Here is a 57671-nt window from a genome sequence, read left to right as displayed (position 1 = left end):
ATCCCGTCCAGCGTTTAATTCTCATAATGCACGTCCGTGGTCAGCATGTAGCCTTTATTGCGCACTGTTAGGATCAGCGAACGGTCTTTATCTTCAAGGTGATGACGCAAGCGGCTGATCTGCACGTCAATGCCGCGTTCAAACGGGTCGGCATCGCGTCCCCAGATCTCGCGCGCAATGTCATCGCGAGACAATATTGATTGCGCGTGGTTGACGAACAAACCGAGCAGCGACAAATCCGCGCCACTAAGTTGCTTAACCTCGCGGCTAGCAACGTGGGTCAGTTGCCGGGTTACGGTATCTAATAACCAATCGTCAAAACGCACTTTACGCGTCAGTTTGCTATTGGCGGTCGTTTGGCTGCGTCTCAGAATCGTTTTGATGCGCGCGAGCAGTTCACGCGGACTGAATGATTTGGTGATGTAGTCGTCAGCGCCCATTTCTAGTCCTGCGACTCGGTCGGCTTCTTCAGTGACTGCGGTCAGCATGATGATCGGGATATCGGAGTTTTTGCGCAGTTTCTGGCACAGGGTAAAGCCGTCTTCACCGGGCATCATAATATCGAGGATGATTAAATCAGGATGGTGATCGTTGAGCAGTTGCCACATCGCGCCGCCGTTTTCCGCGCAAAGCACTTCAAACCCAGCGCGACCAAGGTAATCCGACAACGCTTCGCGAAGGTCGAGGTTGTCATCGACGACCAGTATCTGCTTGTTTTCCATCCTACTTTCCCTGTGTCCGTCCCTGAGTTTGGCGCTGGCCAATATGATGCATTCTTAAACGCACATTCACAATCGAGCCGATTACAATTTTCACTTCTCGGTGTAAGAGATTTGTAAGCGACCACTTACAAACTGATTGCCTTTTGTAACCTTAGGCGCCGCCTTGCTCGCTATGATCATCCTGACCTTACGTGAAACAACATGACCTGAAGGAATCAGGTCCTACAACACTGGCATTCGTCAGGAGGAAACCATGTTTGCAAGTATATTTGGACAACTACAAAAAATAGGGCGGTCGTTGATGCTGCCTGTGGCGGTGTTACCAGTGGCTGGCTTGATGCTGGGTATTGGTAACGCGGGTTTTGCGTTTATTCCAGACGCGGTCAACAAAGTGATGCTCGCCGCCGGTGAAGGCGTGTTCGGCAACATGCAGTTGATGTTTGCGGTCGGTGTGGCGCTCGGGTTATCAAAAGGCAATGACGGTGCGGCTGCGCTCGCAGGCTTAGTTGGCCTAATTATTATGAACGCATCGCTCGGTATCGTGACTGGCCTGCGCGGCCTAGAAACTGACGCCACGATCATGGGCGTTGAGACGCTGCAAACCGGGGTGTTTGGCGGCATCTTTATCGGTGCGGTGGCGGCAATCATGTACAACCGCTTCTACAACATCAAACTGCCGGAATATTTGGGCTTCTTCGCGGGTAAGCGATTTGTGCCCATTGTCACCGGTCTATCGGCGATCGTCGTTGGTGCGATTCTCGCGTTTGCATGGCCACCTGTCGGACAACTTCTTGATGCATTCTCTCATTGGGCAGCGTACCAAAACCCTGTACTCGCGTGGGCGGTTTACGGCGCGGGCGAACGTTCACTACTCCCGGTTGGTTTGCACCACATCTGGAATGCGCCGTTCTTCTTTGAAGTCGGCAGCTATGTAGACCCAGAAACCGGCAAAGAGTTTACCGGTGAGCTCACTCGCTTCTTCGCGGGCGATAAAACCGCAGGTTATCTGTCTGGTGGCTTTATGTACTCCATGTGGGCGCTACCAGCAGCGGCATTGGCGATTTACCACTGCGCGTCTCCTGAGCGTAAGAAAATCGTCGGTGGTTTGATGATGTCTGCGGCGTTGACCTCTTGGTTAACTGGTATCACAGAGCCAATCGAATTTACCTTCCTATTCGTCGCGCCAGTGCTGTACGTGATCCATATTTTCCTAACTGGTATTGCGTTTGCGATCACCGCATTTTTGGAAATCAAACACAGTACTGACTTTGCGCACGGCGCGATCCAGTTCTTCCTTTACTACCCAATGTCGAGCAACGCGTGGATGTTCATCATCATCGGTCCAATCTGGGCGACGCTGTACTATGGCTTGTTCCGCTTCCTAATTGTGAAGTTGGATCTAAAAACGCCGGGTCGTGAAACCGACATTGCAGAAGTGAAGATTGCCGGACAGCCTGATGAAATTGCGGTGGATGTAGTCGCTGCATTGGGCGGCAAAGCCAATATTAAGTCAGTCGATGCGTGTATCACTCGTCTGCGTGTCTCGGTGAAAGACATCGCTAACGTTGATGTTGCTAAGCTAAAAGAACTTGGCGCGCGAGATGTGTTAGTGATTGGCGACAGTTTACAAGCGATTTTCGGTACGCAGTCTGACTCAATTAAGTCAGAAGTGCACAGCGTACTCGCCACCTCCTGATCTTACCTCCCCCAATCTAGGTAAGATTTGCCAACCTCCTTGTGAGGTTGGCTTTTTGTTTTCGGAGTAAAAAAAGCGAAGCCAATAACCAGCCCTACTTCGCCGCCGCGTTGGTTAAATTGCTCAGCACGCCGCTGATTTTGTTCAATACCTCGTCACAGCCTTCAATATGATGGCGCTGCTTTAAATACATCGGATCGTTGTAAGCTAACCACGTTTTACCTTCAGCATCTTCATACACCAACACTTTTTGGGGTAAATCGAGCGCCACCTCCTGCGCACAGATCATCAGTGGTGTGCCCACTTTAGGGTTCCCAAACACGATAACTTCAGTTGGTCGCAACGTCATATCGACTTTCACGGCGTTCTCTTGATGGTTAATGCGCGCAAAGACGTTCAACCCTTTTTCTTGCGCGATAGCGACAAATTTATCCGCCGTATCTTTTGCTGAATGCGTGCTCGCAACGGTTACCACACCCTCCCCAGCCAACGTACTCAATGACGCCAACGCCACTACCAACCCCATCATTACTTTTTTCATTTGTCGTCCCTTCCTCTCTCTGAGTAGAAAACTAAATATAGAAAAACCAAGTGTAGGAAAACTATAGAAGTCAGATTCCGCTATCGCGAATTGCACTCTACCCACTCAAGAGTCGACCGTGTAACACGGATTAATTGATTCAGATTAATAAAGCGTTAACTAGCTGAGCATCAAAAGCGTGAAATACGTAACATTTGCAGCCTATTTTAGTAAGAAAGAGAAAAGTAGTGACACGCGATCAATTTGAGTTATTGGCACCCGGTGGCGATTTAGATTCCATCAAAGCCGCCATTGCCGCTGGCGCCGATGCAATTTACTGTGGGCTCGACCGCTTTAATGCTCGTAACCGAGCGACTAACCTCACCTTAGATAACTTAAATGGCGTGTTAACGTTAGCCCACCAGCACAGCTGTAAGATTTTCCTAACGTTGAATGTGCTGATTTTAGAAAGTGAAATTCCGGCGATTGTTCGCTTACTCAGCCAACTGAACACCACCAAAATCGATGGCGTGATCGTGCAAGATCTCGGTCTGGCCTACATTCTCAAACATCACTTTCCCGATTTGGATGTGCACGCTTCAACGCAACTGAACACGCATAACGAAGGCCAGATCCTCTTTCTCAACCAGCTCACCGCAAGCCGAGTAAATCTATCTCGCGAACTTAACATCGATGAAATAAAACATCTGGCGCAATTTGGTCGCGAGCACAACGTAATGATGGAAGTGTTTGTCCACGGCTCATACTGCATCGGATTCTCCGGAATTTGCTATATCAGTTCCGCTCGCAATGGTGCATCAGGTAACCGTGGACGCTGCAGCCAACCTTGTCGCGAACAGTACGAAACGACCAAAACGGGCAACAACTACCCACTCAATATGAAAGACAACTCCGCCTTTGGGGACTTGGAAGCGCTTGCCGATGCTGGCGTGTATTCATTAAAAGTGGAAGGGCGAATCAAGAAATCGCACTACGTCTATACCGTGGTCGACAATTGGCGCCAGCAAATCGATCGCTTGTGCGAGGGTTTGGAACTCTCTGAAGACACCACAGAGTTATACACGGTGTTCAACCGTGATTTCTCCAACGCATTTTTGCAAGGTGATTTCGGCAAGGCGATGTACATCGACAACCCGCGCGACCATGCTGTAAAGCATTTTTCGAAGGTTTACCAATGCCAGTCTGCTGATGATGTACAAGCGGTGAAAAAGAAACTCTACGATGACAAAACCGCGATCATTGAGAAAGTGGCAGAGCAAACTAAGTCGTTCGATGTCACTTCAACACAAGTATCCGGCAGCAGCTTGAAAGGGTCGATTGATGTGCCAACTCTGCCAACGTTACCTCAACCAGAACCTCGCCAAGGTGCGCCAAAATTATCGGTTCTGATCTCGTCAGCACAAGAAGCCATGCTGTGCGAATACCACGACGTTGATGTTTACTATCAATTGCCAATGGGATTGTCTGGTGAACTGAGCGCGATGATTGAATTGTTCCAAGCCAACCCAATGCTCAAACCTTGGTTCCCAGCCATTTTGATTGGCGAAGACTACCACGCCGCGCGCGTATTTTTGGAAACCATCCAACCTGAGTTGTTGATCACCAACAACTCAGGTGTCGGCATGATCGCAAAAGAGCTCGGCTTAGGCTGGGTGGCAGGCCCACAACTGAACACGGTGAACTCATACGCGTTTAAATGCCTTCAAGACGAGTTCGCGGCAAGTGGCGCGTTTGTTTCTAACGAGCTGAATATGAAGCAGGTGCGTCACATAAAGCGTCCGAAAAACATGCGCAGCTTCTACAGCATTTATCACCCGAACACTCTACTCACGAGCCGCCAATGTTTGTTTCAACAAACCGAAGGATGCCGTAAGGTGAAGGTCAACAAAAGTTGTTTGAAACGCTGTGATAAACGCACGTCTATCATCAACTTAAAAGACAATCCTTACTTGGTGCAAAAACAAAAAGGCAGCCACAATTCAATCTACAGCGAGCACAACATCTTAAACCTGCAAGTGCTGCACGATCTGCCGCAATTGTTTACCGATGTGTTGATCGATCTGCGTGATATCCAGACCGAAACGAAAGTCTCAGCAAGCAAACCTGAGTTGATTGACGCGTTCTTAGCTCTACTTGAAGAACACAGCGAACAAACCGTCCAAACGCTGAATGCCATGATTCAACCAACAGCCAACGCGCAGTATTTAAAGGGGTTGTAGGAGTTACTTGAAAGTTAAACAACGCATCGACTCTCAACATATCTTGAACACACACAGTGCACTGACTACAATAGCGCACTTTTTACGGAATTTAGGTCACACAAAATGACAGACACAGCTAAACCAGCTCTACCAGATCGCCTAGCGGGTAACCCACGTAGCCCATTCTTCATCAAAGAATGCTTCGAGCACCAAATCGGTATTCGTATCAACGGCCAAGAGCGTACTGACGTAGAAGAATACTGCATCAGCGAAGGTTGGGTAAAAATTGCTTCTCCTAAAGCAAAAGACCGTTTCGGTAACCCAATGCTAATCAAGCTTAAAGGCGAAGTTGAAGCGTACTACGTGTAAGCTGACCACGCTGAATGTATTTGAAAGCTCGAGTTTGACTCGGGCTTTTTTAATGCCTGTCATATCCCTTCCTCATTTAATCTCTTCCCTCTTATTTTCAGTACAAAGTAGGGTCTGTTTATCTTTCGAGATTAAGTTTTGTTCGAGATAAAATCGTTTTAGGCGAGGCAAGGAGTGTGTAGCCTAGCATTCTAAGTAAATACTCCTTAACAAAGCATAGAACGATTTTAGCCGAACCCTTTGGGCAGCGTTTGTTGGTCATTTCTCCTGCGTTATCAGCTTTTTCATGTAGGCTAACTACACATCAAAGCTTCTGCCTTGCACAAACACCCAACAATTCGCTGCAAAAATCAGCTCGAAAGGTCAACAGACCCTAAACTCGATGTAAATCGCTGTTTTTATCTGATTGTTGTCTAAAGTTTCTAAAGAACGAACTGCAATAGCGATTGCCAAAAGAAACGACACCTTTTTAATACAGGGAGAGGAAATGGAAAGCCCACTTGTGACACTCAAACACGCCAGCAAAAGCTTTGTTGATGGTAAAGAGACACATCGCGTGTTGGAAGGCGTCGACTTCACGTTGAACACAGGAGCGAGTGTTGCGCTGACAGGCGCAAGTGGCAGCGGCAAAAGTACTTTACTCAATGTCATCGCTGGCTTTGAGCCACTTTCCGACGGCGAGTTGTGGTTAGATGGTGATAACACAGCGGCTTGGAAAGACCCACAATGGAGCCGATTTCGACACCAAAAACTCGGTGTTATCTTCCAGCAATTCAACCTATTAACGCCACTCAACGTGCAGCAAAACATCGCCTTCCCTCTGCATTTGAATCAACAGAAATGGAACGACTGGTGCGATTATTTGGTCGAGACTCTGAGCATCAGCCAACTGCTCGATAGACATGTTTCTGCCCTTTCCGGTGGTCAACAACAACGAGTCGCTATTGCGCGCGCCTTAGCACACAAACCTAAACTGCTACTTGCTGATGAACCCACAGGTAACCTCGACCAAAAAGCGGGGTTAGAAGTGATGAAGCTACTCAGTGAAATCACCACCCAAGGCAATACGGCAGTGCTGTTAGTCACCCACAGCCCTGAATGCGCTGAGTTTATGAAAACACGGCTGCGATTGGATAACAGTCAGCTACAGAACAGCCATCAAGTAAACAAACATGAGCTTCACCATGAAGCAAACTAAGCCATCAAACAACAGATTCACTCATACTCGACTCGCCCTGAATCTGTTTGCAGCGCACTATCGGCAGGCGCCACTGCAAGCCGCCGCGATTCTGATCGGTATCGTGTTGGCTGTGACCTTATTCGTTGCGGTGCAAGCCATCAACCTCAATGCCAAACGAAGTTATGCGGAATCTACCGAGCAGCTTAGCGCACAAGCTCAGAACTTAATTATTCCACCAGCAGGGCAAAACTATCTGCCCGAGTCTCTTTATTTCACCCTTAGACAAAACGGGCTCAGTGCAGCACTACCTGTAATCGAAGGGCGAGTGAGAGACGAACAAGGGCGTCGCTGGTCAGTGCAAGGTAGTGAGTTGATTGCCGCAATTTCCTCACGTTCGCGCTATTCGTCAGAAAACCAACAAAACGTGTCTTTGTTCGACAGTGCTTTACCTTTACCTGAGCTTTTGGCCGGTAAGCCGATCGTGATGATGAGCCAATCTCAACATCAAAACTTAGGGGAAGTAGAAACCCTAACTCTGGATGACATTCCAACCCAAGTGGTGGTGCTACCAGACGAATGGCAGTTAGGTAGCCGAATGTTGATGGACATTGGCTTTGCCCAGCAACTGCTCAATAAACAAGGGCAGCTCAGTTACATTGCAGTTTTCCATTCGGGTGATAAAGGGGATAAAGACACGCAGGCAAATTGGCAGAAGCTGATTAGCGATCAAGGGCAATGGATTTCCAATAACCAAAGTACAGACCTTGGTTCGCTGACCGACAGCTTTCACCTCAACCTCACCGCAATGAGCTTACTCGCGTTTTTAGTCGGGCTGTTCATCGCTTACAACGGCGTAAAGTACAGCTTGCTGAAACGCAATCGGCTGTTAGTGCAAATTCAACAAGCGGGTGTTGCGCCGAGCATTGTGTTCTCTGCGCTGTTAGTTGAACTCACTATTCTCGTTACCATCGGTGCTTCCCTCGGTTTTGTCTTGGGCATGCAGCTTAGCCATTGGTTGCACCCGACCGTGGCGCTGACATTAGAACAACTTTATGGCGCGACACTGCTGCCCGGCACTTGGCAGTGGCAATGGTGGGCGCAAGCCCTGCTGCTCACGTTAGCCGCCACCCTGTTGGCGTGTTGGCAGCACTTTAAACAGCGAGTGCGCCAGCCGCTCTCCTCTCATGGCGGATTTTATCAAGCACCTGAAGCTTCTAACGAAAACCAATTGTTCGTGATAGGTGCTGCGTTGACGACTCTTGCACTCGCAGGGTTATGGCTGAGTGAGCATCACCGCTTCACCATGGCGTGGCTCGGCGTGCTTGTGGTGTCGATTCCTTTGTACCTACCCAAAACACTCAGCGTGTTAGCCAATTGGTGTGAAAAGCGCACCAATTCCGGTTTGATGCAGTATCTGTTTGCTGAGCTGCGCGAGCTGATTTCTCCGCTTTCTCTCGCCATGATGGCGCTGCTACTCGCCGTTACTGCCAATATGGGGATGAACACGCTAGTTGGCAGCTTTGAATCCACCCTAAAACAGTGGTTAGAACAAAGGCTACACGCCGACATTTACGTCAGCCCTGCCCAAGGAGAAATCGCTGATGTAGAGCGAACATTAGGGCAGTTCGACAAGGTTGAGACCGTCTACAAGCAATACTACGTCGACGATAATCTGCAAGGCTTACCGATTTTGCTTGGCACCAAAGACAAAGACACCTTAGAGCAAACCATGGTGTTCAAATCGCATTTGGAGAACTTCTGGCCGCGCTTTTACCAAGGTGAGTTAGTCGCTATCAGTGAGCCAACCGCGGTCAAACTGGGTTTATCACTGGGTAGCGAGCTCACGCTTGATGCCGTTCCAAATAAGAACCTACTTGTGGGCGCGGTATTCCATGATTACGGCTCACCCAACGGTGAAGTCTTATTAGCACCAAAGTTATGGCAAGAGAGCGGGTTTACCGACCTGCCAACAAGCCTCGGCATTAAAGTCTCGGGTGACCCACAAATCGTCTACGAGCAACTGCGCGAGCAATTGAATCTGCATCCAAGTCAGCTCTACGATCAGGCGCAAATCAAATCCATCGCGTTGGATATATTCTCGCAGACCTTCGCCATTACGCGTGCGCTCAACGGCGTGACGTTGATGGTCGCGGTGATTGGCTTGTTCAGTGCTTGTTTCATGTTACTCGACGCGCGTAAAGCCGCTATTGCAAGGCTGTATGCACTTGGCGTCAGCCGTCGTAAATTAATGACCATGGTGGTCGGACAGATCGTCGCTTTAGTCAGTTTTACGCTGGTTATTGCCCTACCTTTAGGAGCCATGGTGGGATATGTGCTGACAGATATTGTCACCTTGCGCGCTTTTGGTTGGAGCTTAAATTATCTGTGGAATTGGAGTGATGCGCTGAGCATTGCGGCAATCACCATCTTGGTGGCAGTGATCGCAACCTTGATTCCGCTGTGGCGATTGGTCAGTAAGCCTGTCGTATCCAGTTTGCAAAGCGAGGTGTTGTGATGGTTCGATTGGCAAGCAAGCTTACTCTACTCATAAGCAGCTTATTCCTATTCGGTTGTGAAGATGCCCAACAAAAAAATATGGGCACGCAAAATATGGGCACGTTGCTGGGCAGTGGAGATACACAAAGCGAGAGCAACTTATTCACACCCGTAGAAAAAGGGATTGAACTCACCTTCCCTGCAGACCATCAAGCACACCCAAACTTTCGTCATGAATGGTGGTACTTAACCGCTAACTTAATTGATGAAGATGGCACTCCACTTGGCGTCCAGTGGACACAGTTTCGCTTTGCTGCTGCGCCGCCAACGGGCGAAGATGACGTGAAGAAAACCGAATGGCAAGCTCAACAAATCTACATGGCGCACAGCGCAGTGACGACCGCAGACAAACACTACGCCGATGAAAAATGGTCGCGCGATCAAGCCTCTCTCGCTGGCGTCGACACTTCACCATTTCGGGTTTATCTCGATGATTGGCAGTGGACTTCTTCAACCACCGATCTCTTCCCTGCCACATTGAATGCAAACTCCGAACAGTTTGGCTATTCGCTCACTCTTACCAGCAGCGCACCGTATCAAAAACAAGGAGAGCAAGGGTACAGCACCAAAAGCGCCGATGGTCAGGTGGCTTCGTATTACTACAGCCAACCGTTTATTGATGTCTCCGGTGAAGTCACGATCGACAGCAAAACCCATCAAGTGTCGGGCAAAGGCTGGATAGACCGAGAGTGGAGCTCGCAATTCTTACTCGACTCACAACAAGGCTGGGACTGGTTTGCCCTAAGATTGAGTGACGACACCAGCTTGGTGGTGTTCCAGTTGCGGGATTCCAAAACCGGTCAAGCCAGTTACTCCAGCGCAAGGCTGATGCAGCAAGATGGGGCTGGCATCGCCATTTCTCAAAAAGACATTCAGTTAAAGGCGACCAAGCAAACAGAAATCCAAGGGCGAAAGTATCCAACCCAGTGGCAGGTGTCGATTCCTAAGCAGCAAATCGAGCTTACCGTTTCTGCACTCAACCCGAACGCGAAAATGCCGCTTTCTGTGCTTTATTGGGAAGGCCCAGTACGTATTGAGGGCTCTCATTCTGGGACAGGTTATATGGAGCTAACAGGGTATTGAAATATTGCGCGGGAGCCCCAATTATTCTGCTAGAACAAATACTGGCAACCAAGTCATACACTGATTGAAAGGAAATATGATGAACCCAATTATCGCCTTGCTGAAAGAGAACAACATCAGCGATGAACAGATCAACGAAATCTTCCAGACTCTGACGCAAAACCCGCTCGCAGCAATGGCAACCATCAGCCAACTAGGTTTGCCACAAGACAAGCTACAAATGCTGATGGCGCAAGTGATGCAAAACCCTGCGCTAATCAAAGAAGCCGTAGACGAGTTGGGATTGGATTTCTCAAAGGTTGAAGAAGCAAAAGAGAAGCTTCAAAGCCAAAACCAAGGCAACTAAGTCTTAGCCATTTAGCGCTGAATATAGAAAAGGCCGTTAACCCGAGCATGTGGGTTAACGGCCTTTTTTGTTGGCTACGTTGTTGTTAGCTACTTTTTTGTCAGCTAATTATTAGCGATTTAAAGACGCGAATTGTTCTGCGGTCATACCGTAGTAAAGCTTGTCGTCAAAGCCTTGCTCTAGTTTGTAGTAGTCTTTCTGACGGCCTTCTTGAGTAAAACCATTTTTCTCTAACGTCTTGTAAGAACCAACATTAGAAGCGTAGCAATCGGCACTGACTTTATGGGCGTTTAGCTCAGTAAAGCCAATCTCGGTCATCATTTGGCAAGCGCGAGTCGCAACGCCTTTGCCCCATGCGTAAGTAGGTAATTGATAACCTACTTCGTAGTTGCCAGTTAAGAACATCACTGCGGTCACCGCACACATTCCCATGTACTGACTTTGCTGGTCACGAATCACGAACGTTGGGCTATCTGGCCAGACACTGTCTCTAATCGCTTGTGCTGTATTTTCAATAATAGGGCCAAAGAAACCTTCATACAGGCTGTTGTCAGCAGGTGCGAAGAACAGATACTGATTGACCTTATCGTCGTTCAACATCTCGAAAATATCTTGTAGATCAGAGCCTTGAATCAGTTGGATCGTCAAAGATTCATTAAATGGGATGGCTTCGCCTTGTTTTAGTTTTTGATATGACATGTGTTACCTCGTTATCTGCTGAAAATAGTAGCCCAGCGAATAAGAGAAAAATTGGATTTTTGCGACAACTTTCAGGCTGAGTAGCAATGTATCACGACTCAAAATCGCCATAGATATCGATGGTTAAGTCGCGCTTTTTCAAGTACTTGCTCGGCGTTTTTCTTAGCTGCTGTTTGAGGGTACGAATCAAATGCGATTGGTCACTGAAGCCAAATTGCTGTGAGAAGCTCGCCCAATCAATCGCCTCTTGTTGCTTGTAGAGGGTCAAAATCATCTGCTCCAGACGTGCCATTTGTTGATACTGCTTAACGCTCAACCCCACCACCTGCTTAAAACTGCGCTCAAGCGTTCTGCGAGAACAGGCGCACTGTTTGGCCACCTCATCAATATCCATCGCTAGCTCAGGTGAGCGTAAGGCTTGAGCGTCCATCACGGACACCGCTTTTTGTGACACCAAAAACGGTTTGGTACGGCAAGGGGCGATATCTAACGCATCTAAATGTCGCTTGATATAGCCCAGCAAACATTGCGGTGAATCTTGCAACTCTAGCTGCCATAACCCTTGTTGAAAGCGCACATCAAACGCCGTGTTGAGCCAATCAAACCATTCGCATTGGTTAATTGCAGCTACTTGGGGTGCATCACTAAACCGTGATTCAATGGCATACAAACCCTCTGGGCGAAAGGTGATGCCGATACGCTTGATAGGAGCCGTATCTTCCAACAACAGCAAGTGTTCGTTAGCCGTTAATAAGTGGCAGCCTTTGCCAGCAAGCTTTGTGTCTCCCGTATCGTAACTGTAGTCTTGCTCTGGTGGCGTAAAGAGTAAATGAGCACGCGGGTTTGGAATAAGGTGCGGCTTGGGGTCAATGACTTCACCCTCTGACACTTCCAAGTACCAAACTTGATGAATAAGCCATTCGTACTCTGACAGAGACTGTTTCCAAGCTATCATGATTGTCCTAGTGGTTAGTAAAGATAATGAGCGCAACGTATTTGCCTAAACATCTGCTCGTTGAGTGTGACTGATTGACGCTCATCTCGCCACGCATTTCTCACCCTGCTCCCTTGCAAGCTTGTTGGATTGCGGTAGGCTTTGAGCAGAGAAAACAAGCTGAACAGAACAAGGAAATCCCCCGATGCGCGTCGACTACCACCAACGACTGGTTCCTGTGATTCGTTATCTAGAACAACACTTTAATGAGCCACTCAACCTGCCAGAAGTGGCCGCGCTGGCGAACCTTTCCCCTTATCACTTTCATCGTACCTTCAAAGCCGTGCAAGGCGAAACACTGGCCGACTTCATTCGACGTTTACGTCTAGAAGCCGCCGCCGATGACTTATTCAAATCCAAGCAACCGGTATTGAACATTGCCCTAGAGTACGGATTTTCTAGCTCACAGAGCTTAGCCAAAGCCTTCAAACAACATTATGGCGTCACGCCGACAGCCTTTCGTGACTGCGAAAACTACCAGCAGTTTTCTGAATTAGCACGAAACAGCAAGATTGGACACACGTTGCGCAAGAATGGAAACGAAGTAACACCAAGCGATTCATATACTGGCTCTGAACTCACCAAATGGAGCACGACAATGGAAACGCAAAACTTTGAAAAAGCAAAACTGGCTTACATTCGCGTAAACGGCCCTTACGGCCAAGGCTATGAAGAGCCGTCAGGTCGCCTGTATCAATGGGCAGGAATGAAAGGTTTGGCAGGCAATACCTGCATCTTCATCTACCATGACAATCCTGAAATCACGCCAGACGAGAAGTGCCGTACTGACATCTGTCTCATGGTGCCAGAAGACACGGAAGTTCCGAAAGGCATTGAGCTGCAAGACTTCCCCGGCGGTCAATACGCGGTGATGCGCCAGCACATTACTGACTCGAGCCAATACTCAAAAGCGTGGGATGATGTCATGAGCAAAGTGATTGAATCCGGTATTGAGAACGACGACCGCCCTTGCTTTGAGCTTTACCACAGCTTCGACCCACAAACGCATCATGCAGACGTTAGCTTCTGCACTGCCATCAAATAAACCAAAAGCCTGCATCGTTGCAGGCTTTGTCATTTCTTACTCTGGTTGCTTAAATCCGTTCTTCCAAACACTGTTTATCTTTTAATCCAATTACTTAGAACACGAACAATTTACCTCAATATTTTCGTGATCCTACTTCGCGTTTTGACCACGCGCATTCATTCGCTCGGCTGAGTTGGGATTCATTTCACAGATTGTTCATGAAGCGAACCTAGACTGAAAAAATTCTATCGACCCCGTTCGACCTACAACGCTAGGCACAATAAAAACTAGGTACTACAGCACCTCTAGGACATTCCATGAATAAGAACTTACTTGCCATTGCTCTTGGTAGCGTGATTGCGCTGACTGCTGCCCCATACTCTATCGCGGCTAACGATGCTGCTATCCAATCTTCCGCCGATTACTCACAGATCGTCACTAAACGTCAGGTTGTCGACCAACTACTGAACGACGCAGTACAAGCATTCAAATCCCCTGCGCGTATCTCGCATGCAGGTTTTACCGCCAAAATGGCGAGCAACATGGAGATTGTTACCGACCGCTTATTAGAAGCGTACAAACTTGAGCCGTACCGTACTGACCTACTGATTTCTGCAGCAAACGCGCAGATCTACAACAAGAATGCAGACCGCGCGATTGAACTGTTTGAACAAGCCCTTTCTGTCGCACCAGACGATGTGGATTTGCACGCCTACTTAGCGGTATGGCAACGCTTTGAGGGCAACCAAGCAGAATCAGCGAAACACATGGCGACGCTCACTAAACTCAATGCAGGCAAAGCCGCAGACATCCAACGCATCTTCGACACCGTAGACCGCGTACTTGCAACGCCACTAAAAGAGAAAGCCGATAAAGGCAAACTGGATGACAAAGGCGCTATAGTCACGTTGGGATACGCGCTGAACCCAGATGGTTCGATGCATCAAATCTTGGTTGAGCGTCTGGAAACCACGCTAGCAATGGCGAAAGCAAACCCAGACGCGTTGATCGTATTAACGGGAGGCGTACCGAAGAACCACAAAACCGAAGGCAAGTTAATGGCGGATTGGCTGATTGAAAAAGGCATCAGCAAAGATCGCATCATTGAAGAAAACTACGCCACCAGCACGGTAGGTAACGCCCTATTCAGCAGCTACGCGTTGGCGCGTCATAACATCAAACACGCGACCATCATAAGCTCAGCGAGCCACGTGCGCCGTGGTCAAACCTTGTTTGAAATCGCAAGCTGGCAAACTGGCCCACAAGGCATCACTTTTGACACCGTAAGCTACCCAGACAAGCCACTGAAAGACTTAGCCAAAGCCAGCGATAGCGAGCTGCTTGGTATCTACCGCGATGCACTGCGTACTTACGGCATGTGGAGCTACCGCTCTTACCCGCTAGAGTCGCGTTAATACACTAGAGCCAGAAAGCAAAAGAGACCGCGTTAATGCGGTCTCTCATAGAATCATTTGAACATGATGCAGTGGTCAATCAATGCGTTTTGTAGGTTTTGTTTGTCACTCAGAATCACGAGAGCATAGATAGTATTTTTGTCACCAATTCGGTAAAGCAGTTTGAATCCATCAAAGCTAAACTGCCGGATGTCGTAAACACCGATTGTTGTCAGTTCATAACAAGGGAGATAGATAGACGGGTTATTCAAAACGTTGTGTTCAAACCTCTGCTGCACCGCAATTAATCTATCAATCACATCGTTGCGAGCGCTCCAGTTCGAAAAATAGTTAATACTCTGAACAGCCGTATTTTCAAAGGTTTGTGTATAGAGAACTTTTGCTTCCATGCTCGTATCAAACTCAATCTTTGAGTGCTGCTAACGTGCTCTTCATATCTTCTGATGACTTTACACGTTCATTCGAAACATCATTTTGAGCAAAGCTAACAAACTTCATTAAAGCAATGGCTTCATCGCGCTTCTGACGTTCTTCATAAGACTCAACGACATAAACAGGCTTACCATTTTGCGTAATCGTCATTGGTTCATCCAGTTCAAGCTTCGCAGCATTCTTTTTTAGATAACTTACCGTTTCAGTGCTCATCACATGACTCCTATCGGCAACCTCGCTGGTGTAACAACAAGCGAAACCAGCCGAGCTATACTGCAGGTTTGACCGAAATATTTGAATCAATAGAAAGTGCTAATCACATTCTATTTTTCGTGTAGATTTTGACCTAATCTTGCCAACTATACCTGTGCATTTCGAACAAACTAAATTAAGTTTAAATTTAGACTCCTACTTCAAATATAGAAAAAGCCTGCGTACTTGCAGGCTTTCTTGTCTTTGTGCAGTGGTTGAAACCGCTTAAATTGCTTCGCCGTTTACCGTTACTGCCACATCAATGTTGCCACGAACTGCGTTTGAATATGGGCAAACTTGGTGTGCAATGCGCGTTAGATCTAGCGCTTGTTCTTGTGGCATGTCTAGCTCTACCGCTAGGCTCACTGTTAGTGCAAAGCCACCGTTATCGTTCGGACCGATGCCCACTTCCGCTGTTACAGGTGCACTTTTCAGGTTTACTTTACCTTCACGTGCTACGTGCAAAATCGCGTTAGAGAAACATGCCGAATAGCCCGCTGCGAACAGCTGTTCTGGGTTAGTTGCTGCACCTGTGCCGCCCATTTCCTTCGGGTATGACAGCTCTAGATCGAGAAGACCGTCATCTGTTTTTACTTGACCATTACGACCAGCCAAAGCAGTAGCTTGAGTTTTGTATAGAGTAGTCATGCGAGTGTCCTTCTTAATTTAAGTTGCGCACAATTTAATTGCCTGCAATCTTATATCGAAGTAAAGATCGTTTGCAACTATATTGTGCACAATTTATTTTATAACTCTCTTTCTCTGTGAGCAGGTAGGCAACGCCAATGAGCCAGTGTTACACCGACAACACCATGACCGACGACGATAAACTCTTACTCGAAAACCAAGTTTGCTTCCCGCTCTACAGCGCAGCAAATGCAGTGATCCGAGCGTACCGCCCGTTGCTGGACGAGCTTGATCTGACTTATTCGCAGTACTTAGTGATGATGGTGCTGTGGGAAAAAGACGGTGCCAGCGTGAAAGAGTTGGGGTCACAACTGCATTTGGACTCAGGCACACTCACACCGCTACTTAAACGCTTAGAAGCAAAAGGCTATGTAGAGCGTGGTCGCAGTGAAACCGATGAGCGTGTTCGCGTACTCAACCTAACAGAACAAGGTCGTGATCTTAAGGAACAAGCCAAGTCAGTGCCAAACGCCATGATGTGTAAAATCACCTTAGAGCTAGATGAAATGATCATGCTGAAGAAGTTGTGTGGCAAAGTGCTCGACAATCTGAGCTAACAAGATAGAAGCATCCACTTCCCTATTTCCCATTAGAAAGAGCCTGCCGAGATGCAGGCTCTTTCGATCTTAGCTAGAAGATCTACTCAAAGTAATCATCGGTATTCTCTATTGCTAATCTGCGTTCATCTTCAATAAAACCTATCAAAGCAAACTCACTTACATCGGATTTCCCTATCAAGTGAAATAGGAAATGGCTATCAATAGGATAGTTACAAGCGATTTTCCTTAAACACACTCCGATGAGAATATACTTTCCGAAAGCAACAACAGCTCAGCTTAAAACATTCAAAGGAAAGTAAATTATGATTAATACTCAAATCAAACCATTTGCAGCTACAGCGTACAAAAACGGCGAATTCGTTGAAGTAACAGAACAAGACGTTCTAGGTAAATGGGCAGTATTCTTCTTCTACCCAGCAGACTTTACGTTTGTATGTCCAACAGAACTGGGCGACCTAGCAGACCACTACGAAGAGCTACAAAAACGTGGCGTAGAAGTTTATTCAGTATCAACTGACACACACTTCACTCACAAAGCATGGCACGACAGCTCAGACACAATCGGTAAGATTCAGTACTACATGCTTGGCGACCAAACAGGCAACATCACAAACAACTTCGGTGTGATGCGTGAAGGTCAAGGTCTTGCAGACCGTGCAACGTTCCTAATCGACCCAGAAGGTACTATCCAAGCAATGGAAATCACTGCTGAAGGTATCGGTCGTGACGCAGAAGACCTACTACGCAAAGTGAAAGCAGCTCAATACGTAGCAGCGCACCCAGGCGAAGTTTGCCCAGCTAAATGGAAAGAAGGTGAAGAGACACTAGCTCCATCACTAGACCTAGTTGGCAAAATCTAAGCCACTGAAATTTAAGTTCTAATCAGTTCCCGATTTCCTTTTTCTGATTAGAACTGAATTAGAGAGCACTTCAGGTTAGATACCTTGACGACCTTCTGCCTGATTTGCTCTCTCCCCCTCAGGTTTTATCTACAGTAACCACTTTTTAGTTTTAATTAAGGTAGTAACAACTATGTTAGACCAAGCGATCCAACAACAACTCAAACAATATCTGGCTAATGTAAAAGAAGAAGTTCGTTTAGTGGTTAGTCTAGATGAAAGCAAAGCATCGAATGACATTTTGTCTCTAGCGAACCAAATCGCAGAGATGAGCGACCTAATCACTGTTGAACGTGACGACAACGCAAGCGCACGTAAACCAGTGATGGCGGTAACTAACCCAGCTAAAGGCACAGCACTACGCTTTGCAGGCTTGCCAATGGGTCACGAATTTACCTCTCTAGTATTGGCACTGCTTCACTCTGGCGGTCACCCAATCAAACTAGAACCAGAAGTGATTGAGCAAATCGCAGCACTAGACAAAGATCTAGACGTAGAAATCTTCATTTCACTGTCGTGTCAAAACTGTCCGGACGTGGTTCAAGCGTTCAACATGATGGCGGCGATCAACCCGAAAGTAAAAGCAACCATGATCGACGGTGGCTTGTTCCAAGATGAAGTGAAACAACGCGACATCATGGCTGTACCAAGTGTATTCGTGAACGGTGAGCTATTCGGTCAAGGCCGTATGTCTCTGACTGAAATCCTAAACAAAGTGGATGACGGCGCGAGCGAGAAAGCGGCGAAAGCATTGAGCGAAAAAGACCCATACGACGTACTTGTTGTTGGCGGTGGCCCTGGTGGTAGCGCAGCTGCTCTATACGCCGCTCGTAAAGGTATTCGTACTGGCGTTGTTGCTAAGCGTTTTGGTGGTCAGGTTATGGACACCATGGCAATCGAGAACTTCATTTCGGTGAAACGCACTGAAGGTCCAAAACTAGCAACTGACCTAGCAGAACACCTAAAAGAATACGACGTAGACGTCGTGACTGAGCAACAAGCTGAGAAGCTAATGGGCGCAGCACATACAGAAGATGGTTTGATTCACATCCAACTTGAAAGCGGCGCAACGCTGAAGAGTAAGAGTGTCATCCTAAGCCCTGGTGCACGCTGGCGTGAAATGAACGTTCCGGGTGAGCAAGAGTACCGTAACAAAGGTGTCGCGTACTGCCCACACTGTGACGGTCCACTGTTCAAAGGCAAGAAAACTGCCGTTATCGGTGGTGGTAACTCAGGCATCGAAGCAGCTATCGACCTTGCTGGTATCGTAGAACACGTAACAGTTCTTGAATTCGCAGACGTACTTCGCGCAGACCAAGTGCTTATCGACAAAGCGAACTCACTACCAAACGTAGACATCATCACGATGGCGCAAACAACAGAAGTAGTAGGCGACGGTACTCGCGTAACAAGCTTGAAGTACAAAGACCGCAACACAGATGAGATCAAAGAGATTGAACTGTCAGGTATCTTTGTTCAAATCGGTCTAGTACCAAACACAGAATGGCTAAAAGATTCAGAAGTAGCGCTATCTGAGCGCGGCGAAATCGAAGTCGGTAGCCGTGGCGATACTAGCCTAGAAGGTGTGTTCGCAGCCGGTGACGCAACAACCGTTCCTTACAAACAGATCATCATTGCGATGGGTGAAGGTGCAAAAGCAAGCTTAGGCGCATTTGACTACCTAATCCGTAAGCAAGGTTAATCTCCAAATTTCTTGGACACAAAGCGCACGGTGCTGTGTTTTCTTCCCCGGAAAACCAATCGGGGCACCGTGACAGCGATGAGTAACAAGAAATAAAATCAAAAAACTAGAAGCCCAAAGACTTTGCCAGCAGGTACTAACTGCTGGCTTTTTTGTTTTTTTTTGGGGGGGGGGGAAACAAATTATTACTAGAAATAACAGAGTAAAATAAAGCTGCCGAAATACACTTAGGGTGAAACATTGCGGGCTTTAACTCGTTTCTACTGCTTCAAATATCAGACCTTTTAGCTGACAACGATGGTAAATTTCATACAAACCACCTAATTCATCATTGCAGTAAACACCGCTTCCGTTATTTTCAATCCTGAACAAGCCTCCGGATTTGATTGATTTACTACTCAACACTAATTTTTTAAACCGCTTTACACGACTTGGCTTACCATTAGCTCTTACATTTAACACAGTGCGATCCTTATCAATGGCATCGCAAGTTTTGAGTATGTTTATAGCATACCAACGCTCGCCAGCGACGCGTAATGGCAAAAACTCACAACTGGAATCAAGAGCTTCGTTTATTTGATTATATGCGGACTCAGAACAAGCAAACTCGCCTGCACGCCAGATTGCAAAATCAGGTTTTGTTGTAAGCATGTGGTTATCACTCACCCACTCCAAATCAATAATCATCCAAGCATCAGCGACACGCTCACCACATAACTCCCGCAAATCGCCATCCGAGTATTGTATAGAAATCTCTAGTTGAGTTTCTTGTAAAAAAGGGAAATTCTCAACATCATGATTTAGTTTAAAAACTTTCATCTTTTGCTTACTTAAATCAAACGGTTAACTGGGAAGTCCCCATCATGTAACATTTCTCCGACTTCACGCAAGGTATCAATGATACCAGTACGACCAAGTCCTTCTGCGATCGTATCTCGAAGGAGAGAGTCCACGTTGAGATAATAAACCATAGTATGTGTTTGGCTATGAGCTACTTTTGTTGGAATGCCATCATGAGGTATATGACACCTGAAACGAGGTAGCCAAACACCGTTCGCCTCATGGTCAATATCTATTCCCCATGCAGCTAAACGCAATCTCGAACGAGAGCAGGCCGCGCTTTTATCATCAAACCAAGGAACTATATGGTGAGCACAAGTATTGCTAGGCTTTGGTCCTCGATTTGCCGAAAGCATGTTTTTGGCTAAGTTTTGACTATGTCTCTTGTGATGTTCCCACCGTATATGTCTACTCAGCAGCAAATCATCCTTACTTATATTTCCTTTTCTAAACTTTACAGCGTCAATTACTCGTCCTGCATAGTGAATCGCAAAGGCTTGAGCCTGCTGTTTAGCCAAACTAGGGTTACCTGTCGAATTAAGCAAATCAATCTCTAACTCTTTAATCGACACACATTTTTCTTTCACACCACTCACAAACAAACCCTTTGCAATAAAATAAGTGTAAAAATAAACTATGAATCTAGTTGTTAAAATGCTTATTAGTAAGTCTACAAAAGCAGTCTAATATTCTTGAAAATGACAGTATTATATATTTCCATCTATAAACTAACTATTTTCAAACTGTCCGTTATACGCAACCTGTTGACTCCTACTCTAAAGCCATCCACATCCCGAACTCTAAGTTAAATACGGGGTCACCCTAAAAAATTTTAAAAAAGCCCTTTACCTCAACTTAACTTGAGGTTTTAGCATATTCATCGTTGGCTAGAAAATGACAAAAAGGAGCACATCATGATCCAACTAGAACATATTAACTTAGTCGTGAAAGATATCCCTGAAATGCTGAAGTTTTACCAAACTGCATTTCCACATTGGTACGTGCGTGATGAAGGTAAAGGCGAATGGAGTGGCAAACCAAGAAACTGGCTACATTTTGGCGACGAGTATCAATACATAGCCATGAGTGACCATGGCGAAGGAGAAAACCGCGAGTTGAGCGGGCACCAAGTTGGGCTAGCGCATTTTGCTTATGTGACCAACAACGTCGATGCAATCATCAAAAGACTAACCGATGCAGGTTATCCGATTGCCCAACCTGGTGCTGATGAACCATACCGCAAAAATGTGTATTTTGTTGACCCTGCCGGTTTTGAGATTGAATTTGTTGAATACCTGGCGGATGACCCAAAACTTCGTAACCTGACAAGCTAAAAGAGATGTAAATAATAAAACTCCAGCAGATAGTGACTGCTGGCGTTTTATTTTATCTATCAGGCTTCTTTATCGCATTAGCGCTGTTTGGCAAAAACCTGAGTCCAGTAATATCCGTAGCGTGCAGAGTGATTTTCGACAAGCGACGCGCCCATCTGATCAAAATCCGCACTCATGATATTAAGGCAGTGACCTTCACTCGATAACCAAGCATTAATGACGGCGTTAATGCTGCTTTGCCCTACGGCGACATTCTCACCAATGGCGCTCCAAGCATAACCCGTTGCGTTAACTCGATCTGACATTTTGCTGCCATCAGAGCCTGTGTGGCTCATGAAATCGCTGTTCGCCATATCGCTTGAATGTCGATAAGCGGCGCTTTCCAAATCGTAGCTCCAAGTCAGGGCCCCAACAGGTGGCATGGTGGTTGCACCACACTGTTGTGTAGTAGAGCGGGCGCTGTTGACCGCTGCAAGCATCTGCTCGGCAAATGTGCCTTGTGACGATGTGGAACCTGTGTTTTGTGAGCCGCTTTCTGCTGGGGCTGACGACTCCCCATCGCCGCCACATGCGCTGAGAAGTAGGACCAAAGCAGGCACTAAGATCTTAGTTGGCATTGTCTTTCCTTTATGAGTGACGAAGAGCAAGCTGCGCTTTTCGACAATAACGCCCAATAAACTAACAAAAACCAATAAAAGCACCATATAGCTTAGGGGTTTTTAACCAAAGACTCACATGAAGTTTTCAATCACCTTGGTTCGGTCGATAAATCGGCAACGTTTCAGCCCAAGTATGGAATGGCGTTTCATCCATATCCTGTATTGCTTGAGTGATAAAATCGATGAACACCCTAACTCGTGCAGGCACATATTCCCGGTTGGCATAGAGAAGATACACGCCATTTCCTGCTTGGCGCATGCTCGGAAATATCGGCACTAAACGCCCCGCTTTAAGCCAGTCTCTCGCGATAAAATGAGGAATCTGAGTTAATCCTAAGCCTTCTGCGCAAAGCTCTGCCATGGATTCACCGTCATTTACAATATAGTTTCTTTCGGGGTCATATTCACTCGCACCGTCTGGTTCTGGCATCCGAATCGGCAACAGTTTCCCCGTTTGTTTAAAACGAAAACGAACCCAAGAATGGTCATTGAATACATCCGGGCTACTCGGAACACCATGGCGCGCTAAGTAATCCTGACTGGCACAAATGATAAAATCGATAGGGCTGAGCTGACGCACAATCAATTGACTATCGTGAACGACACCAGAGCGAATCGACACATCAATACCTTGCTCAATAATATCAACGTAGGCGTCATCGTAATGAATATCGATAGTGATGTTAGGGTAGCGGCGGCAAAACTCTTTTAACAAAGGACGAATATAGAGGCGACCGTACGAGACAGGCACATTAATCTTAAGCTGCCCTGAAAGTGCATCATTGTGACTTTTTAATGAATCCTCACATGCCGCCAGCTCTTCCAGTACAAACCTAGCAGTATTTGCGTACCGACGACCAGCTTCTGTCAGGCGGCTCTGTCGCGTAGAACGTTGAAAAAGCTGTATACCCAAATCGCTTTCGAGACGATGTATGGCTTTGCTCACGGTCGAAGGGTCAGTGCCATACACTTTGGCAGCCGCAGCAAAACTACCGCCATCTAAAGTGGCAATAAAAAATCGTAGGGACCGTATCTTATCCATATAACCAATGAACTCTATTCATGAATTTTATTCACTTTAGTAAAGACCAAGTGGCTCTTCAATCACTAATTAGCCTAAATATAATGAACCTCAATAACTTGATGCTCTGTTAGCGAGGAAAAAACCATGGGTAAAAACGGATTGAAGAATGCACTACAACTATTGATAGCAACACTAGTCCTATTCTTTGGGGTGCTTCAAACAGCACATGCCGAAGATAAACGAATTGGTATTCTAGTTTACGATGGCGTACTGACCTCTGATGTTACTGCGCCTTTAGAGGTTTTTGGCGTCGCAAGTCGTCTCACTTGGTTTAGCGATTATGACGTGCTCACCATTTCCGTCTCCGATCAGAAAACCATCACCACTGAAGAAGGATTAAAAATTGGTGTGGATGCTTGGATTGGTGATCTGCCGGAACTCGACGTACTGGTTTTAACATCCAGCTATGACATGGATGCACTAATCGAAAATAAAGATCTCATTCACTTTATTAAAACTACCTCAAAGGCGGCAGATTGGATGGCAAGTAATTGCTCTGGCGCGTATTTGTTAGCCGAAGCTGGCCTTTTAAACGGCAAAAAAGCAACAACTTGGGCCGGAGGTGAAAACGGCTTTCAAAGAGATTACCCAGCAGTCAAAGTACAAGTCGACCAGAATTTTGTCATTGATGATGGCGTTATCACTTCGAACGGTAGCCTAGTTAGCTATCAAGCTGCTCTTAAGCTACTTCACCTTATGACTTCAGAGTCTAAAGCTCAGGAAGTCGCAGATGCCATCCAGTACTCACGTTTTTCCAACCAACCATTTTAAGCGTGTAAGAAAGTAATCAGAGCCACCCTTCGATATTTCGAAGGTTAACTCTTCGAATTTATCTTCCTAATCGAACAACCCTTTTTATCACTGTAAAAGCGATAAAAGGGTTGTCGTTCATCTGGCAGACACAACGTGCTCTCCAAACTTTTTATCTTAATGCTATGGAAAAACGTAAACGTTACGAAGCACTGACGAAAGAGCGATACCAAGAGATCTACCGTCTCGCGTATTGGTTATGCAAAGATCACCACCTTGCTCAAGATTTAGCGCAAGAAACCTTTCTGAAAGCGTGGCGATTCTTTGATAAATTAAATGACCCCAACGCCGCGAAGTCTTGGCTCATTACTATTTTGCGTCGTGAGAATGCTCGGCGCTTTGATAGAAAACAGTACGATTTTGTCGACATTGATGAGTGTGCAATACAGACAAAAACCTACCCTGGCAGTGACTACGACATGGCCCAAGATTGGCTTCAAAAACAAATGATGATTCTCGAACCCAAATACCGAGAACCGTTGCTCTTGAGCTTAGTGGCTGGGTTGAATCATGATGAAATTGCCCAAGCCTTGAGGCTCAACCACAACACAGTGGCGACTCGATTATTCAGAGCGCGTAATCAGATCATCGCACAGAAGGAAAGTCATTAAGACACAAAAAGTAGTCAACCATGTAAACTAACTGGCTATGCTCCGGTCTAGTTCATAAGTCGTTACACAACTCGACGCTTTAACGCTTTACATCAAGCGCGACTAGATGAACACTTCTTGTCAAAGTACAATAACAGCCGACATAGAGTAGAGTCAGTAAAACATTATGAGTAACACGACGGCGAAAAAGCCGAATCCCTTATTTGAAATCCTTTTCAACGTATTTATCCCTTCCTTCATTTTGATGAAGTTTAGTGGCGATGAGCATCTAGGGACAGCAATGGCGCTGGTTGTCGCTTTGCTATTTCCTATCATTTATGGCGGTATGGACCTTGTCCGTAACAAGAAATTTAACTTTATTTCTGCTCTGGGCTTTATCAGTGTTCTACTAACTGGTGGCATCGGCTTGTTAGAGCTTGATACACGCTGGTTAGCACTAAAAGAAGCCCTGATTCCTGGCCTGATCGGTTTAGCGGTTTTGGGTTCAACGTTTACCCGCTACCCACTGATGCAGAAGTTAGTACTGAATGACACAGTGTTGAATCTCGCGTTGATTAACCAACGTTTAAAAGAAAATGGTAAAACCGATGCGTTCGAACGTTGCCTTATGTCTTCTAACTACCTGTTTGCAAGTACTTTTGCGTTCTCATCTGCAATGAACTACTTCCTTGCGACTTGGATTGTGACTAGCCCTTCTGGTACTGCTGCCTTTAACGAAGAGTTAGGGAAAATGACGCTGTACAGTTACCCAATGATTGCCATCCCAAGTATGTTGATGATGTTCGGTATTTTTTATTACATTTGGCGTCAAGTACGTGCGATGACATCGCTCGAAACAGAGCAAATCTTCCATCTAAAATAGCCCAATCATTACAAGTAAACCCATAAAAAAGGGAGGATTTTATCCTCCCTTTTCTCAACAGGCTCACTGTAATTCACAGCGTCAAAATGATTTTTCCTGACACTGCTGACGAGCGTCGCTCAACCATTTCAATCGCTGTTTGAAAGTCCTCTAACGGCAGATAATATGCAACGTTTAACTTTATGTCGCTGCTAATAAAATGTTCTAACATTTCAGCGAACACCGTCTTTCTCCCGCCTTTACCTACCGATTCTTCCCAATACCGCAAAAAGAATGTACTAAAGTCGATGTTGTTGGCCTTCATCGATTCAAAAAACTCAGGCGTATAAGGCGTTAACGACAATGTTCCGTAGTTGATGTATTGGCCGTTTTCTTTCAAGGTACGAATAAGATCCGTGCCAGCCTCACCACCTATCGCGTCCAGAGCGACCGTTGGTTGTGGCAGTTGGCGCGTTTGCAGCTGCGCTTGTAAGTCTTTCTTCGCGTCCAACACTGGAATGGTATCGTACGGATACTCGTCTCGCTTTGAGGTCACAGCAATCAGTGCAAAACCCAGTGAATGGGCGAGCTGGGCAAATATCTTACCGATCGCTGACCCTGCCGCATTGATGATCACCACATCACTTTTGTTCAACTTAGCCACTTTAGTAGTGATCACCCACGCGGTTAGCGCGTTGATGTACAACTGGCAGGCATAGCCGTTATCCAAACTTTCAGGTAGCGGAAAAAGATTCTCGGGCGAGGCATCTATGTAGTATTGCCAAGTACCACTCATCGCCACCAACACCTTTTGCCCAACTTGAAGGTCAGTTTGACCAACTGCACTGACTTCCACCACACGCCCAACCGCTTCAAACCCCGGCACGCGAGGTGGTACGTGAACGCGGCGGTATTGCCCAACACCATGAATGGAAAGCAAGTCACTTGGGTTAATGTTTGTAGCTTCTAGTCTCACCCGAACCTTGCCCTGAGCAAGCGGATTGAGGGGCTCTTTTTCCAACGACAGCGATGTTTTGGGTTGACCAAAACAGAATTGATTCACTCGAGTATTTATCGTTGGTGCCATTGTTATTCATACCATGTAATTGAAATTCAAAAAGAAAGTTTCGTAACTTCTACTCAAAAACATTAAGTGAAGTCGAAGCTCTGTATTTCTACCTGCGCGATACGCCGTTCACTCTAAACTGTTGTGGCGTCATATCAAAATAGGCTTTAAATGCTTTGATGTAGGATGAGTCGTTTTGATAACCCACTAGGTCTGCAATGGCTTGGATTGACAACGATTCATCTAACAAAGAAAGCGAGTAAATTAGCCGAATTTGTTGCCGCCAAAGCAGAAATGAAGTGTTGAATTCCTTGGCGAACAACCGTGATAAAGTACGCTCCGATGCCCCAATTTTCTCCCCCCACTCTTTTAGCGAACAGCTCAACGCTGGCTCGTCAGTCAGTCGCTCGAAAATCAGTTTTAGTCGTCTGTCTTGTGGCAGCAATAACTGAAATGTCTGCACGTTGCGTTTCAAAATTTGATCATGCAGTACCGCCAGCAAATGCAACACTTCTTCGTGGCTTGTCTCACCTTCACACTGTCTGCGGATCTCTTGTAAAAGCTCATTTAAAAACGACGTTAAAGCAATGGTTCTCACTTGTGGCTCGTACGTTGCGCCAAACTCAGGGTTGAGGTAAATACCAACAAATATCGTGTTGCTTAGAGCAATCGACTCGTGTTGAACACCCGCAGGAACAAATAACGCAGAGGTGTGCGGAACCAAATGCTGATAATGCTCCGTTTGTGTTTGCAATAACCCTTTGATAGGAAAGATGATTTGATGCCAAGTGTGTTGATGCAGCGCATCAATGTAACCTTTTGGCATGTCGATGGTTTTCACTAAAACAGGAGAATGGGAATTCGCGGCCATCATCTCATTGGAGGTGACGACGCCTGACTTCGAATCAATTTGGCGAGTTAGCATTGTTAGTTGTCTTTTCATCCCTATACCGACACAAGTTTACTAGGCTATCATGCTCCGCATCGCGAATGAAGGTAAACACTTTATCTCTCATTCAAATAATAAGGAGGTTATATGAAGAAAATCGGCGTCGTAAAAGCTGTGCTAGCAGGGAAAACCGTCCCTTATGCTCATGGAGCGCAAAGCGCAATCAACAAACAAGTGCAGCCTGAGCGCCAGCATGCAACAGAGCTCGGTTTTATCAGTGATGAGCAAGGTGATCCGCGCTTTCATGGTGGCATTCAAAAAGCGCTTCATATTTACCCAAGCGAGCACTACCCAATCTGGCAACAAGAATTAGGCGAAAGAACCATTTTCCAATCCGCCGGCGGCTTTGGCGAAAACATCAGCTCCGAAGGCGTAACCGAATCCACGATTTGCTTGAAAGATAAAATTCGCATCGGCTCAACACTACTGGAAGTGTCGCAAGGTCGCATGCCTTGTTGGAAACTTAACGTACGCTTTGACCAACACGATATGGCGAGAAGACTGCAAGATACGCTTCGAACAGGCTGGTATTTCCGAGTGTTGGAAGAAGGCGATATCGGTGCAGGTGACGAGATTATTCTGTGCGAAAGACCTTATCCAGAATGGCCACTGGCTCGCATCATGGGCGCGGTTTTCACTGGCTGTTTAGATAGAAAAGAACTCACTAAGCTGTCTGAGCTGCCGTTAGTCGAGTCTTGGGGCAAGCTGGTCGAGCGCCGTCTAGAAACTGGTGAAGTCGAAGATTGGGAAATGCGCTTGATTGGCCCAACTGCCGTTAATACTCAAAAGTAAAATTTGTAAGCCACGCTCTGAACCGACTATGCCGTCAAGAGCGTGTTTTTTGTTTTACTTCGCACTCGGGGCTGGGCGTTTCGACTTACCTTGAAACTGCTTAATGCTCTTCTTAGCATGAGTTCGACGGTTGGCTTTTTTATCACGTGGCGCGCGTTTGCTCTCGCCAGTTGATGGCTTATCCGTTACTGGAAAACCTGCCATATCTTGCACTGGTAATGCACGTTGAGTCAGGTGACGAATCGCGCTTAGTGCGTCCATTTCACCATGACAAACCAATGACACCGCCACACCTTGTTCGCCTGCGCGAGCGGTGCGTCCTACCCGGTGAACATAGGTTTCTGCATGCATTGGCAGTTCAAAGTTGATCACTACAGGCAATTGCTCAATGTGAATGCCGCGCGCTAGTAGATCGGTGGCAATCAACACCTGAATTTGCCCAGATTTAAACTGCGCCAGTGCTTCTTCTCGCTCATCTTGACTCTTATTGCCATGCAGCGCATTGGTTGAGATGCCCGCTTTATTCAGCTTCTTCGCTAAGCCATCGGCGTTCTCTTTCGCACCAATAAAGACTAATGCCTGAGTCCACGCGTTTTTTTGAATCAGTTCAATCAATGCCTTGGTTTTACTGCCTTTGTTAACGAGGTACAGCGTTTCAGCAATATCTTGGTTGGTGCTGTTTTCTTGATGCGCTGCAACTTGCTTTGGTGCCGGCATAAGCAGCTTCGCTTTACCCTTCAACTCATCTGAAAACGTTGCCGAGAACATCGCGGTTTGACGCTGGTTTGAAATAAGCCCCGCAATATTTTGTACGTCAGGCCAAAAGCCCATATCCAACAGACGATCCGCTTCATCCAACACTAGGTAATGGATATTGCTTAAGTCTAAACCGTTGTTTGCCAGATCAACCAAACGACCTGTCGTCGCGACAAGGATATGAGGATTTGTCGCTAGCGCCTGCTGTTGTTGCTCTTTATCAACGCCGCCACACAAACACACTGTGTTGAGGTCAAGAGCTTGACCAACTTGGTTAATTGCTTCACTCACTTGCATTGCCAGCTCACGCGTTGGCACAAGAATCAGCGCTTTTTGCTCTGGATTGACACTCAGCTTTTCCAACAAAGGCAAACCATAAGCAAGGGTTTTGCCGCTGCCTGTATTTGCCAAAGCCAATAGATCTTGACCAGCCAACAGCTCAGGAATGGCCAACGCTTGAATATCGGTCGGTCTCTTGAAGTCTTTTGGCAGTGCGTGAATCAGCTCAGAACTCAATGAGAGAGTAGAAAATGGCATTAACGAAAACCTTGTACTTTGGGTTGAAGAAGCAATAAAAATAATGAAGATGCGGTAAAACGCAGGCGCGGACTTTACCACAATCTGCTAGGTGAACCATCCTATTTTAGGCGCTTAAACCAAGCGGCGCCTATGCAAATCGTCAGAAAACTAAAAAGCGCAAAAAAGCCGTTAGTCTGTACTGCCACAGAGCTAACGGCTAAAAACCCTTGAAGAGAACGCTTCGTCAGCCTTTCACTGCGGCTGAAAAGAAATGTGCAGTTTATTAAAGCACAGCTTTACGATTCGGTAAGAACACCTCACCCAACATACAACGAACCGAGCCACCACCAATAGATTCTATGGTAGAAACGTCGAATGGCAGCAATTTACCGTGCGTTGCCAATTGCTTTCTTTGTGCAGGTGAGAATGCATCGTACGCCGATTGCGACATCGCAATCACCTTGTCGCCGTTGATCGTTTCCAGTTGCAGAATGTTACCGCAGAACTGGTTCATCTGATCAAGCGAAATTGAGATGACTTGCTTGTCTTTGGCGAGTGACTTCATTACAAAACGACGCTCAAATTCTGGGATCACTTCGTCACAAATCACGCAAAACTGTTCGCCAACCGCCATCATCACATTGGTGTGATAAATCGGCGCACCAGACGGCAAACGAGTTTGGAAAGAAATCACTCGTTCATAGCCAATACGATCGGCGTAATCTTCTAAAACCAGACGATCACAACGTTGTGAGAGTGCGGCGTAGACCGTTTTATTTAGGTGGTCAAACACCATCACACCCGTGCTTTCTAAATACGCTTGCTCGTCAAGATATTCAGTTAGACTGCTGCGTCGATGAACTTCTCGCCCTGCTTGCGCTAGTGCTGCTACAAGCGCATCGGGACGTACTTCTTTTTGACGGTTTTCACAGGCCATTGGAAAGGTGTACAACGTGCCATCTGGCGTAGTGCTAAACCAATTGTTTGGAAATACCGCGTCTGGCGTCGCAACATCTGAAGTTGGATAATCAAACTCAACAACTTGAACGCCCTCTTGACGCAGCGTTGCAACCATACTCGCGAACTCGGCCATTACTCGACGTGAGACTTCTTCTTGGCTGAGTGACACTTTATGTTGGAACTCATTATCTTGTGCGGTTTCTTCATTAAAACGAAACTCTTTCGGTGGCACCATCACTACGCAGTTTGCGGTTTGGCGCTGAGCACTTTGCGTGCTTTCTTCTTTCCCATTAGCAAATTGGGTCACTGATTCGTGTAATAGCATCCAATACATTCCTTATCACTAGAATGAGGAGATTGTAAATTTATTGTTAACTTCAGTTTTGCTGTTTTGACAATTAATTTAATTGCCCAAAAGTAATTTTTGCTGCATTAAGTTCATTTTTCCCTAAATTTTATTGTCACTTTGCAGGTTTAAGCTTTTATTGCACCGTGATGAACATGATAAGAATTCATCATAAGAATCAGAACCATAGACAACCACACCCATAACCAACTAGTTACATTTAAAACACAATCGGTTAGACTATTTTTTCGCCCCTCTCGTCAATCCGTCTGCTTTCTCGAGAGCAGCCAAAAACCCTTATACACGCGGCTTCGTCCAAAGCTGCGTGAATCGATGGATTTAGCCACCCCAAATGGCACTGTTTTAACTTTAGGATGAGTTATGTTTAAACGATTTGAAGGCTTTACAGAGCCGTTCCCCAAATCTACACCGGATCAGCCTCCTTCAGGGATGTTCGCTTTTCTGCGTTATTACACTCGTGGTTATGAAAAGCCTTTGATCATCATGTCTTTGATGGCCACAATTGTGGCTGTTGTTGAGGTAATGTTGTTTGGCGCCATGGGACAATTGGTTGATTGGTTGTCTACCAGCAATCCAGAAACGTTCTTACAAGACAACAAATCGGATTTGATTTTCTACGGAGCCTTATTGCTGGTTGTCATGCCTATATTGGTGATCTTGTATTCGTTGCTCGTTCACCAAACATTATTGGGCAACTACCCAATGTCTATCCGCTGGCTTGCACACCGGTATTTGCTCAATCAAAGCTTAAACTTCTATCAAGATGATTTTGCAGGCCGAGTTGCAACTAAAGTCATGCAAACCTCATTAGCTGTGCGCGAAACCGTGATGAAAGCTATGGATGTATTTGTTTATGTTACGGTTTACTTCACCAGTATGATCATTATGTTAGCGACGGCAGACTGGCGTTTGATGATCCCAATGATCGTCTGGCTGCTCGCTTACATCGCTATCCAAATCTATTTTGTCCCTAAGCTCAAAGACGTCGCTTCAGCGCAGGCCGATGCACGTTCGACAATGACAGGGCGCATCGTCGACAGTTATACCAATATTCAAACCGTCAAACTGTTTTCTCATAGCCAGCGCGAAACCCAATATGCCGAGCAAGGCATGAAAGGATTTTTAAATACGGTCTATCGTCAAATGCGCCTAGTGACCGGCTTCGACGTCGCTGTAGAGATCTCAAACTATATTTTGGTATTTTCCGTTGCTGCTTTATCGATTTACCTGTGGTTGGATAGTGCCATTAGCGTTGGCGCGATTGCGATTGCTGTTAGTCTTGCATTGCGCGTAAACGGTATGTCGATGTGGATAATGTGGGAAGTTGGCGCCCTCTTTGAAAACATGGGAACCGTTGTCGATGGAATGAAAACGCTCTCTAAGCCTATTGATATTAAAGATAAACCAGGTGCAAAAGACTTGGTTGTCACTGAAGGAGGCATTCACTTTGATAACGTCAGCTTCCATTACGGTGAGAACAAAGGCGTAATTAGCCATCTCGATCTCAACATCAAACCAGGAGAGAAAGTCGGCTTGGTTGGGCGCTCCGGCGCCGGAAAATCGACTTTGGTGAACTTGTTACTTCGTTTCCACGATGTCGAAGACGGCAGCATTAAGATCGATGGACAGAACATCTCAGAAGTTACACAAGACTCTTTGCGTTCAAAGATCGGTATGGTGACCCAAGATACTTCTCTGCTACACCGCTCGATTCGAGACAATATTTTGTATGGCAACCCAGATGCGACAGAAGAAGATTTGCTGAAAGCCACTAAGCAAGCGCATGCCCATGAGTTTATTGAAACTCTGACCGACCCATTTGGTAATGTCGGATACGATGCGCAAGTTGGTGAACGTGGTGTGAAACTGTCTGGCGGCCAGCGTCAGCGTATCGCGATTTCTCGTGTGCTACTCAAAGATGCACCATTGCTGGTACTGGATGAAGCGACATCGGCTCTGGATTCAGAAGTCGAAGCAGCCATTCAGGAAAGCTTGAATGAGTTAATGCAAGGAAAAACCGTTATTGCGATTGCGCACCGATTGTCGACCATCGCACAAATGGATCGCCTCATCGTGCTAGATAAAGGCAGTATTGTTGAACAAGGTTCTCACCAAGAGCTCATCGCGAACAACGGTATTTATGCCCAGCTTTGGGCCCATCAAACTGGCGGATTTATCGCTGAAGAGTTAGAAAATCAACACGTTTCTTAATTAGCGAGAAACCCAATAAAAACGGCGCATGAAGCGCCGTTTTTCATTTTTATTGATAACCCTATACTCATATAGCCATTATAGTTTCTCATATATGAAACATTCTCCATGATAAAGCTCACATTTTTTCTGCTAATATACCGCCTCGTTGCGTATCCATTGCAATGAACACAATACAGAGTTTTGAGCTGTCTTCATTTGTCATTTCACTTTTTGAGAAGCAGCTATACTCAATAGGTGGCTTAGTTATTAGATTAACAATAAGGTAATTAGCTTATGTGTAAATGTGGTTCAATGCAGATCGTACAACTCAAACCAAGTTGGGCTGACAAGCTATTCGGCTACTCAGAAAGATGGAAATGCCAACTTTGTTGTAAGATCTACCGCATCTAAAATTAAAAATAGAATCTTAGTTTTTCTAAGAAAAAGCAGTGGCCCGACAGTAATTGTCGGGTTTTGTTTTTCTGTACATCCATTTTTATCCCTTCGCAACACGGTCACTCATCACGGCAAAACCTAGCATCTCAATGTGACTTAGGTATAGAATCAGGCCCACTTATTTATTCCGATATTCACATATAACTGGTCACTATGAACAAAAGTTTGCTAACGAATGTCCTCGCTATCGCTTTGATGGCTGGAGGTCATCAATTACAAAACGACTACCTTTGGTATGCGGGGCTGTTTGCGTTCTCAGGCGCCATCACTAACTGGCTTGCCATCCACATGCTGTTTGAAAAAGTGCCTGGATTATACGGTTCTGGCGTGATCCCCGCGCGATTTGAAGAGTTTAAACTGGCTATCAAAAACTTGATGATGGAGCAGTTCTTTACCGAAGCGAACATCGATCGATTCTTGAACAAAGAAATGGCGGGCGGTGTAAACATCGATCTTCAACCTGTGATTGAGAAAGTGGATTTAAACCCAGCGTTTGACTCTTTGGTAGAAGTGATCGAAGGCTCTCAATTTGGCGGCATGCTAGCGATGTTTGGCGGCGCGGAGGCATTACAACCTATGCGGCAGCCTTTCGTCGAAAAGATGCAAGAATCCATTATTGAGTTGAGCAAGAGCGATAACATCAAAGAAGCACTGAAAGAGCAGTTCGAATCTCCTGCTATGATGGATGAGATAAAGCAGAACATTGAAGGCATCATTGATCAGCGCTTGAGCGAATTAACACCCGCACTGGTCAAAGAAATGGTGCAAAAAATGATTAAAGAACACCTTGGCTGGCTAGTCGTTTGGGGCGGTGTTTTTGGTGGTTTAATTGGCGTTATCAGCACCTTTATCGGGGCATAATCGCTCACCGATTTATTAAAAAGGAGCTTCGGCTCCTTTTTTTATCTTGAAAAAATAATACGCCAAGTCACGCTCAATAAGGAGGCTCAACACATGCCTCGCCTAACCAAGGAGCTCGGGATTAACACCAAATCCCGTTTTATGTTCTTCTATGACCACTTCACTACGAGTTTGAATCACGCCCGGAAGCGTGCCTAACTTGCTCGACATAAACTCCTGATACGCTTTCATGCTCTTAACACGAACTTTTATCATGGTATCGAAATCTCCAGAGAGCGAGTAGCACTCTTCAATTTCAGGCATCAATTCCACCGCTTTCGCAAACTTTTCAAAAATAGAAAAACTGGTTTGGTCTAAACGAATATGGATGAATACTTGCACATCCAGCCCCAACTTTTCCGCATTCAACTCCGCATGATAACCATTGATATACCCTTCTTTTTCTAGCCGCTTTACACGATCAGAACATGGAGAAGTCGTTAAGTTAATCAGCTTTGCTAGTTCTACAACTGGAATTCTGCCTCTCGAATGAAGCACTCTCAAAATATGTAAATCAATCCGGTCCAATTGATAACTCATTAACCCACTTCCTTGTAACCACTTAGAAAGCATCACATTAATCGTTGCTCAAACAATTGCAAACCATCAAATGTACAGCATGTGAAATTCAGCAGAGAATAACCAGAAAACAACGAAGGAGGGAAAGAGCTATGATTATTGCCGCTCACTTAGTAACCGTGATATGAAGAGAAAAAGCAACCTAGCGGCTCCCGTGGAGTCGCAAATTTGAAAGCGCATGACACGCCTGTATAGATATGTCGTTCGGGCAACGCCGCCCTATTTAGCCATTAATCATGGCTATCACTCAGAGTTAGAGTGCGGCCGATGTATGCCGTGTAGGATGTGGAACAACCTCTCCAATTGCACGATGATTACAACAACGGCAGTAGTATTGAGGCTCCATCTCGTAATAATGTTCACCTGATACAAATTTCGCCATCAGCTGTGTAAAACTCACCATTTTGCCTGTTAACGAGTCAACAGACTGAGGCTCGCAACGCTTCATAATCACTTTATGTTGCGTTGATTTTCTACAAGCTGCGCAATATATATCCGGCATTTCTCTTCTCCCTACTTTTTCGTCCTACTGACAATTGACATATTTTGTTCAAAATAATTCCACAATTAAAAAGCTCCTTTAATTTTTTGTGCCCTATCTTCAAAAAATTGAACGAAAGTATCAAAAAACTGAGACATTGGTCAGACCTCAACTTTTGTACCATCAATATGAGCAAACGTGCTTATGTGTGTAATAATACGACACATTACACATAAGCAATTGTTCGGGCTTATTATTTAGTAAGGCGCATGACAACTTTACAGCTGGCTAGATCAAGCTTTCGAGACGCCTTGTTATCTTGATTTACCCCGCAAACCAGTTGCTAGCAGCTATAGCCGTCTCATCAAGGAAGAAATGCATGACGATACAACCGATTCTCACTACCGAAAGACTCGTCCTCCGGCCATTCAATATCGATGACTGCCAACAAGTGGCTTTACTCGCTGGAGATAAGCGAATTGCTGACATGACAGCAAACATCCCTCATCCTTATGAGCGACCGATGGCGCAAGCATGGATAGATAGGCACGATCCGATGTATCAGCAGCATCAAGGCGTGGCGTACGCTATTACCTTGCGAAACACTGAGGAGTTACTTGGTGCGGTGAGCTTACCGCGTATAGAAGAGGGATATGTCGGATGATCATCCATGAAACTTCACAAAATCTGCCCAAGAACAACCCTTTCTTGCTAGGAACTGTATTGTTGTCGCTGTTCTATTTTTCCTACCTAGCAGACAAGATCGTCGAGTTTGGACTCGTAGCACTCACAATAATAGGATTGAAACTGCTCTCAACGTACTTCACGCGCCGCGCGTTCAATCCTAAAACGCTAGATATCGATGCAAGCACCAACACCTTGAAGTACCGCCAGGGCTCAACGGTTTACTTCCGTCTACCTCTTGATGACATTGTCAAAGTCCAAATACAGAAAGAGTTCTTCTCTAGCAAAAGCTTGATGCTCTACACAGTCAACGACGCTTACCAAGTGCCGAATTCAAACAATTTCGATTCTCTACAGTTAAAGGATTTAATGAAACAACTTGAAGAGAGAATTGATGATCAATCTCGCTAAAACGAAAAGAGAAGACATTCTAGAATGTTGCCAATTTGGTCTCTAAATAGAAAGACAAAAAAGCCAGCAATAACGCTGGCTTTTCTCTGTATTAGTCTTGTGCGACTTTCACGCGAATTTTGCTTTTTTCTACGTTCGTCAAATTCAGTGCTTCAAGAGCAGAAATGGCTTCTGCTTCGTCCGGCATGATGACAAAACCGAAGCCTTTCGACAAACCCGTGTCTTGATCAAGCACTAGCGAACACAGTTCTACTTTGCCGTACGCTGAGAATAATTTGCGGATATCTTGCTCGGTCATGTGACTAGCCAAGTTTCTTACTAAAAGTTTCATAATGAACCTAGTTGGTTTGATAACGGTTCGATTCTCTCAGTTTCTCTCTGGCAAACCAAGTGAATAATATGACGGCGTTGACTAGATCATTCTAAGTACATCTGTTTAAATGATTTTCCGTTCATTTTTCACCCATAGGAGAGTCGGCATGGAAACGAAACGTCTCAAACTCATCCCTGCTTGTTTAGAACGAGCCGAAGAGGCGCATCAAGCTGTCGTTCGCAGCCAAAAGACTCTCGAAGTCTATCTGCCGTGGGTGCCTCATGTGCTGACATTAGAAGCGATGATAGAAGGGACAGAGAAAGCCATCGCAAACTTTGAAAACTTCGAAGAAGAGCTGCGTTACTACATCATTGAAAAGGAAAGCGATCGCTTACTGGGTGCGGTCGGCTTGATGATTCGAGATCCCGACGTACCATCCTTCGAGATAGGTTATTGGTTAGATAATGCTGCCGTTGGCAATGGTTATGTTGCCGAGGCTGTGCTCGAAGTTGAGCGCTATGCGTTTGATGACTTGGGCGCCAAGAGAATCGCAATTCATGCTGATAGCACCAACCAAAAGAGCCGGGCTGTAGCCGAGCGCTGTGGTTATGAGTTCGAAGGAGAGCTCAGAAACGAACGTCTGACTACATCGGGAGAGCTGAGTAACACCGTTATTTACGCCAAAATTCGTCGCGACTAACACTCCAATCTAACCGAGCAATGCTAAGCTTTGATCTCAAGCTACCACCATTAACGTTAATTAAGTTTCAGATAAAACAAAGCCCGCTAAAATAGCGGGCTTTGTGTTCATATACGGGAAGTTACTAGTCTAGTTCAACCAGTTTTTTCTCGAACGACTGGTGTTGGTCTAACACGTCTTGCGCAGCACCACCCGTTGCTTTACTTACCACAATGATGGCAAGCGTAGAGAAGATGATGCCCGGTACGATTTCGTACACATCAAACCAACCGCCTGTTAGCTGCTTCCAAACTACGATAGTGATACCACCAACAAGAATACCTGCTAACGCGCCATTACGGTTCATACCGCTCCAGTAAAGGCTAAGTACAACCGCAGGACCAAATGCCGCACCAAAACCAGCCCAAGCGTAAGATACAAGACCAAGTACTGAGCTATCAGGCGTCATCGCTAGGAATAGCGCAACAAGCGAAATAACGATAACACCGATACGACCAATCATTACGATTTCTTCAGAAGACGCTTCTGGCTTGAATACTTGCTTGTAGAAATCTTCTGCAAGCGCTGAAGATGAAACAAGGAGCTGTGAGTCAGCGGTACTCATTACCGCCGCTAGGATTGCTGCTAACAACATACCCGCAACGACAGGGTGGAATACTGCGTTAACCAATAGCATGAAGATCTTCTCGCCGTCTTCTAGTTGAGTACCCGGATGACCCGTAACCCAAACCAGACCAACAAGACCAACAAGCATTGCACCAACCATAGATAGTGCCGTCCAAATCACTGCGATACGACGTGCAGTTGTTAGATCTTTGTTTGAACGAGACGCTTTAAAACGCGCTAGGATGTGTGGCTGACCAAAGTAACCAAGGCCCCACGCCGCTAGAGAGATAATGGCAATCGCAGACAATGGTTCGCCTTTCGCGTCATTCCATAGCGTTGCAAGTTCTGGGTTGATGTCATGTAGATCAGAACTTAGCTGACCTAAACCACCGTCCATTACCGCTATAGGAACAATCATTAGCGCAGCCGCCATTAGCAGACCTTGCACTAAGTCAGTCCAAGATACCGCTAGGAAACCACCGAATAGTGTGTAAGAAACGACACACACCGTACCGATGATAACAGCGTAGGTGTAATCTAGACCGAATACCGTCTCAAACAGTTTGCCCCCTGCGACCAAACCTGAGCTGGTGTAGAAAAGGAAAAATAGAAGAATGAAAAACGCAGAGATTGTCTGAATCAGTTTCGACTTATCGTTGAAGCGACGTGACAGGAACTCTGGCAACGTTAGCGCGTCAGTTTGGATACTGTAGGTACGGAGGCGTTTTGCACTGATGAGCCAGTTTGCCCATGTACCAAGAAGTAGACCGCCGGCTAACCAGAAGGCCTCGATACCCGCAGCGTACGCATAGCCAGGCAAGCCTAGCAGCAACCAACCACTCATGTCTGAAGCACCTGCAGATAATGCAGCAGGCCACGGACCTAGGCTACGGCCACCTAGGAAGTAGTCAGATGAATTGGAAGTCCTCTTATACGCGTAAACGCCAATAGCAACCATAATCAGTAAATACGCCACAAAAGTGGACGTGATAGCAAAGCTATTTTCTATCATTAGATAGTCCTCGTTATAATTATTTCCTTCCTTGCCTGCCCTGATATTTTACCGTCTCAGCAATACATCAGAGTATAAAAAACCAATCTGGACCGGCTCTCAGTCCAGTTACTCCAGATTGGCATTACAAGTCAGGTTAGTGAGTTTCGTTCCCCAACTCGAGTAGAGTTGCGTTACCACCCACCGCGGTAATATTTATCGTTCGAGTGCGCTCAGTAATGAAGCGCAACGAGAGATGAGGATCATGAGCCAATTTCGGTGACTCTAAATCCGTTTCAGAAACTAAGCCGACGATTGCACCGTCACGCTTAGCTAGTTGAAGATTGAGCGCATGCTCAACCTGTGAACGCCCAACATAACCCACACTACGTACATCGCTCTCAAGCAACGGGGCAGACGCATCGTACGCAACAACCTGGACTAAGTTAGATGGGAAGTTTGCCAACGCTACAGCTTGCTTAACCAATTGGTTTAGCTCTGCATTGTCACTGCAAACGACCACACTGTTGCCTGCAATTAAGGCACAGGTGATCATCGCAAAAGCACTGTATAACGCATTATCAGCAGGCTCGATGTTGTTTTCACAAATCACCAAAGCCACACCGCGTCCTGCGGCATACAGTTCGTTAGTTTCCCCTGTAGGGCCAACTAACTGGTGAGTTTCTGCAAGAAGAGCTGATGCTTGTTGCAAGTGGTAAGAAACCACTTTGGCAACGGTAGACTGCTGCCCTTCTAGTGCAGATTTAAATGCCAGAACATGCTCGCATTTGTAATCAAAGTCAGTCAGATTCCACTGCTCCCACGCAGAGAATGCATCTTTAAAATAGGTGATCTGATGAACCATAATGCGACTCCTTATGCGTTTTCTGCTTGAGCAAGAAGATGTTGAGTAAAGCGGAATAGGTAGTGTGGACCACCAGCTTTCGGGCCAGTACCCGACAAGCCTTGACCACCAAACGGCTGTACACCAACCACAGCGCCAACTTGGTCTCGGTTGATGTAGCAGTTACCTACTCGTGCATGTTTCTCAATCCAACGGTACGTGGTTTCGTTACGGCTATGGATACCCATCGTCAAGCCAAAACCCGTTCTGTTGATCTGCGCAACCACGTTCGGTAATTCAGACGCTTTAAAGCGAACAATGTGCAAGATTGGACCAAATTGTTCTTCTTTCAGCACATCGATGCCCGAGATTTCAAACGCACTTGGTGAGACAAAGTCACCATGCTGGCACGATTCATCCAGCTGTAGCTGAGCGACTTTAGTCTGTGTTTTGCTCATTTGCTCAAGGTGAGCAAGGAGTTTTTGTTTTGCATTGCTGTCGATAACCGGACCAACATCCGTTTTGTGTAGGTAAGGTAAACCAACATACAGCTCATTCATCGCACCTTGAATCAGGTTGATCATACGGTCTGCTACATCTTCTTGTACAAATAGAACACGAAGGGCAGAACAACGCTGACCAGCAGATGCAAACGCCGAACGAATCACATCACGCACCACCTGCTCTGGCAATGCAGTACTGTCCACGATCATTGCGTTTTGACCACCTGTTTCCGCAATAAACGGAACCGGTTTCGCGCTGCGCTCCGCAAGCGTGACGTTAATGCGTTGCGCCGTTGCCGTTGAACCAGTGAATGCCACACCAGCAATAGCATCATGAGAAGTCAGTGCATGACCAATCTCAGCTCCGCGACCAGTAAGTAACTGAATCACACCTGCAGGGAAACCAGCATCCAGCATTAGTTCAATAGCGCGAGCGGCAATTAAGCTTGTTTGCTCAGCAGGTTTTGCAACCACTGTGTTACCCGCAATCAGTGCTGCCGTCACCTGACCAAGGAAGATAGCCAACGGGAAGTTCCAAGGGCTGATACACACAAACACACCAAGACCTTCACGGCTAGAAATGCGTTTCACACCATCAAAGCCTTCTAGCTCAAATGGCTGTAGGTTTTGCGCTTGTTTCGCGTAATAACGACAGAAATCCACTGCTTCACGAACTTCATCAATACTATCGTGAATCGTCTTGCCCGCTTCTTTGTGACAAATCGCCACCAGCTCAGCCAGATTTTCTTCCATTAAGTCAGCAAGCTTTTCTAAACAAGCCGCTTTTTGCTCAACAGGAACACCTTTCCAATCAGAGAAAGCAGTTTGCGCCGCATCAATTGCAGCGGAAACATGATCAAGTGTTGCAAATGCCACTTTGCCGACTTCAATTCGGCGATCGTACGGTGCGGTGATGATCTCAGCCGCATTTTCCTTGATCATGCTTTCGGCAAAACGCTCACCATTGATCATCGGGCCTGCAACCCACTGATTGTCCATGAAGCTTTCTACCTGCGCTTCAAATGGCTTCGCCTCACTGTCGATATCAATGTTGACGCCATATGAGTTCTTACGCTCAGGGAAAATATCGGCAGGCAATGGAATTTTGTCGTTGTGTAGCGTGTCAAAACCCGTCAACACATCCACAGGGTGGTGGGTCAACTCATAAATCGGACAACGCGCATCAACTAGACGGTGTACAAACGAGCTGTTCGCACCATTTTCAAGCAGACGACGAACCAAGTACGGAAGAAGATCAGCATGGCTACCGACAGGAGCATAAATACGTACTGGCTGACCGTACATTTTCATAACATGGTTATACAGTGAATCACCCATACCATGTAGGCGCTGGAACTCGTATTCTTTGTGCTCCGCCATGACAGCAATTGCCGTAACTGTGTGAGCATTGTGGCTTGCAAATTGTGGGTAGATATTACCGCGAACACCTTCGCTAAGTAGGAAACGAGCACAAGCTAGGTATGCAACGTCCGTCGCTTCTTTGCGAGTGTATACTGGGTAATTTGCATAACCCGCTTGTTGAGACCACTTGATTTCGCTGTCCCAGTACGCGCCTTTAACCAAACGCAGAGGAATAACGTCACCTTGCTCTTTTGCGAGTGCATTTAGCCACACCAAGACTGGTAGCGCACGTTTTGAGTAGGCTTGAATAACCAAACCAAACTTGCCCCAACCTTTCACAAGATCGCTACGGTACACTTTCTCAAATAGCTTCAGAGAGAGCTCAAGGCGATCCGCCTCTTCTGCATCGATTGTGATTGCAACGTCGACTTCAATAGCACGTTTTAGTAGTTGCATTAGTGAGTCATACAACTCTGTCATTACACGTTCTTCATTTGCGACTTCGTAGCGCGGGTGTAATGCAGAAAGCTTGATGGAAATCGAAGGCGCAGGGCTGGTGTCATTGCCGTAAGTTTCTCGACCTACCGCTTCGATCGCCATTAGGTAATCTTTGAAGTACTTGTTCGCGTCCGCTGTAGTTAACGCCGCCTCACCTAACATATCAAATGAGTAGGTGAAACCTTTGTCGCGCATTGGACGACCGTTCTTCTGCGCTTCTTCGATCGTACGACCACGAACAAACTGGTGACCCATGATCTTCATTGCCTGATACATGGCTTTACGAATCACAGGCTCAGAGAATTTATTTACCAGACGGTTTACAGCCTGACCTGGGCTCTGGGTGCCTTGCTCACCAAGACCAACCACTTTACCTGTTAGCATGAGGCCCCATGTTGATGCGTTAACAAACACAGAGTCAGAGTTCTTCAGGTGAGATTTCCAGTCTGCGACACTCAACTTATCTTTAATCAAAGAATCTGCTGTCGCGGCATCTGGGATGCGCATTAATGCTTCTGCAAGACACATCAGCAAGATACCTTCTTGAGTATCTAAGCTGTATTCCAGCAATAAAGCATCAATCATCTGGATTGACTTCTTATCGGCACGAATGGCTTCGATAAGGTGGGTCGTTTGGGTAGTGATCGCCGATTTTTCATCCTCTGTCGGCGTCGCTAGTGGCAATAGTTGCTCTAGCCATTGAGACTCGTCCACCATATATAATGGCGAGATCAGTGACCACAACTTATCAAGCGGCTGCCCGATAAATTCCGGTGTCAACACGTTCGTAGCTGTAAACATGTGTGTTCCTCAATCTCACTCCTCGAAAACCGCTTCGAGGATTATCAATGGCTGGCAGTGTATTTTGAGGCCGATAAGAATACTTGTCAAAAACTACGACATTTTTGCCAAAAACTCGCTTTTATAACAAAACATCCACATAGTCACATTCAAATAGGTAATATTTTGTGTTGTAAATTTTAATTTTTTCATTGCATTCACAACAAAATATCAAGAATATCAATAAGATTTTTGTGAAGAGCTCGTTCTAAGAGAAAATGTAGGATCAAGTGGCATATCAGCTACTGTAAAGAACAGAGAATTTAAAAAAACGAGAGATAGATCACGTGAATAAAACATAAAAAACCATGCATAGTGCATGGCTTTATTCTAATTTGATGATTATTTGACCTAAAAAACGCGTTGTTATCCAACTTGTTTTTTATAACGGGAAGGTGATATTCCCTGTAAGCGAGTAAAAGTATGAGTAAAAGTACTCTGGCTTGAGAAGCCAGTAAACTCGGCAATTTGCCCTAAAGAAAGGTGACCTTGCTCGATTAATTCACGAGCCATGTCGATTCGCTTTCCGAGAACATATTGATGAGGTGTAATCCCCATCTGCTCTTTAAACAAGCAATGGAACTGACTTTCCCCAAGAAACACTCGCCCGGCCAATTGAGCCACACTAATCTTATGATTCAGGTGCTGCTCAATGTAACGATCAATCGCCTCCAAATCAAAGCGCGACTCTTTTCGACTGGTCTCAAATGCCGAGATATGGCGCTGCATTAACGCAATCACAGTGTCGTTACACGCACGACTTAACAGCAGGTCATCCGGATGGTTTCGCATTTCCTGAACCAACATCTGTATCAGCTTCTGAATTTGACTATCTAACTGGAAGTAGACATGGTCTCTCTCCAGGTTATTGATTTTTTGAAGCATTTCAGGATCATCATTTGTCGGTTTGGGCATATTCAGCACCAAAATATCCGATTGATTGATGACGCCACCGAAAGCATGATCAGAGCATGCGGTGACCACACAACCTTGACCAGGGCCGACAAGATTACCTCGCCCGCGCACTTCAAATTCGGCTTGCCCTTTTAAACCAATCACGATCTGCGTATAAGAATGATCGTGGCAATCCATATAAGACGGAAGTGTGATCAGCTCCGCCGGCTTTGGTAGCATAATCTCTTGATATGAAAGGATTTTTTGGTTATCGGAGTCACTCATTTTAAACAGTCGTCTTTACACCGTCAGCTTACGTCTTCGCATCATATACCTTCTTTGTTGGGTTGCAACTTTTACCCAACTCAATCGACAAGATCAAATCAGCATGATCAAGTTCATTTACATGATCATAGTTCCGGAACGATGATCATGCGAGGTTAATTTACGGTCAGTGAGCAACCAATTTTATTAACAAAAACGGATAGATAGGCAACACCTTACGTATGCATAATCAATCAATGTAAAGATCCTTATTACCGAACAATCCGTTATTTTGTAAAACATCGTGCTCCATATTAGATAGGTCGTCCCTGAAACGGATCGAAACCCACGCTTAAACTCAACATAGAGGGATTTCCCCCCTTACTAATATGCTTCTGATTCAATACATTAGTTATCGAGCTTTAAGATGCATACGATCTAAAGCTCTCGGTATCTCATTGATACCTCTAACTTACTTAGCAGACCCTCGCTAGGTAATTTAGAACCTCTTCTACACGTCGACAAGATTATATCTTGTGTTGCCAGCCCGTCTTCAGGCTGGCTTTTTTTTCGCTTCTCAACAATGAAAACAATGGCATAAGCTGATATCATAGCTTTTGTCTCACTGTCCCTCTCATATGCTTAGGTGCTGCTCTTTCACTCACAAGTGATATGAACGTCAACCACATTACAACTGAGTTGTAGGAAGCATGATCAAGGACGATACGAGTTGTAAGCCGAACATTAGGCGGACATCCGTGAGCGCACATATCTGTAATGAAACAGACCATTTTCCCAATTAAACTCTTCGTTCCATTCCGTCGTTGTCTATGACTACCTGACGAAAACATCGAACACCATGAATTTAATTGGATTGAGCGCCAATCAACGAACGTGTTCTAGCAACGTAACTGCCTACTTGGCAACATCAATACGAGCCATATAACACGGACGTCTCTGTATTGGTATAAGCAGTATGTAGTGAGTCCTTTTGTGAATATTTCAGTCGATACCATAGAACAATCCCTCCTTAAACAGCTACCAGGTTGTTGGGGATGCAAAGATAAAGATTCGGTATTCCTATACGTAAACCAGGAATACGCAGAACTGTTAGGGCACACATCGCCCGAGGAGTGCTTGGGTAAAACTGATTTTGATATGGCCAGCCCAACCACTGAATGCGCGCAAGAATTTCAACGCCAAGATAAACACGTTCTCGAAACTGGCGAGTCACTCAAAATTCTGGATATCCACCCTTATCCAGATGGCCGCTGGCGAGCACATATATTTACTAAAACACCGTGGCGAGATGACAAAGGCGACATCGTAGGCACCATTTTCTACGGAAGGGAACTCACCGACACCGCCGTGATTGAAGTCGGGTATTGGGTTTGTCGTGCAATCAGTACCAACCCAAATCAACAATCCATCTTTCGTTTTTCTGACTTACAACCAAAACCAGAGAAGCTCACATGCCGCGAGCAAGAAACGCTTTTCCTCTTGCTCTATGGCAAAAAGCCTCAATTTATCTCTCAGGTCATGGGCATATCAACAAAAACCGTTGAAGGTCACGTCGCACGCTTACGTAATAAGTTTGCAGCGAACAGCAAGAACGAGCTAATAGATAAAGCAATGGAAGCAGGCTACGGCTCTGTTGTACCCAAAACGCTGCTTAAGCATCAATTATCGGTTGTGTTGAATGGAGAGCGATAATTCGCATCGCTTCTACCTACAAAAACACCGCCCCAATTCGGCGGTGTTTGTTTATTCATGAGGGACCATAAGCCTATGGCGCTAGACGATCAATGTCCCAACTTCCATCATGCTGGGAGAAAAGAAAACGATCGTGAAGGCGATGTTCGCCACCTTGCCAAAATTCGATGCTCTTTGGTTTTACGCGAAAGCCACCCCAAAAGGTTGGTACTGGTATTTCACCCTTAGCAAACTTCTGTTTTAGCTCTAAAAACTTACCTTCCAACACACCTCTGGCAGAAATACGGCTACTTTGTTTGCTCGCGATTGCGGCCAACTGGCTCTCTTTAGGACGAGAAGTAAAGTATTTCATATTCTCTACGGCGGTAAGCTTTTCAGCCACACCAGTAATATGAACTTGGCGCTCTAACGGATGCCAAGGGAAGTGCAAACTAATATTGCTGTTATGCTCTAGCTGCTGGGCCTTGCGACTGCCTAGGTTGGTGTAAAACACAAAACCACCTTTGTCGACGTTTTTCAATAGAACAATGCGTTGAAACGGCATGCCATTTTCATCAACCGTTGCAACTGTCATCGCAGTCGGGTCCGTTAAACCCGCTTCAACTGCTTGCTCTAGCCACAGATTAAATTGATCAATAGGATCAGCTTTCAAATCTTTACGACGCAGCCCACCTTTGGTGTACTCACGACGAATATCAGCAAGTTCCATCTTTACTCCTTCACTCGTTTTTGCCGATTGTGCTCCCGATACTGAGGAAATACAAGGACATCATTGTGCTTGTTATCGTTGCCGCTCACAGCATCACAGTGCGTCATTTGATACCATGACACAAAAAACCAGTGAGCCGATCGTGAACTTACTCAACCCCAAAGCCCTACGTCATTTTTTACTGCTACTGTGTGCCGTTGGCATTTCAGGGCTTGCGCTTACTCATCATTACGCAACTCAATACCAACATGATCAATGGCAACAAAAGCTAGAGAGACAAGCCGCGCAAGTATCACAAGAAGTGGACTACGAACTGGCAAAGTTTGAACAGATACCAAACCTATTAAGTCACGACCCAAGACTACTCAAAGCAGTCGAGCGCGGAACGCCCTCTCAAGAGCTCAACCTACTGTTATCAGATTGGTTGAAGCAAAGTTTGGCCGATACGATTTACGTTCATGACCGTACCGGGTTAGTCATAGCCTCAAGTAACTTTCAGCAAGAAGATACGTTTGTTGGCTCTAGCTTTAGCTATCGCCCCTATTTTAAAAATGCGCGACGCGGTGAGCCCGCTCAATATGTTGGATTAGGCGTGCGCTCGAATAAACGTGGGTACTTCTTCTCATCTCCGCTGTGGGTAAATGAGGAAGTCGTTGGCGTGATAACAGTAAAAGTGAATTTGGAGCAATTAGAACAGCGCCTTTCGCAAACCACGACTGACGTACTCATTACAGATAAACACAATGTCGTGTTTATGAGCAATTTACCAGACTGGCGCTATCGTGCACTTTTCCCACTGTCATCGAGCGCAATAAATGAACTTACTGAAACGCGTCAATATGGCGATACCTTACCCGAATATTTTGGTGAGTTAACGGCACACAGTGGTGTCACGGAGTTTGATGACAATCAATTGCTTCTATCACCGAATTACCTCGCATACGCAACACATTTATTGGATAAAGGGTTTCGCGTCGTTGCCTTAATTAACCACAACAGCGTTCTTGCCGCCGTTTTACAGGCCGATATCGTCTTCCTGATCTTATATGCGCTCATTGCTCTAATTGCGTTAGCGTGGTTCCAAACCCTAGTTAACAAAGCACGCCTTGCCCATCTCAATGTGAGCCTAGAAGAAAAAGTAGTGCAACGGACACTAGTTCTGAGTGAAGCCAACCAAAAACTACAACAGACCATCCGCCAATATGAGCAAAGCCAACAAGAGCTTAAACAAACACAACAAGAACTGACGCAAGCCGCGAAATTGGCACTGTTGGGCGAGCTATCAGCCAGTATTAATCATGAGATAAATCAGCCACTCTCCGCACTAAGAACCTATACCGAAAACTCGCAGCGTTTGTTGGCAATGGAAAAATACCCAATGGTCGCTGACAATTTGGGCAAAATGCTGACACTCAATGACACCATTTCGGAAGTCATTGCCCGCTTAAAAGTCTTTACTCGGAAAGCCACGCACGATTCACACAATGAAATCTCAGTACTGCACGACGCGGTACATACTGCCACCAGCATTTTGAGCAACAAGCTTATTAAGCAAGGAGTAACACTAAAAGTTCCGGCCATCGACTATGATGTGAAGCTGGCCATTCACAGCGTTGAATTAGAACAAGTGCTGATCAATCTCTTCCACAACGCGGCACAAGCGATGGAAAACCACTGTATCGATCCGCAAATATCCATTGCTGTTCAGTGTCATGATGACAGTTGCGACATTCTTGTTTCCGATAACGGGCCAGGGATGTCAGACGAAGCCCTAGCAAAAGTGTTCGACCCATTTTTTACGACTAAGCCGGAGGGTCTTGGATTAGGTTTAACAATCTCCAAGCGGATTATAGAGAGCTATCACGGCTCCCTCTGTGCCTATAAACATCAGAACACAGAACAACAAGCAGGAGGGATGACCTTTATCGTGACGCTACCAATAGTCAATCAGAATAAACGTACCCCAGAAGTGGAAAACGACCATGAATAACCCAGTTTTCTTTGTTGATGACGAACCACACATTCGTGATGCCGTGTCTCAAGCCCTGCTGATTGAAGGGATAGACGTCACCTGCTTACCAAACGCAGTAGAAGCCTTACGCGTAATCGACTCAAATACACCTGCGATTATCATTACCGATATCCATATGCCCGTGATGGATGGCTTGGAGTTTATGCGAACTTTGCGAAGCAAAAACGATCACTTTCAATTCATCGTACTTACTGGACATGGAGATGTGAAAACCGCGGTAGATGCGATGAAAAGCGGCGCGTACGACTTTCTAGAAAAACCGTTTTCAACGGAACAGCTCATGAAATCGCTCAACAATGCCAGCGATAAACTGAACTTGTTGCAAGAAAACATCTGGCTTAAGAAAGAGCTCGACATGCAAACTCATGTTGGTCCGAAAATGATTGGTCACAGTAAGGCCATGGTGAGCATTCGTCGCGCCTTGATCAGTGCGCCTACAAGCCAGCCGCTCATTTTTGTAGGTCAAGATGGTACGGGTCGGCGACTCGCTGCACAATTTGCCCACGACATACATGCAACACCAGATAGTGAGCTAATCGCCGCTTCTGGTGAAGACCTCTATGAGCTTTCATTAGAAGCGCTCGACAAAGCCATACACCGCTTAAGTGAAGGAAAACGCCACTGCAGTTTGTACTTACATAGCGCAGAGCATGTATCATTTGAGCAATGGGAATACTTGTTCAAGCACCCAAAACTTGAACGTGTTTTTGGCGCGACCACCCAAGCCGAGCCACCTCTAAAATCCCTGGCGACTCTAATTCACTTACCGACGCTCGATGAAAGAAAGGAAGATATAGGGCCTTTATACAAGCATTTTGTGCGCCACACAGCGAGTCGATATCAGTTACAGCCGCCACATATCAGCCTAGAAGAGGTCAAACACCTCACCAGTCTCGAATGGCCAGAAAACGTTAAGCAGCTACGCCAATTTGCTGAACTTCGTGCCCTCAAGCCAGATACTTTTAGAATGGAAGATTGGAACAGTGAGAAAAGTCTTGAAATTCAGAGTATGACTCAGCGCACAGAATACTTTGAATATTGCTTGTTATTCGATGCATTGCAAAGACATCGCGGCAGACTCAAAGAGGTTCAACTAGAATTACAGGTATCACGCAAAACCTTGTACGACAAACTAAAAAAACATCAGTTGGATAAAGCCAAGTTCAAGGCGTAATAGCTATACTCCGGCGCTAATTATGCTTTTGTTTGATTTAGAAAGTGTAAGAAAGCTCATTTGAAGAGAGAATAACCCTCTTCTCATATTTTATTAGCCGAGCATGCTGACATGATCGGTTAATAATAATAAGATCAAAAAGATAATCCGTAATTATATAAGCAGGGACTGTGATGAGCCGAGATAACTACAACAAACTCAACGATGAAGAGTTGGATTTTGTTGATGACAAAACTGCAGCATTGCTCCTCAATACCCCCAACAGCGCGCGTTTTATGCTCTGGGTTATGGTGCTATTTTTCATTGCAGCAATAGGTTGGGCATCTTGGGCTGAAATCGACAAAGTCACGGTTGGTCAAGGCAAAGTGATTCCCTCCTCACAGATACAAGTAGTCCAAAACTTAGAAGGTGGCTTAGTCAAAGAAATCTTGGTCAAAGAAGGTCAGTTGGTTGAAAAAGGTCAACAGTTACTGCTTATTGATGACACCCGCTTTCGCTCAGATTTTCGTGAACGTGAGCAACAAGTTGCCAACCTTACCGCATCTGTGCTGCAACTATCCGCTTCTATTAACAGTGTTGCCGTTAATCGTGATTTTGAAACGGAAAACTGGCGTCAAAGTGTACTACTTGATTACGGTAAACTGACCTTCCCACCAACCTTGGAAGAGACTCGACCTCAACTCACACAGCGTCAAAAAGCAGAATATCGCGAAGATCTAGATAATTTGCGCAACCAACTTTCTGTTATTGACCAACAAGTGCAGCAAAAGCAGCAGGACTTGGTAGAGATCCAAGCGCGAGTAAGGAACTTGCGTCAAAGCTACCAATACGCGAAAAAAGAACTCGATATCACCAAACCTTTGGCAGACGAGGGCGTTGTTCCTCGTATTGAACTGCTCAAATTACAGCGCCAAGTCAACGATACCCGTCGTGAAATGACGTCCAGTGAGCTCAAGATTCCCGTATTGCAATCAGCGATTCGAGAATCCATGCTCAACCGTATTGATGTTGCACTCAAATTCCGCTCTGAACAGCAAGAGAAACTCAACAGCGCCCAAGACCAGTTATCTGCTTTGGTTGAATCAGCGGTGGGCTTGGAAGATAGAGTAAACCGAACGGTTGTGAATTCGCCAGTAACAGGCAAAATCAAAACACTGAACATCAATACTGTCGGTGGTGTTATCCAACCTGGTATGGATATCGTCGAGATCGTACCAACAGAAGACACACTATTGGTAGAGGCGAAAATTGCGCCAAAAGACATCGCATTTTTACGCCCAGATCTTCATGCTATCGTGAAATTTACAGCTTACGACTTCACAAAGTACGGCGGTTTAGAGGGTGAGTTGGAACATATCAGCGCGGATACCACTCAAGATGAAGAAGGCAACAGCTTCTACATTGTTCGTGTACGCACCGAAAAAACAAACTTTGGTCAAGATGCAGATTTACCAATCATTCCAGGAATGACAGCATCGGTCGATATCATCACAGGGAAGCGAACCGTTTTGGAGTATCTACTTAAGCCTATCTTAAGTGCCAAAACTAACGCCTTGAAGGAGTAAACCACATTAAGACACTCGCGATAGGGAGTATTGAGCGATAAGTGATTAAATAAAAAGCACTTATTTCTCACTGACGAACTCTCTAGAAGAGTATACTTGTGATATGAGTCGAATATGCGAGCCAATTTGCAGCGTAAAGTTACATTATTAATCAGCTTAAGTTGTTTGTCGTTCCAACTTGGTGCGCTGAACAGCAAAGAACAACGATGGGTCAATACGGTCACAGCGGTGTACGGCGAACGTGCGGGATTGCGCGTAAATACATGGCGAAAGAACCTCGACTTATTTAAACAATTAGAGACTCATGAACAGCTCGCTGGCGTTAACGACTTTTTTAATCAGCTGTATTTCGTTGACGACATAAAACTGTGGGGAAAGACAGATTATTGGGCTACGCCACTCGAATTTTTAGGGAGTAACGCAGGAGACTGTGAAGATTTCACTATTGCTAAGTACTTCTCTTTACTCGAGCTAGGAATACCAGATTCAAAGATGCGGCTAATATACGTAAAAGCCATCGAACTGAATCAGTTTCACATGGTATTAGCTTACTACCCTACCCCAAGTTCTGAGCCGCTCATTCTCGATAATATCAATCCTGACATTGTCCGAGCCTCTAAGCGTAGCGACTTGCTACCGATATACAGTTTTAATGGTACAAACCTGTGGTTGATGAAGTCATCTGCTAGCACTGGAGAGCTGGCAGGGAAAGCATCACGGTTGAGCCTTTGGAATGACTTACGCTCGCGCGAACGTAAGTTGCAGTTAAATAAACCTAAAATTAACTATGACGAGTGAGAAACATGACCCTATATAAGAAGCTTGTGGTGGGGATGGTTACGGTCTTTATACTCTTGTTGGCATCAGTATTCGTAATCCAATTCAACACGACTCGAGACAGCTTGGAGCAACAGCAACGTTCAGAGGTCAACAACACTATTAACACCGTAGGTTTGGCATTGGCTCCTTACCTAAAGGACAAAGATAAAGTCGCGGTTGAGTCCGTGATTAATGCTCTATTTGACGGCAGCACCTACTCAGTTGTTCGTCTTACAGCATTAGATTCTGACTACCAGATCGTGCGTACTTACCCAGTTAAACCAAGTACGGTGCCACAATGGTTTATCGACATGAATCTATTTAAAGCGATTCACGATAAGCGTGTTGTGACCAGTGGTTGGATGCAGCTCGCCGAAGTAGAAATCATTAGCCACCCAGGCGCAGCTTACGAGCAGCTCTGGCAAGGTTTTATTGGCTTGCTGTCTGTATTCAGTGTCATTTTTCTAGCTGGTTTAGTGGCAATTTCATACATCCTACGTCGCTCGCTAAAACCATTAACGGCCATCGTAAATAAAATGCATGAAATCGCGAATAACCAATTTGGTGAACCGCTTGCTCGTCCAAGAACCAAAGATCTTATCGCGGTGGTAGATGGCATTAACATGATGTCTGCTCAAATCGAGCTATCATTCAAAGAGCAAGCCAAAGAGGCGCAACGTCTGCGTGCTCAGGCTTACCTCGATCCTATATCTAAATTGGGTAACCGCTCATTCTACATCAACCAAATCGACCAATGGCTTGCAGAGCAAACGCAAGGGGGTATCGCGCTACTCCATGCTGAATACATTGGGGACATTTACGAGACCAAAGATTACCAACGCGCAGATGCCCACGTTAAAGAACTGTCTCAACGTTTGAAAAACACCATTGATGTACCGGGTGCCACTATTGCTCGCTTGTCTAGTGATGAGTTCGGCTTGCTTTTCCCTCATATGGATGAGAGCGAGTTACGCATTTTATCGGACAGCATCGTCAATTGTGTGAACGGCCTAAATACTGACCCAACAGGCTTAGCAAAACCTAAAGCGTCACTAGGGGTTGCACACAGCAAAGATCAGAAAACGCGTTCTGAAATCCTCTCGATGGTGGACAACGCACTATCGAAAGCCAAAGCGCAACCAGACAAGCCATACGGCTTCATTGGCAGTGATACACCTTCTAGTTTGATGGGTAAACAGCAATGGAAAGCGTTGGTTGAAGAAGCCATTCATAGTGATTGGGTTAAATTCCGTTTCCAAGCTGCGAAAAACACATGGGGTAAAGTATTCCACAACGAAGTATTTTCAAGCATCGAAAAAGATGGTGAAACGTATCGTGCGAATCAATACCTATTCGCACTAGAACAGTTAGACGCCACCAACATCTTTGACCAGTATGTCATTGAATCAATGATTAAGATGCTAGAAAGTGGTGAACTTAATGACCCAGTCGCGATTAACATCGCGCAAAGCAGCTTGTCTCAACCATCGTTTATTCGCTGGACAACTAGCATGCTGGAAAAACATGCCAAAGTGGCCTCTAAGCTACACTTTGAAATTCCAGAGGAATGCTTTATCGATCAGCCTCACCACACAGCACTGTTATGTAATGCCATTCGCCAATCAGGTGCTGAGTTCGGCGTAGATAACTACGGACGTAACTTCCAATCTTTGGAATACATCCAAGAGTTCCGTCCGAACTATGTGAAGCTCGATTACCTATTCACACACAACTTGCACGACGAAAAACAGAAATTCACGCTAACGTCGATCTCTCGTACTGCCCACAACCTTGGTATTACGACTATCGCATCGCGTATCGAAACTCAAATCCAGTTGGATTTCCTCACTGAACATTTTGTTGAGGTATTCCAAGGATTCATCGTCGACAAGGAATAAAAAGGTTTATCAACGATGAAAGACCCTTTACTGAATTCGCTCATCTACGTTAGCCGTTACTATGGGTTAGCTAACTCGCCAGAAGCGCTAGTCAACGGACTACCGCTATCTGACGGTAAACTGACCCCATTTTTGCTACCAAGAGCAGCGGAAAGGGCCGGATTGGTTGCCAAGGAAAACCGCGCAGAGCTGGAGAGCATCTCCAGCCTAATTCTGCCGGCAATCTTAGTTCTTAAAGGCGGTGACTCTTGCGTTCTCAACAGCATCAATATGGAGAAACGCGAGGCCGAAGTCACCACCCTAGAAAGTGGAATGGTGCCGATCTCTATTCCATTAGAAGACCTACTTGAGCAATACACTGGTCGGTACTTTTTAGTTAAAAAGCAATTCCGTTTCGATGAGCGCTCTCCCGAAGTGCTCAAAACCAACGAAGGCCACTGGTTCTGGTCAACCTTGTGGCAGTCAAAACGCATCTACCGCGATGTTTTAATCGCATCACTTCTCATCAACCTCTTTGCGGTTGCCGCTCCGCTATTCACTCGCTTGGTGTACGACAAAGTGGTTCCGAATCTTGCGTTTGAAACCCTATGGGTACTAGCAAGTGGCATCTTTGTCGTGTTCCTGTTCGACTTCATTCTCAAGTCACTGAGAAATTACTTCATTGATGTGGCGGGCAAGAAGTCTGACATTCTGATTTCATCCAAACTGTTCAGCAAAGTGATGGGGATTAGAATGGAATCGAAGCCGCCTTCGGTCGGTGCCTTCGCTCGCCATTTACAAGAATTCGAATCTATTCGAGAGTTTTTTACTTCAGCGACCGTCAGTGCTCTCATTGATTTGCCTTTTGCCATTTTATTCTTAGTGATTATATGGCTAATGGCTGGCGATCTTGTGTATGTACCGATGGTGGGCGTGGTCATTTTGATTATTCATTCGCTACTGATACAAGGACCGCTGCGTCGCTCCATAGAGGAGGGTTCACGCCTAGCATCGCAAAAATATGCCAATTTGATAGAGAGCTTGGCTGGGTTAGAAACCGTAAAAATGCTCAGTGCGCAAAGCCAGTTCCAATACCGCTGGGAAGAGGCAGTTGCGCACATGGCGAACTGGAATATAAAAAGCCGCCGAATTACGGATAGCATTCAAAACGCGGCAGGTTTTGTCCAGCAAAGTAGTAACGTAGGGATGATCATCCTAGGCGTTTACTTAATTGCAGAAGGCGACTTAACCATGGGTGGTTTGATTGCCGCAACCATGCTTAGCGGCCGCGCGATTGGTCCTTTGGTTCAGTTATCCTTACTCTCTACGCGCTACAACCAAGCGAAGTCTTCTATGACAATTATCAATCAAGTCATGGAAATGCCGGATGAACAAGAAGAAGGTAAACGTTACATTCACCGCCCAATAGTACAAGGCAAAATTGAACTTGAACGCGTGACCTTCCATTACCCAGATTCACCGGTGGCGTCGATTCGAGATTTGAGCTTGACCATTAACCCAGGCGAAAAAGTAGCGATCATAGGCCGTATCGGTTCGGGTAAAACCACGTTAGAGCGTCTCATCATGGGCTTGTATCAGCCGACAGAAGGTCATGTTCGCATTGATGATACCGACATCGCACAGCTGCATCATGTCGACATTCGCCGTAATATTGGTTGTGTGCCGCAAGATTCGAATCTGTTCTTTGGTTCTATCCGCGACAACATTACGCTAGGTCGCCCATTAACCGATGACCGTGACGTACTAGACGCAGCGAATCGTGCCGGTGTTACTGCGTTTACGCAATCTGACCCAGCGGGCTTAGAACGCCAAGTTGGTGAAGGTGGTGCAATGCTTTCGGGGGGTCAACGTCAAGCAGTCACGATCGCTCGTGCATTTTTGGGTCGTCCTCCTGTTCTACTCATGGATGAACCAACCAGTGCGATGGATAATCGCTCAGAGATGCACATTAAACATCAATTAGCACAGTTGAAACCTAGTGAAACGCTGATTCTGATTACGCATAAAACGTCTATGCTCGACATCGTTGATCGCGTAATTGTGATGGAGAAAGGCAGCATCATCGCAGATGGCCCTAAAGCGCAAGTGCTGAACGATTTGAAACAAGGCAAAGTGCGTGCGGTTAGCTAGCCTGAATTCACATTGATAAAAGACAAGGGCCCCGTTTAACTTGTGTTTAACGGGGCTTATTTTATTGTGAGCCCGAGATAATTAAGTTCTTCAAGCGCGACCCAAACGAGTACAAGGCCAACAATCACGAATAAAATCATAATCGCCTTTTCATCTTCTTCCATTTTTCAACGCCCTAAAAGCTATTTCAATTAATACACCTTAGGTTATCAGGACAAAAGTCATATTCAGCTCGTTTATAAGGAACTAGCGTCATAGAATGTCGGATATGGGATACAGCTCAAAGATTGCTCTTTTCAAAATCACGTCAGCTTTGGTTGAATATAAGTAATAAAGCCAAAGAGTTCGTAATACTCACTAAGTCTTTGATTAACTTATATAGCACTCTGTGGAACCTCAACACAGAGACAAATGGTGTAAAGAAAAATTGTGATTACTTACAGCAAAAAATCAGCTATAAAAGCCGCTTTCTAGATATCGTCGAGATGAAGAAATGAATGATTGGATCCAATTAGAGCAAGTGAGCCAGTATTTCACTACGGGCTCCCTCGGTTACAAACTATTGATGGGCATTTTTGTCCTGATCGCGTATCGCATCCTGAAGAGGATTGTAAATAGAGCCATCCTAAATTTGGCAACAACGAAAGGTGTAAAAAAGGCTCGTTTGAGTTTTATTCAGCGCTGTTTCAATGTCGCGCTGCTATTTTTGACCGCCTCTATTTTTGCCATTATCACAGGTATTGGCTATGGTGATGTGTCTTTGTTCCTATCGTCCATTTTTGCCGTATTAGGTGTGGCGTTTATTGCGCAGTGGTCAATTCTGAGCAACATCACTGCCAGCTTTTTGATCTTTTTTGTCTTCCCATACCGAGTGGGTGACCGAATTAAAGTCGTAGACAAAGATGAAGACATCTGCGGTGAGATTCAAGAAATCAGCATGTTTCACGTGTTAATTAAGCACGACAACGGTAACTTAATCACTTACCCAAACAACCAGATTTTGCAAAAAGCAGTGCTAAAGCTGGCGAAAAACAAGCCAGAGCCAAGTAAAGCAAAATCTCGGATTTATACTCGCAGAAAGAAATAATGACCCGTCCTGATATGGGTTGACACTTTTTAACTAAAACGCTCGATGTACTTCATCGGGCGTTTTGTATTTTAAA

53 protein-coding genes and 1 pseudogene (1 of these 54 running past the window's edge) are annotated in these 57671 nt (G+C 45.7%); 30 read left to right on the top strand and 24 right to left on the bottom strand.

Annotation, left to right across the window (positions count from 1 at the left end):
- Together R8N47_RS06695 and R8N47_RS06690 are read right to left on the bottom strand one after the other, a co-directional pair.
- Window positions 1-25 carry the 5' end (the start) of an ATP-binding protein gene (locus R8N47_RS06695; protein ID WP_064354997.1) on the bottom strand. 1406 nt of this gene lie to the left of the window's left edge, so 25 of the gene's 1431 nt are visible here — the first part of the coding sequence; the start codon lies at window positions 23-25; its stop codon lies beyond the left edge, outside the window.
- On the bottom strand, window positions 15-722 hold the full coding sequence (locus tag R8N47_RS06690) for a response regulator (RefSeq protein ID WP_029804119.1): 708 nt from the start codon (window positions 720-722) through the stop codon (window positions 15-17). Before R8N47_RS06690 ends, R8N47_RS06695 begins: the two co-directional genes overlap by 11 nt.
- A gap of 253 nt (window positions 723-975) precedes the next feature.
- Between R8N47_RS06690 and ptsG the strand changes: the two genes are divergently transcribed.
- Window positions 976-2418, top strand: a complete 1443-nt coding sequence (ptsG, locus tag R8N47_RS06685) for a glucose-specific PTS transporter subunit IIBC (protein WP_081248216.1) — start codon at window positions 976-978, stop codon at window positions 2416-2418.
- Between the two features lie 94 nt (window positions 2419-2512).
- Here ptsG and R8N47_RS06680 read toward each other — a convergent pair whose 3' ends face one another.
- Window positions 2513-2959, bottom strand: coding sequence for a DUF302 domain-containing protein (locus R8N47_RS06680; protein ID WP_213895989.1), 447 nt, complete (start codon window positions 2957-2959; stop codon window positions 2513-2515).
- Window positions 2960-3186: 227 nt separating this feature from the next.
- On the opposite strand from R8N47_RS06680, the gene R8N47_RS06675 reads away from it, so the two are divergent.
- The 6 genes from R8N47_RS06675 (at window position 3187) to R8N47_RS06650 (ending at window position 10694) form a co-directional block, all read left to right on the top strand.
- On the top strand, window positions 3187-5178 hold the full coding sequence (locus R8N47_RS06675) for a U32 family peptidase (RefSeq protein WP_064355000.1): 1992 nt from the start codon (window positions 3187-3189) through the stop codon (window positions 5176-5178).
- A 105-nt stretch (window positions 5179-5283) separates the two neighbouring features.
- Entirely contained in the window at window positions 5284-5529 is a 246-nt protein-coding gene (locus R8N47_RS06670) for a DUF3297 family protein (protein WP_005374689.1), read from the top strand.
- Between the two features lie 487 nt (window positions 5530-6016).
- On the top strand, window positions 6017-6727 hold the full coding sequence (locus R8N47_RS06665; protein ID WP_064355001.1) for an ABC transporter ATP-binding protein: 711 nt from the start codon (window positions 6017-6019) through the stop codon (window positions 6725-6727).
- Entirely contained in the window at window positions 6714-9224 is a 2511-nt protein-coding gene (locus tag R8N47_RS06660; protein WP_064355002.1) for an ABC transporter permease, read from the top strand. Before R8N47_RS06665 ends, R8N47_RS06660 begins: the two co-directional genes overlap by 14 nt.
- Entirely contained in the window at window positions 9224-10348 is a 1125-nt protein-coding gene (locus R8N47_RS06655) for a lipocalin-like domain-containing protein (protein WP_064355003.1), read from the top strand. The genes R8N47_RS06660 and R8N47_RS06655 overlap by 1 nt, the downstream gene beginning before the upstream one ends.
- Window positions 10349-10427: 79 nt before the next feature.
- Window positions 10428-10694, top strand: a complete 267-nt coding sequence (locus R8N47_RS06650) for a DUF2999 family protein (RefSeq protein WP_004746427.1) — start codon at window positions 10428-10430, stop codon at window positions 10692-10694.
- A gap of 111 nt (window positions 10695-10805) precedes the next feature.
- Here the strand turns inward: R8N47_RS06650 and R8N47_RS06645 are convergent, their stop codons facing one another.
- Both R8N47_RS06645 and R8N47_RS06640 read right to left on the bottom strand, forming a co-directional pair.
- Window positions 10806-11393, bottom strand: coding sequence for a GNAT family N-acetyltransferase (locus tag R8N47_RS06645; RefSeq protein WP_064355004.1), 588 nt, complete (start codon window positions 11391-11393; stop codon window positions 10806-10808).
- Between the two features lie 91 nt (window positions 11394-11484).
- On the bottom strand, window positions 11485-12348 hold the full coding sequence (locus R8N47_RS06640) for a helix-turn-helix domain-containing protein (protein WP_064355005.1): 864 nt from the start codon (window positions 12346-12348) through the stop codon (window positions 11485-11487).
- Window positions 12349-12532: 184 nt separating this feature from the next.
- On the opposite strand from R8N47_RS06640, the gene R8N47_RS06635 reads away from it, so the two are divergent.
- Together R8N47_RS06635 and R8N47_RS06630 are read left to right on the top strand one after the other, a co-directional pair.
- Window positions 12533-13432 (top strand): AraC family transcriptional regulator, encoded by a 900-nt coding sequence (locus tag R8N47_RS06635; protein ID WP_064355006.1) that lies wholly within the window; start codon window positions 12533-12535, stop codon window positions 13430-13432.
- 299 nt (window positions 13433-13731) lie between these two features.
- On the top strand, window positions 13732-14829 hold the full coding sequence (locus R8N47_RS06630; RefSeq protein ID WP_064355007.1) for a YdcF family protein: 1098 nt from the start codon (window positions 13732-13734) through the stop codon (window positions 14827-14829).
- Between the two features lie 53 nt (window positions 14830-14882).
- On the opposite strand, the gene R8N47_RS06625 is transcribed toward R8N47_RS06630, so the two are convergent.
- The 3 genes from R8N47_RS06625 to R8N47_RS06615 all read right to left on the bottom strand — a co-directional run bounded on the left by R8N47_RS06625 (window position 14883) and on the right by R8N47_RS06615 (window position 16161).
- On the bottom strand, window positions 14883-15218 hold the full coding sequence (locus R8N47_RS06625; protein ID WP_064355008.1) for a hypothetical protein: 336 nt from the start codon (window positions 15216-15218) through the stop codon (window positions 14883-14885).
- A 13-nt stretch (window positions 15219-15231) separates the two neighbouring features.
- A complete protein-coding gene (locus tag R8N47_RS06620) occupies window positions 15232-15474 on the bottom strand; it encodes a type II toxin-antitoxin system Phd/YefM family antitoxin (RefSeq protein WP_064355009.1) in 243 nt (80 codons plus the stop codon).
- A 264-nt stretch (window positions 15475-15738) separates the two neighbouring features.
- Entirely contained in the window at window positions 15739-16161 is a 423-nt protein-coding gene (locus tag R8N47_RS06615; protein ID WP_045484294.1) for an organic hydroperoxide resistance protein, read from the bottom strand.
- A gap of 137 nt (window positions 16162-16298) precedes the next feature.
- Between R8N47_RS06615 and R8N47_RS06610 the strand changes: the two genes are divergently transcribed.
- The 3 genes from R8N47_RS06610 (at window position 16299) to ahpF (ending at window position 19361) form a co-directional block, all read left to right on the top strand.
- A complete protein-coding gene (locus R8N47_RS06610) occupies window positions 16299-16757 on the top strand; it encodes a MarR family winged helix-turn-helix transcriptional regulator (protein WP_005383518.1) in 459 nt (152 codons plus the stop codon).
- 305 nt (window positions 16758-17062) lie between these two features.
- Window positions 17063-17620, top strand: coding sequence for an alkyl hydroperoxide reductase subunit C (gene ahpC / locus R8N47_RS06605; RefSeq protein WP_005374632.1), 558 nt, complete (start codon window positions 17063-17065; stop codon window positions 17618-17620).
- 172 nt (window positions 17621-17792) lie between these two features.
- On the top strand, window positions 17793-19361 hold the full coding sequence (gene ahpF, locus R8N47_RS06600; protein ID WP_005374617.1) for an alkyl hydroperoxide reductase subunit F: 1569 nt from the start codon (window positions 17793-17795) through the stop codon (window positions 19359-19361).
- Window positions 19362-19610: 249 nt separating this feature from the next.
- On the opposite strand, the gene R8N47_RS06595 is transcribed toward ahpF, so the two are convergent.
- A complete protein-coding gene (locus R8N47_RS06595) occupies window positions 19611-20180 on the bottom strand; it encodes an imm11 family protein (RefSeq protein ID WP_064355010.1) in 570 nt (189 codons plus the stop codon).
- A gap of 11 nt (window positions 20181-20191) precedes the next feature.
- Window positions 20192-20797: an AHH domain-containing protein gene (locus R8N47_RS06590; RefSeq protein ID WP_198039125.1), complete on the bottom strand. Its 606-nt coding sequence runs from the start codon at window positions 20795-20797 to the stop codon at window positions 20192-20194.
- Between the two features lie 318 nt (window positions 20798-21115).
- On the opposite strand from R8N47_RS06590, the gene R8N47_RS06585 reads away from it, so the two are divergent.
- A complete protein-coding gene (locus R8N47_RS06585; protein WP_005374615.1) occupies window positions 21116-21535 on the top strand; it encodes a VOC family protein in 420 nt (139 codons plus the stop codon).
- 77 nt (window positions 21536-21612) lie between these two features.
- Here R8N47_RS06585 and R8N47_RS06580 read toward each other — a convergent pair whose 3' ends face one another.
- Window positions 21613-22152 (bottom strand): CAP domain-containing protein, encoded by a 540-nt coding sequence (locus R8N47_RS06580; protein ID WP_064355011.1) that lies wholly within the window; start codon window positions 22150-22152, stop codon window positions 21613-21615.
- 127 nt (window positions 22153-22279) lie between these two features.
- Window positions 22280-23236, bottom strand: coding sequence for a LysR family transcriptional regulator (locus R8N47_RS06575; protein WP_064355012.1), 957 nt, complete (start codon window positions 23234-23236; stop codon window positions 22280-22282).
- A gap of 126 nt (window positions 23237-23362) precedes the next feature.
- On the opposite strand from R8N47_RS06575, the gene R8N47_RS06570 reads away from it, so the two are divergent.
- The 3 genes from R8N47_RS06570 to R8N47_RS06560 all read left to right on the top strand — a co-directional run bounded on the left by R8N47_RS06570 (window position 23363) and on the right by R8N47_RS06560 (window position 25561).
- Entirely contained in the window at window positions 23363-24049 is a 687-nt protein-coding gene (locus R8N47_RS06570; protein WP_064355013.1) for a DJ-1/PfpI family protein, read from the top strand.
- A 119-nt stretch (window positions 24050-24168) separates the two neighbouring features.
- Window positions 24169-24699, top strand: a complete 531-nt coding sequence (locus R8N47_RS06565; RefSeq protein ID WP_254901941.1) for a sigma-70 family RNA polymerase sigma factor — start codon at window positions 24169-24171, stop codon at window positions 24697-24699.
- A 166-nt stretch (window positions 24700-24865) separates the two neighbouring features.
- The gene (locus R8N47_RS06560) at window positions 24866-25561 is read left to right on the top strand and encodes a VC0807 family protein (RefSeq protein ID WP_005383527.1); all 696 of its coding nucleotides are present in this window, start codon (window positions 24866-24868) and stop codon (window positions 25559-25561) included.
- A gap of 73 nt (window positions 25562-25634) precedes the next feature.
- Here R8N47_RS06560 and R8N47_RS06555 read toward each other — a convergent pair whose 3' ends face one another.
- Together R8N47_RS06555 and R8N47_RS06550 are read right to left on the bottom strand one after the other, a co-directional pair.
- Window positions 25635-26627 (bottom strand): zinc-dependent alcohol dehydrogenase family protein, encoded by a 993-nt coding sequence (locus tag R8N47_RS06555; protein ID WP_064355014.1) that lies wholly within the window; start codon window positions 26625-26627, stop codon window positions 25635-25637.
- 88 nt (window positions 26628-26715) lie between these two features.
- Window positions 26716-27531, bottom strand: a complete 816-nt coding sequence (locus R8N47_RS06550; RefSeq protein ID WP_064355015.1) for an AraC family transcriptional regulator — start codon at window positions 27529-27531, stop codon at window positions 26716-26718.
- Window positions 27532-27642: 111 nt separating this feature from the next.
- Here R8N47_RS06550 and R8N47_RS06545 point away from each other — a divergent pair, with 111 nt between their 5' ends.
- Entirely contained in the window at window positions 27643-28347 is a 705-nt protein-coding gene (locus R8N47_RS06545) for an MOSC domain-containing protein (protein ID WP_064355016.1), read from the top strand.
- Window positions 28348-28401: 54 nt separating this feature from the next.
- Here the strand turns inward: R8N47_RS06545 and R8N47_RS06540 are convergent, their stop codons facing one another.
- On the bottom strand, window positions 28402-29640 hold the full coding sequence (locus tag R8N47_RS06540; protein ID WP_064355017.1) for a DEAD/DEAH box helicase: 1239 nt from the start codon (window positions 29638-29640) through the stop codon (window positions 28402-28404).
- Window positions 29641-29905: 265 nt separating this feature from the next.
- On the bottom strand, window positions 29906-30907 hold the full coding sequence (locus tag R8N47_RS06535; RefSeq protein WP_033906610.1) for an arginine deiminase-related protein: 1002 nt from the start codon (window positions 30905-30907) through the stop codon (window positions 29906-29908).
- Window positions 30908-31309: 402 nt separating this feature from the next.
- Between R8N47_RS06535 and R8N47_RS06530 the strand changes: the two genes are divergently transcribed.
- The gene (locus tag R8N47_RS06530) at window positions 31310-33160 is read left to right on the top strand and encodes an ABC transporter ATP-binding protein (protein ID WP_064355018.1); all 1851 of its coding nucleotides are present in this window, start codon (window positions 31310-31312) and stop codon (window positions 33158-33160) included.
- 591 nt (window positions 33161-33751) lie between these two features.
- Window positions 33752-34459 (top strand): DUF445 domain-containing protein, encoded by a 708-nt coding sequence (locus R8N47_RS06525; RefSeq protein WP_005392172.1) that lies wholly within the window; start codon window positions 33752-33754, stop codon window positions 34457-34459.
- Window positions 34460-34561: 102 nt separating this feature from the next.
- Here R8N47_RS06525 and R8N47_RS06520 read toward each other — a convergent pair whose 3' ends face one another.
- Together R8N47_RS06520 and R8N47_RS06515 are read right to left on the bottom strand one after the other, a co-directional pair.
- A complete protein-coding gene (locus tag R8N47_RS06520) occupies window positions 34562-35038 on the bottom strand; it encodes an Lrp/AsnC family transcriptional regulator (protein WP_005374595.1) in 477 nt (158 codons plus the stop codon).
- Window positions 35039-35330: 292 nt separating this feature from the next.
- On the bottom strand, window positions 35331-35579 hold the full coding sequence (locus R8N47_RS06515; RefSeq protein ID WP_005374593.1) for a hypothetical protein: 249 nt from the start codon (window positions 35577-35579) through the stop codon (window positions 35331-35333).
- Between the two features lie 358 nt (window positions 35580-35937).
- Here R8N47_RS06515 and R8N47_RS06510 point away from each other — a divergent pair.
- Together R8N47_RS06510 and R8N47_RS06505 are read left to right on the top strand one after the other, a co-directional pair.
- Window positions 35938-36213 (top strand): annotated as a pseudogene (locus tag R8N47_RS06510) (GNAT family N-acetyltransferase); the annotation flags it as partial.
- A 5-nt stretch (window positions 36214-36218) separates the two neighbouring features.
- Window positions 36219-36653 carry a hypothetical protein gene (locus R8N47_RS06505; protein WP_064355019.1) on the top strand — a complete coding sequence of 145 codons (435 nt, stop codon included), beginning with the start codon at window positions 36219-36221 and terminating at the stop codon, window positions 36651-36653.
- Between the two features lie 91 nt (window positions 36654-36744).
- Here the strand turns inward: R8N47_RS06505 and R8N47_RS06500 are convergent, their stop codons facing one another.
- Window positions 36745-36984 (bottom strand): RNA recognition motif domain-containing protein, encoded by a 240-nt coding sequence (locus R8N47_RS06500; RefSeq protein ID WP_064355020.1) that lies wholly within the window; start codon window positions 36982-36984, stop codon window positions 36745-36747.
- A 148-nt stretch (window positions 36985-37132) separates the two neighbouring features.
- Between R8N47_RS06500 and R8N47_RS06495 the strand changes: the two genes are divergently transcribed.
- A complete protein-coding gene (locus tag R8N47_RS06495) occupies window positions 37133-37666 on the top strand; it encodes a GNAT family N-acetyltransferase (protein ID WP_017820066.1) in 534 nt (177 codons plus the stop codon).
- 124 nt (window positions 37667-37790) lie between these two features.
- On the opposite strand, the gene putP is transcribed toward R8N47_RS06495, so the two are convergent.
- From putP to R8N47_RS06475, 4 genes are all read right to left on the bottom strand, one after another.
- Entirely contained in the window at window positions 37791-39284 is a 1494-nt protein-coding gene (putP, locus tag R8N47_RS06490) for a sodium/proline symporter PutP (protein ID WP_005374582.1), read from the bottom strand.
- A 136-nt stretch (window positions 39285-39420) separates the two neighbouring features.
- Complete coding sequence (locus R8N47_RS06485) at window positions 39421-40128, bottom strand: 1-pyrroline-5-carboxylate dehydrogenase (protein WP_005383557.1); 708 nt, start codon at window positions 40126-40128, stop codon at window positions 39421-39423.
- An 11-nt stretch (window positions 40129-40139) separates the two neighbouring features.
- Complete coding sequence (gene putA / locus R8N47_RS06480; RefSeq protein ID WP_064355021.1) at window positions 40140-43271, bottom strand: bifunctional proline dehydrogenase/L-glutamate gamma-semialdehyde dehydrogenase PutA; 3132 nt, start codon at window positions 43269-43271, stop codon at window positions 40140-40142.
- A gap of 405 nt (window positions 43272-43676) precedes the next feature.
- The gene (locus R8N47_RS06475) at window positions 43677-44489 is read right to left on the bottom strand and encodes an AraC family transcriptional regulator (protein ID WP_046875650.1); all 813 of its coding nucleotides are present in this window, start codon (window positions 44487-44489) and stop codon (window positions 43677-43679) included.
- 972 nt (window positions 44490-45461) lie between these two features.
- Between R8N47_RS06475 and R8N47_RS06470 the strand changes: the two genes are divergently transcribed.
- Window positions 45462-46181, top strand: coding sequence for a PAS domain-containing protein (locus R8N47_RS06470; protein ID WP_017820063.1), 720 nt, complete (start codon window positions 45462-45464; stop codon window positions 46179-46181).
- Window positions 46182-46254: 73 nt separating this feature from the next.
- On the opposite strand, the gene pdxH is transcribed toward R8N47_RS06470, so the two are convergent.
- Window positions 46255-46890, bottom strand: coding sequence for a pyridoxamine 5'-phosphate oxidase (gene pdxH / locus R8N47_RS06465; RefSeq protein ID WP_064355022.1), 636 nt, complete (start codon window positions 46888-46890; stop codon window positions 46255-46257).
- Between the two features lie 115 nt (window positions 46891-47005).
- On the opposite strand from pdxH, the gene R8N47_RS06460 reads away from it, so the two are divergent.
- From R8N47_RS06460 to R8N47_RS06430, 7 genes are all read left to right on the top strand, one after another.
- Entirely contained in the window at window positions 47006-48880 is a 1875-nt protein-coding gene (locus R8N47_RS06460; RefSeq protein ID WP_017634535.1) for a sensor histidine kinase, read from the top strand.
- Complete coding sequence (locus R8N47_RS06455; protein ID WP_005383565.1) at window positions 48873-50096, top strand: sigma-54-dependent transcriptional regulator; 1224 nt, start codon at window positions 48873-48875, stop codon at window positions 50094-50096. Before R8N47_RS06460 ends, R8N47_RS06455 begins: the two co-directional genes overlap by 8 nt.
- Window positions 50097-50269: 173 nt before the next feature.
- On the top strand, window positions 50270-51661 hold the full coding sequence (locus tag R8N47_RS06450) for an HlyD family type I secretion periplasmic adaptor subunit (protein WP_005374562.1): 1392 nt from the start codon (window positions 50270-50272) through the stop codon (window positions 51659-51661).
- Between the two features lie 114 nt (window positions 51662-51775).
- Window positions 51776-52459 carry a transglutaminase-like cysteine peptidase gene (locus R8N47_RS06445; protein WP_053303958.1) on the top strand — a complete coding sequence of 228 codons (684 nt, stop codon included), beginning with the start codon at window positions 51776-51778 and terminating at the stop codon, window positions 52457-52459.
- A gap of 5 nt (window positions 52460-52464) precedes the next feature.
- On the top strand, window positions 52465-54378 hold the full coding sequence (locus R8N47_RS06440) for an EAL domain-containing protein (RefSeq protein WP_005383568.1): 1914 nt from the start codon (window positions 52465-52467) through the stop codon (window positions 54376-54378).
- A 15-nt stretch (window positions 54379-54393) separates the two neighbouring features.
- Window positions 54394-56508 (top strand): type I secretion system permease/ATPase, encoded by a 2115-nt coding sequence (locus tag R8N47_RS06435; protein ID WP_005374556.1) that lies wholly within the window; start codon window positions 54394-54396, stop codon window positions 56506-56508.
- Window positions 56509-57001: 493 nt separating this feature from the next.
- Window positions 57002-57595, top strand: a complete 594-nt coding sequence (locus tag R8N47_RS06430; RefSeq protein ID WP_017820061.1) for a mechanosensitive ion channel family protein — start codon at window positions 57002-57004, stop codon at window positions 57593-57595.
- Window positions 57596-57671: the final 76 nt, after the last annotated feature.

It is taken from the genome of Vibrio sp. 2132-1 (assembly GCF_033344315.1).
Note: the sequence above shows the minus strand (reverse complement) of the source record. Positions and strands in the feature narration are given on the sequence as shown.

Bases quoted from the DNA above. Each gene is read 5' to 3' on its own strand.
- R8N47_RS06690 (WP_029804119.1), bottom strand. From the start codon at position 722: ATGGAAAACAAGCAGATACTGGTCGTCGATGACAACCTCGACCTTCGC.
- ptsG (WP_081248216.1), top strand. From the start codon at position 976: ATGTTTGCAAGTATATTTGGACAACTACAAAAAATAGGGCGGTCGTTG.
- R8N47_RS06680 (WP_213895989.1), bottom strand. From the start codon at position 2,959: ATGAAAAAAGTAATGATGGGGTTGGTAGTGGCGTTGGCGTCATTGAGT.
- R8N47_RS06670 (WP_005374689.1), top strand. From the start codon at position 5,284: ATGACAGACACAGCTAAACCAGCTCTACCAGATCGCCTAGCGGGTAAC.
- R8N47_RS06665 (WP_064355001.1), top strand. From the start codon at position 6,017: ATGGAAAGCCCACTTGTGACACTCAAACACGCCAGCAAAAGCTTTGTT.
- R8N47_RS06660 (WP_064355002.1), top strand. From the start codon at position 6,714: ATGAAGCAAACTAAGCCATCAAACAACAGATTCACTCATACTCGACTC.
- R8N47_RS06655 (WP_064355003.1), top strand. From the start codon at position 9,224: ATGGTTCGATTGGCAAGCAAGCTTACTCTACTCATAAGCAGCTTATTC.
- R8N47_RS06650 (WP_004746427.1), top strand. From the start codon at position 10,428: ATGAACCCAATTATCGCCTTGCTGAAAGAGAACAACATCAGCGATGAA.
- R8N47_RS06645 (WP_064355004.1), bottom strand. From the start codon at position 11,393: ATGTCATATCAAAAACTAAAACAAGGCGAAGCCATCCCATTTAATGAA.
- R8N47_RS06640 (WP_064355005.1), bottom strand. From the start codon at position 12,348: ATGATAGCTTGGAAACAGTCTCTGTCAGAGTACGAATGGCTTATTCAT.
- R8N47_RS06635 (WP_064355006.1), top strand. From the start codon at position 12,533: ATGCGCGTCGACTACCACCAACGACTGGTTCCTGTGATTCGTTATCTA.
- R8N47_RS06630 (WP_064355007.1), top strand. From the start codon at position 13,732: ATGAATAAGAACTTACTTGCCATTGCTCTTGGTAGCGTGATTGCGCTG.
- R8N47_RS06625 (WP_064355008.1), bottom strand. From the start codon at position 15,218: ATGGAAGCAAAAGTTCTCTATACACAAACCTTTGAAAATACGGCTGTT.
- R8N47_RS06620 (WP_064355009.1), bottom strand. From the start codon at position 15,474: ATGAGCACTGAAACGGTAAGTTATCTAAAAAAGAATGCTGCGAAGCTT.
- R8N47_RS06615 (WP_045484294.1), bottom strand. From the start codon at position 16,161: ATGACTACTCTATACAAAACTCAAGCTACTGCTTTGGCTGGTCGTAAT.
- R8N47_RS06610 (WP_005383518.1), top strand. From the start codon at position 16,299: ATGAGCCAGTGTTACACCGACAACACCATGACCGACGACGATAAACTC.
- ahpC (WP_005374632.1), top strand. From the start codon at position 17,063: ATGATTAATACTCAAATCAAACCATTTGCAGCTACAGCGTACAAAAAC.
- ahpF (WP_005374617.1), top strand. From the start codon at position 17,793: ATGTTAGACCAAGCGATCCAACAACAACTCAAACAATATCTGGCTAAT.
- R8N47_RS06595 (WP_064355010.1), bottom strand. From the start codon at position 20,180: ATGAAAGTTTTTAAACTAAATCATGATGTTGAGAATTTCCCTTTTTTA.
- R8N47_RS06585 (WP_005374615.1), top strand. From the start codon at position 21,116: ATGATCCAACTAGAACATATTAACTTAGTCGTGAAAGATATCCCTGAA.
- R8N47_RS06580 (WP_064355011.1), bottom strand. From the start codon at position 22,152: ATGCCAACTAAGATCTTAGTGCCTGCTTTGGTCCTACTTCTCAGCGCA.
- R8N47_RS06575 (WP_064355012.1), bottom strand. From the start codon at position 23,236: ATGGATAAGATACGGTCCCTACGATTTTTTATTGCCACTTTAGATGGC.
- R8N47_RS06570 (WP_064355013.1), top strand. From the start codon at position 23,363: ATGGGTAAAAACGGATTGAAGAATGCACTACAACTATTGATAGCAACA.
- R8N47_RS06560 (WP_005383527.1), top strand. From the start codon at position 24,866: ATGAGTAACACGACGGCGAAAAAGCCGAATCCCTTATTTGAAATCCTT.
- R8N47_RS06555 (WP_064355014.1), bottom strand. From the start codon at position 26,627: ATGGCACCAACGATAAATACTCGAGTGAATCAATTCTGTTTTGGTCAA.
- R8N47_RS06550 (WP_064355015.1), bottom strand. From the start codon at position 27,531: ATGCTAACTCGCCAAATTGATTCGAAGTCAGGCGTCGTCACCTCCAAT.
- R8N47_RS06545 (WP_064355016.1), top strand. From the start codon at position 27,643: ATGAAGAAAATCGGCGTCGTAAAAGCTGTGCTAGCAGGGAAAACCGTC.
- R8N47_RS06540 (WP_064355017.1), bottom strand. From the start codon at position 29,640: ATGCCATTTTCTACTCTCTCATTGAGTTCTGAGCTGATTCACGCACTG.
- R8N47_RS06535 (WP_033906610.1), bottom strand. From the start codon at position 30,907: ATGCTATTACACGAATCAGTGACCCAATTTGCTAATGGGAAAGAAGAA.
- R8N47_RS06530 (WP_064355018.1), top strand. From the start codon at position 31,310: ATGTTTAAACGATTTGAAGGCTTTACAGAGCCGTTCCCCAAATCTACA.
- R8N47_RS06525 (WP_005392172.1), top strand. From the start codon at position 33,752: ATGAACAAAAGTTTGCTAACGAATGTCCTCGCTATCGCTTTGATGGCT.
- R8N47_RS06520 (WP_005374595.1), bottom strand. From the start codon at position 35,038: ATGAGTTATCAATTGGACCGGATTGATTTACATATTTTGAGAGTGCTT.
- R8N47_RS06515 (WP_005374593.1), bottom strand. From the start codon at position 35,579: ATGCCGGATATATATTGCGCAGCTTGTAGAAAATCAACGCAACATAAA.
- R8N47_RS06505 (WP_064355019.1), top strand. From the start codon at position 36,219: ATGATCATCCATGAAACTTCACAAAATCTGCCCAAGAACAACCCTTTC.
- R8N47_RS06500 (WP_064355020.1), bottom strand. From the start codon at position 36,984: ATGAAACTTTTAGTAAGAAACTTGGCTAGTCACATGACCGAGCAAGAT.
- R8N47_RS06495 (WP_017820066.1), top strand. From the start codon at position 37,133: ATGGAAACGAAACGTCTCAAACTCATCCCTGCTTGTTTAGAACGAGCC.
- putP (WP_005374582.1), bottom strand. From the start codon at position 39,284: ATGATAGAAAATAGCTTTGCTATCACGTCCACTTTTGTGGCGTATTTA.
- R8N47_RS06485 (WP_005383557.1), bottom strand. From the start codon at position 40,128: ATGGTTCATCAGATCACCTATTTTAAAGATGCATTCTCTGCGTGGGAG.
- putA (WP_064355021.1), bottom strand. From the start codon at position 43,271: ATGTTTACAGCTACGAACGTGTTGACACCGGAATTTATCGGGCAGCCG.
- R8N47_RS06475 (WP_046875650.1), bottom strand. From the start codon at position 44,489: ATGAGTGACTCCGATAACCAAAAAATCCTTTCATATCAAGAGATTATG.
- pdxH (WP_064355022.1), bottom strand. From the start codon at position 46,890: ATGGAACTTGCTGATATTCGTCGTGAGTACACCAAAGGTGGGCTGCGT.
- R8N47_RS06460 (WP_017634535.1), top strand. From the start codon at position 47,006: ATGACACAAAAAACCAGTGAGCCGATCGTGAACTTACTCAACCCCAAA.
- R8N47_RS06455 (WP_005383565.1), top strand. From the start codon at position 48,873: ATGAATAACCCAGTTTTCTTTGTTGATGACGAACCACACATTCGTGAT.
- R8N47_RS06450 (WP_005374562.1), top strand. From the start codon at position 50,270: ATGAGCCGAGATAACTACAACAAACTCAACGATGAAGAGTTGGATTTT.
- R8N47_RS06445 (WP_053303958.1), top strand. From the start codon at position 51,776: ATGCGAGCCAATTTGCAGCGTAAAGTTACATTATTAATCAGCTTAAGT.
- R8N47_RS06440 (WP_005383568.1), top strand. From the start codon at position 52,465: ATGACCCTATATAAGAAGCTTGTGGTGGGGATGGTTACGGTCTTTATA.
- R8N47_RS06435 (WP_005374556.1), top strand. From the start codon at position 54,394: ATGAAAGACCCTTTACTGAATTCGCTCATCTACGTTAGCCGTTACTAT.
- R8N47_RS06430 (WP_017820061.1), top strand. From the start codon at position 57,002: ATGAATGATTGGATCCAATTAGAGCAAGTGAGCCAGTATTTCACTACG.